Genomic DNA, 42,396 nt, shown 5'->3' on the forward strand with positions numbered 1-42,396 from the left:
AAGGTGCACGTACGGTTCGGGGAGGGGAAGCGCTTATGCGCTTCCTACTCCACTCCCGATGGCGCGGGGTTTCGTCTACCTCGTGGCCATCGTCGACTGGTTCAGCCGCAAGGTCCTTGCACACCGGGTGTCGATCACGATGGAGGCCGACTTCTGCGTCGAGGCGCTTGAGGAAGCGTTGGCTAAATATGGAAAACCGGAGATTTTCAATACCGATCAGGGCAGCCAATTCACATCGCTGGCGTTCACCAGCGTGCTGCGCCGGGAGGAAATCGCCATCAGCATGGACGGTCGCGGCGCATGGCGCGACAATGTCGTCGTCGAACGGCTGTGGCGCTCGGTCAAGTACGAGGAGGTCTACCTGCGTGCCTACGCGGCAGTCAGCGAGGCGCGAGCATCGATCGGTCGCTACTTGACCTTTTACAATGCCAGGAGGCCACACTCGAGCTTGGCGGCCAAGACCCCGGATCAGGCATATTTTGACAACCTGCCGCTGGCGATGGCAGCATGATCTCAGCCGCCGATATGGGCCGTCACTCCGGTCGGGCTACGCCCTCCCTGCATGACGGCCCATATCGGCAGTTCGAAACAGCAACCGGCAGGCGATCCACTTATCCGTTGCCGAACCCTGTGCAGACCAACCCGACCACTTCTCTGCCCCCGACGAGAGCCATCGTTATGCTGCGATTGGGCTGAACTGACTTGCTGGAGGGAAGGGGCAGTTCAACTTGGCAGGACACGACACTGACAATCTCTTTGAGGGCATCACGCACTTTGCGACGGGCTTGCTCTCGTTCGTCCTTGTCCTCGCTGTAAATCGCTTCCCGGACCTCTGCTACGCGGGCAAGGTGTTCGTCGGGGCTGACTGAACCCTTCGCGCGATTGAGTTCCTGCTCGCATTTTTCAAACTCAGCCTTCTTGGCGTTGAGTTCCGGCCGCATTTGGTTGAGCATTTCTTCGGCTTCGGTTGCGTCTGGATTTCTCATGACGAAGCCGAGCAGACGTTGCTGCTCTGCCTGCATGTTCTCAACCTGCTTTTTGAGTTCGGCGACTTTAGCGATGAGCGGCGCAAGGTCATTTCGAACAACAAAGAATCGGTCTTCAAGCGCAATGCTAAGGATCTCGTTCAGCGCAGCACGCTCAAACACATCGTAGCGGTAAACGGTTCGGTTTGAGCATCCGGCACCGTTGTTGACCCGAACGCACTTCAAATACTCATACTGCTTTTTGTGTCGGTTGCGCTGAACAATTCGAATCATGGTGTCACCGCAGTGGCCGCATTTGACTTTGCCGGTGAACAGGTTGCGAGCTTCGCTAACATTGGGCGATGTGGTGCCCTGTCTGTGGAGCATGGACGCCCTCGCAGCGGCGACGAGTTCAGCGGGGACAACCCTGTGGTAATAATTGTGGATAATCTCGCCGGTTGGTTGGCGGTCTGGTCCGGTGCGAACGTGATACTCGCCTTCTGCGGCAGGGTTCTTCAGGATATCTCTGATGTAGCCGGGCTTCCACGATGGAACGCTTTTGTGCGCGGCAGTCCAAGGTTCGACTGAGGCATTGAGCTTCTTTGCTATGCTGGCAAAGCCCAATCCATCTGCGGCCCACTGGTAAATCTGCCTTACAATTTCGGCTCGATCTTCGATGACTTCGAATTTGCCGTCTTTGGTCCCGGCTAACCAAGCTGGACCGTGGCTGTTGTAAACAACACCCTTGCGAGCCTTGTCCATAAATCGGGCTATCGCGTCTTTCTGGAAAACACTTTTGCGCTCGCTCTCTTTGGTGCTGCGCTGCGCTTCCAAAAGGTATTGTAGCAGGTCGATAATGTTTTCGCCGCTTAGGCTGGTGTCATCGAAGACTTTGTTGAGGTTCGCGACCGCAACTTTGATGCCTGCGTCTGTGACCTCTTCGATCCAACGGCGGGCTTTTTTAACGTCTTGTCGGCTTAGGCGATCAAAGTTCTCTATGACGAGAACAGAACCTGAAGGGACTTGGCCATCATCAATTTGCTGCTTGAAGCGACCGAGTTCGCCGACGCGAAGGTGATCTCCTTTCCAAGCCGAGCGTCCCTTATCAATCAGCGGAGGCTCGACAACTTCCCAGCCGTTTTCCTCGCACATTCGGCGCGTTGCGCCCAACTGGCGCTCGATCGTTGCGTCCTTGTCTTGGCGGGCGCTTGAGAAGCGGGCGTAAATGAATGCGGGCGTAGTCATAGCCTCACATTGCTGCGGGCATAGGGTTAGCACAACCATTTTTATGTGTTGAGATAGAGCACCCGCACCCGCTCCACGTTGAGATGGGCCATGTCGATGTGCAGGTAATCGAGGAGAGCCTGCCAGTTCGAAAGCACCGGCTGTTCGCGGACGACCGTCCTCGCCAACCTGCGTGCGGCAAGCGCGACGATCCGCAGCGCGGCCGCGCTGGTCTCGCCCATATTGGGATGCAGCGCCAAGGCTTGTGGATCGGCGGTGAGCACGCCTGCCAGACTGCCGAAACGCTGGATCAGCGAACGTGCGATCGGCTTGGTGTCGATCCTCGGCCGCGCCACCATCAGCAGGTATTCGATCACCTCATGGTCGGCGAGGGCGTCCTCCCCGCCGCTCATCAGACGCTTGCGCAGACGCGCGCGATGGCCGCTGGCATCGCCGCCATCGAAGCTTGTCTTGCTGCCGCTTTCGCCGTTCCGTTCAGGAAAGAGTCCGGTTTGATCCGTCATTGATCCTATCCGGGCACCACTTCGGCGCTCAAGTGTTCGCCAATCGGTACAAACAGTTCGTACACGCAAGATGTAGATGCCGTGCATTGCCCAAGCGGTGGGAGTGCGCAAGAAGGGGGCAGATGGCAGATAGTTTCGAATTGGCGGAACCGGATGCGCCGCCAGGCCCTGCGCGTTCGCGAAAGGGGCTTCGGCGCGTCAGCGTGTCTGTGCTTGTCCTTGCCGTGGCAGGTCTTGGGGGGCTGTGGATTGCCCGCAATTCGATCGCTGACCGCATCATTGTCGGCCAGCTCAAATCCTACGGTTTGCCCGCGACTTATGAGATAGAAAGCATCGGTCCTGGCAGGCAGGTTCTCCGCAACGTGGTTGTAGGGGATCCCCGCCGCCCGGATCTCACGATAGAGCGGGTCGAGGTGGGTATCCGCTACGGCCTTGGTGCGCCCTATCTCGGTTCGGTCAAGCTGGTCGCCCCGCGTCTTTATGGCCAGTACCGGGATGGCAGGGTCAGTTTTGGCTCGCTCGACAAGGTGATCTACGCGCCCAAGACCGACAGCCAGCCTTTCGCGCTGCCCAGGCTCGACCTGCAGGTCCGGGACGGTCGCGGCCTGATCCTCACCGATTCGGGGAAGATCGGCCTTTCGGTGGAAGGCAAGGGCGGCTTGCAGAACGGCTTTGCCGGGACACTGGCTGCGGTCGCGCCGTCGCTGATGGGGGGCGGCTGCAAGGCGGACGGCGCTCGCTTTGTCGGCAGAATCGCGGTGCGCGAGGAGCGCCCATCGCTGACCGGGCCGCTCCGGCTGGATCGCATTGCGTGCGACAGCGGTGCGAGGAGTGGGCCACTGGTGGCGGATCTTGATGCACGGGCCGACAAGGGTTTTGCAGGAATCGCCGGTGCCGCCACGGTGCGCGGCAACAAGCTGGTCGTCCCCGGCCTCTCTGCCGAAACGCTGGCGCTTGATACGCGCCTCGCTTTCCGTGATGGCGCATTGACCGGTCGGGTCGATGCCAATGCTGGCGGGGTCAGCAGCGGCGGCGTTCGCTTTGGCCTGCTCGGGCTGGAAGGTTCGGTCCGCACCCGCGAGGCTTTCCGCAAGGCAGAATTCCGCGGAACGATCGACGGGCAGGGCCTGCGGCAGGGGGCGGCACTCGACAACGCCCTGGCCTCGGGTGAGCGGAGTGCCAGCGGCACGCTCCTCGCCCCGATGCTCGCCCAACTGCGCGCCAGCCTCAAGCGCGAGGAACGTGGCAGCCGCCTCGGCGGCGAGATCGCGCTGCGCCGCAATGGCGAGGCGATTTCGGTGGTGATTCCGCAGGCACGGCTGACCGGCGGCACCGGGCAGACGCTGCTCACGCTTTCGCGCTTCCAGATGGCCAGCGGCACCAAGGGCGGGCCACCGCTGCTGGCGGGCAGTTTTGCAACCGGTGGCGCGGGTCTGCCGCGAATCGTCGGACGGATGGAGCGCGGGCGGGCCGGGCAGGCGCTGTTCCGTCTGACCATGGCGCCGTGGCGCGCGGCCGGTGGGTCGCTGGCAATCCCCGAAATGATGGTTGCCCAGATCGCCGACGGATCGCTGGGCTTTTCAGGAACCACGCAACTGTCCGGCGCAATTCCGGGCGGTTCGGTGCAGAACCTCGTGCTCCCCGTCAGCGGTGCCTACGGTGCGCGGGGCGAACTTGCACTCTGGCGCCACTGCGTCACCGCCCGGTTCGACCGGTTGGAACTCGGCCAGATGGCGGTGGATGGAAACGCCCTCCAGCTCTGCCCACCCGGTGGCAGCGCGATCGTCCGCAACGGGGCGAGGGGGCTGCAGGTGGCAGCCGGCACGCCCGGACTCGACCTCACCGGCAAGCTTGCTGACACGCAACTTGCCCTGCGCACCGGCGCTGTTGGATTTGCCTGGCCGGGCGTGCTCAAGGCGTCGGCCGTGGATGTCACGCTGGGCCCGCCTGCTACCGCAACGCACCTCACAGTTGCCAATCTGGACGCGAGAGTTGGGGGAGAGTTGGGGGGGAGTTACGGGGGAGTTGGAGCCACGCTCGCAGCCGTCCCGCTCGATATCTCCAATGCCTCAGGGCAGTGGCGCTATGTCGATGAAAAGCTTGTGCTTTCCGGCACCGAGTTTGACCTCACCGACCGCCTGGACCCAGCGCGGTTCGAAAGGCTCCATGCCACGGGCGCGACGCTCACGCTGGCGGATAATCGCATTACGGCCAATGCCTTGCTGCGCGAAGCAAAGACCTCGCGCGAGGTTGGAGCGGTGAAGGTGCGCCATGATCTCGCAACCGCCAGCGGCCACGCCGACATCAGCGTCGACAACCTCGTCTTCGACAAGGGCTTCCAGCCTGCGCAACTGACCCGCCTTGCCCTCGGCGTGGTCGCCAATGTCAACGGCAAGGTGACCGGCGACGGGGCAATCGACTGGAATGCGCGCGGGGTGACAAGTTCCGGCACGTTCGGCACCGAAAACCTTGATCTTGCAGCAGCTTTCGGTCCGGTGAAGGGCCTGAAGGGCAAGCTTGTGTTCACCGACCTGCTCGGCATGGTCACCGCCCCGCATCAAAAGCTGACTGTTGCCTCGATCAACCCCGGCATCGAGGTGACCGAGGGTGTGGTCGACATAAGTCTCCTGCCGGATCAGGTGCTTAGACTGCACGATGCGCGCTGGCCGTTCCTCGGGGGCACGCTGGTGCTGGAGCCAACCGACTTGCGCCTCGGCCTGGCCGAAGCCCGTCGCTACACCCTGACGGTCATCGGCATTGATGCCGCCAAGTTCATCGAGAAGATGGAACTGGGAAATCTTGCTGCGACAGGCACTTTCGACGGACAGTTCCCGCTGATTTTCGACGCGAACGGCGGGCGGATCGAGGAAGGGACGCTGGTCTCCCGCGCGCCCGGCGGCAACGTCTCCTACATCGGCGCGTTGACCTACGAGAACATGGGAGCGATGGCGAACTTCGCGTTCGATGCGCTGAAATCATTGGATTACAAGACGATGACCATCGCCATGCGGGGCGATCTGGAAGGCGAGATCGTCACCAACGTCAAGTTCGGCGGCGTAAAGCAGGGTGCTGGCACGAAGCGGAATTTCATCACCAAGCAGGTTGCCAACCTGCCGATCCAGTTCAACGTGAACATCCGCGCGCCATTCTACCAGCTCATTACTTCGTTCAAGGCGATGTACGATCCCGCCTTCGTCAAGGATCCCAGAACCCTGGGCCTGGTCGATGCGCAGGGACGACCGCTCTACCGTTCGGCAAACGGCGTGCGCCCCGGCGGGGTGCCGGTGATCGTCCTTCCCGGAAACACTGAAAACATTCAGCCTGCAGAAAGCGGAAAAATGCCATGAGGAACCTGGAATTGACCCGATCCGCGAAGCCTGCGACGAGAACCGTCATGGGGAAAGACGGATTTCAGTTCTGGTCGCGCCTTCTGCTGGCGTTGCCATTGATGGGGGGCCTGGCATTGGGCGGCTGCATTTCGGTGAAGGCGCCGGACAAGCCGATCGTGATCGAGCTCAACATCAACATCAAGCAGGAGGTCGTGTACCGGCTCGCGCAGGATGCGAACAACACGATCGAAAGCAACCCGGACATCTTCTGATGTCAGGCGCGTTCTAAGGACGAAGACGATGACCAAGGTTTCGATGCGCAGGCCTTTCGCAATTATCGCTGCAACCGGGCTCGTGCTCGGCACGATCGCGGTGCCCGCCTTCGCGCAGAGCCGCGATCCGGCTTATGCTGCGGCGCGGTCTGCCGGCCAAGTTGGCGAAAAGATGGACGGCTATCTTGGGTATGTCACGCCGCCCTCTCCGGCGCTGCGCGCGGTGGTCGAGGACATCAACATCAAGCGCAAAGCCGTCTATGCCGAGAAGGCCCAGGCCAACAAGGCAACCGTGGAAGAATATGCGCTCACCTCGGGCTGCCTGCTGATCGCCCAGACCAAGCCCGGCGAGAAGTACCAGGCGCCCGACGGTTCCTGGCAGACCCGCGGTGCGGGCGCCCCGTTGCGTGATTCGCGCTGCCCCTGACGCAAAATTCCGCATACGAATCGCTGCCCGGTTTCAGCCACTTTCACGCCCTTCCTCGCACTTGCGGGGGAGGGCGTTCGCATTTGCGATGATACCTTGGGTCAGACTGGGGATCAGACACGGTTCGTGACGGTTGACTCAAGAATACCCCCCGCCTAAGGGGGCGGCGCTCTCGGCGGTCATCCGTCGTTTGTGCTGCACTTTCGGTCGGGCGACTGATCAGGGGAACAAGCATGAATGACGAACCCGGCGGGACGGAGCCAATCGGCGAGGATGCGCGGATCGACGCGCTCGACAAGCGGCTGAAAGCCCTTCGCGAGCGGGAAGAGGAGCGCAACCGGCCAAAGGCAGGTGGGGAAACCGATGCGAATTACCGCATGGGAAACCGCGTGCTGGCGGAACTGATCGGCGGCCTCGTGGGCGGCGCGTTCATCGGCTGGGTCATCGACCAGTTTGCCGGGACGAGCCCCTGGGGTCTCTTGGTGATGCTGTTCATGGGGGTCGTCGTGGCATTCCGGAACATCATCCGAATTTCGAGCCGGCGCCCCGAATAGGGCGCTGTTGTTGTATTCGAGTGATACGGGGTTAAGCGCGTGGCCGAAGGCAAGGTCGATCCGGTTCACCAGTTCACGATCGAGACCCTTTTCGGGACCGATCACTGGTCTATCGGCGGTTACAACATCGCGTTCACCAACTCGTCGCTGTGGATGGCGATCACCACGGTCGTGCTGGTTGCGTTCGTCGCCGGTGGCGCCAAGCGCGAACTGGTTCCGGGTCGCTGGCAGATGGCTGTCGAAGGCCTTACCGGTTTCGTCGACAACCTGCTCCAGGCCAACATCGGCAAGGCCGGTCGCAAGTACCTGCCTTACGTGTTCTCGCTGTTCGGCTTCATCCTGTTTGCCAACATGCTCGGCCTGCTGCCGCTGGCTCTGGTCGGCGTGCATCCGTTCACGGCAACCAGCCACTTCACCGTCACCGGCGTGCTCGCGATCATGAGCTTTGCCATCGTGCTCGGCGTCGGCTTTGCCAAGCATGGCCTTCACTTCTTCTCCCTGTTCGTGCCGCACGGCACGCCCGTTCCGATGATCCCGATCATTTTCCCGATCGAGCTGATCTCGTTCATGGTGCGTCCGTTCAGCCTTGGCCTGCGTCTCTTCGTGGCGATGATGGCCGGGCACGTGCTGCTCGAAGTGCTCTCGGGCTTCGTCATCTCCGGCACCAACGCCGGGGTGGGGACCTTCTTCCTCGCCGCCGTTCCCAGCTTCGTGCTGATGATCGGCATCTGCGCGCTGGAACTTCTGGTGGCTGGCATCCAGGCTTACGTCTTTGCCCTGCTCACTTGCGTCTATCTGAACGACGCCGAGAACCTTCACTGATACCCGCAACATTTTCCCATACGGAATTGAGAAAAAGGAGTTTTTGACATGGACGCAGAAAGCGCAAAGCTGCTCGGTGCTGGTCTCGCCGCTGTTGGCGCCGGTCTCGCCTCGCTCGGCGTGGGCAACGTGTTTGCCAAGTTCCTCGAAGGCGCGCTGCGCAATCCGGGTGCTGCTGACGGTCAGCAGGGCCGCCTGTTCATCGGCTTCGCCGCCGCCGAACTTCTGGGCCTGCTCTCGTTCGTCGTCGCGATGATCCTGATCTTCGTTGCCTAAGGCACGCGAAGCTCACTGATTGTTGAAATGCTGGCCGGGGTCCGCCCCGGCCGCCTGACGCCCGGACACCCGCGATGCCTCAGATTGAACAGCTTGCCACCACCTATTCCAGCCAGGTCTTCTGGCTGCTGGTGTTTTTCGGCATCGTCTTCTTCGTGATCGGCCGGGGCATGCTGCCCAAGGTCGTCTCCACGATGGACGGCCGCGACAAGCAGATCGCCGACGACCTTGCCGCTGCCGAAGCCGCACGGGCCGCCGCCGATGCCGAGGAAGAGGCATGGCGCGTCCAGGCGAACAAGCAGCGCGCCGAAGCCCAGGCCGTGATTGGGGCCGCCAAGGCTGACGCCGCCAAGGCCACCGACGCCAAGCTTTCCGCCGCTTCGGCTCGCATCGACGAGACCGTGACGGCTGCCGAAGCCCGCATTGCCGCTGCCCGCGCTGCCGCGCTGGGTGAAGTGGAAGGCGTTGCCGCCGAAGCCGCGCAGGACATCGCAAGCCGCATTGCCGGCCTGTCGATCCCCGCTGCCGAAGCGCAGGCCGCCGTGAAGGGAGTTCTCGCAAATGGCTAACGCTGTAGAGACGACCGCTGTCGTCGAGCACGAAGCTGCGGGCGGCGAACACCACGTCGAACCTTCGGCACTCGGCCTTGGGCCTGGTGCATGGGTTGCCCTGTCGATGGCCATCTTCCTCGCGATCCTCGTGTCGAAGAAGGTCCCCGGCGCGATCGTCGGCGGTCTCGACAAGCAGATCGACGCGATCCGCAAGCAACTCGATGAAGCCAAGGTGCTCCGCGCCGAAGCCGAGAAGCTGCGCGCCGAATACGCCGCAAAGATCGCCAACGCCGAGAAGGACGCGGCGGCCATGGTCGAGCACGCCAAGACCGAAGCTGCTGCCATCGTCGCCAAGGCCGAAGCTGACACTGCAGCCGTGATCGCCCGCCGCGAGAAGATGGCCTCGGACAAGATCGCTGCTGCCGAACGCGCTGCGGTCGACGACCTGCGCGCCAAGGCTGCACAGGCTGCAACTGCTGCCGCGCGCGACCTGATCGCGAAGAACCACTCCGCAGGTGCCGACAAGGCTCTGGTGGATGGCGCGATTGCCGGGCTGGTGAACTGATCGGCTTCAAGTCGCTTCAGGGCCAACAAAACATGAAAACCCCTCTCGGTGTGAGCCGGGAGGGGTTTTTGTTTGTGTCCTCGATTCCGCCGTTCAGTGGTGTGGGTTGAAGGCGAAAAGAAGAGCACCCAGCAGCGGCAATGAGAGCAAGGCTGCGATGATACCGGCAAGCGTCAACGCGTCTTTGGAATCCTGACGATTCCACTTCATGCCCGTGTCGATCCCCGGATCACCAGCTTGACCGGTACGCGCCGTCCCGACCCTTCGGTGCCGTTTATCTTCGCCAAGAGTTGCTCGACCAGCAGGGCCCCTGCCATCTGGAAGTCCGGTTCGATCGAGGTGAGGGGCGGGGTGGACCACGCGCCGGCGCGGATGCCGTCGAAGCCGATGATGCCGACCTGGTCTGGGATAGCGTAGCCGCGCGCGGTCAGTTCCTTGAGCGCGCCCAGGGCCATGTCGTCGCAGACGGCGAAGATGGCGTCGAACGGGGTGCCGCTCTCGGCCAGGGCAATCGCGGCGCGGCGGCCCTGTTCTTCGCGGGCGAGGCCGCTTTCGACCTGTTGCAGGACAGGTTCCAGGCCTGCCGAGCGCATTGCCTCGGCATAGCCTTCATAGCGCTCCTGGAACTGGCGCTGGGGCGAGGTGGCTGAGCCGATGCAGACGATCTGGCGGTAGCCGCGCACCAGCAGATGGCGGGTTGCGAGCGTTGCACCCGAGAGGTTGTCGCTGCGCACCCATGGCATGTCGTTGTCGGGCGAGCCCCAGCAAGTCCAGTGCGTGCCTTCCGGCATGTCGCGGAAATAGTCCCAGGCCTTGGTGTTGGTGGTCGTGCCGATCACGATCATGCCGTCGGCCTTGCGGCGCTCCTGAAAGTGGCCCCAGAAGTTCTCGGGCGCATCCTGGAAGGAGACAAGGGTTTCGTAGCCCTTGGCCGAGGCGGCGGCGCAAGTGGAGCCGAGCAGCGAGAAGTAGAAGGGGTTGATATCCTTGCGGTCCTGCGCCTCGCGACAGATCATCACGACGGCCAGTGTGCCGGTGCGGCCCCGACGCAGGCGAGCGGCGTTTTCGTCGACCTGATAGTTCAGGCGGCGGGCGGCTTCCATGACACGCTGGCGGGTGGGTTCGCTGATCGAGGTGTCACCGGCAAGGGCACGGCTGACGGTCGACTGGCTGACGCCCGCCGCCTCGGCCACGTCGAACGACGTTACGCGGATGATCTTTCTCTCGCCGGCCATGCTACCCCCAAGTCAACTATCGCTTTAGCAGGATCGGCGTCAGCGGAAAGTGTCCTTGGCCTTGCGCAGGGCGGCAAATGTCTCTTCGGGCGATGATCCTCCCCAGCGCGAGGCCATTTCCGGGTCGTCCGCGCGCAGGAAGGGGTTGGCGGCGAGCTCTGCGGCGAGGGTGGTGGGCACGGTCCATTCGCCGCGCGCGCGCTTCTCGTCCACGCCTCGGGCATAGCCGGCGAGGGCTGCGTTGTCCGGATCGGCGAAGAGCGCAAAGCGGGCGTTGGACTGGGTGTACTCGTGTGCGCTGTAGAGCGTGGTTTCCGGCGGCAGGGCCTTGAGGCGCGAGAGGCTGGCCCAGAATTGCGGCGGGGTGCCTTCGAACATGCGGCCGCAGCCCAGCGGGAAGAGGGCGTCACCGACAAAAGCCACCGAAGCTGTGGGCAGGTGGTAGGCGCAGTGACCCATGGTGTGACCGCCGACGTCGATGACCGTCGCATCAAAGCTGCCGAGTTGCACGGTGTCGCCTTGAGCCACAGTGCGGTCCACGGCTGCGATCTTTCCGGCGTCATCTTCGGGGGCAATGATGGTGCAGCCGGTGGCCGCCTTGATCGCCTCGTTGCCGCCGGCATGGTCGGGGTGCCAGTGCGTGTTCCAGATCTGAGTGATGCGCCAGCCCTTTGCCTCGGCCTCGCGCAGGTAGGCTGGCGCGTCGGGCGTGTCGATGCAGGCGGTTTCGCCGCTTGCCGGATCGTGGACGAGGAAGCCGTAGTTGTCGGACAGGCAGGGGAATTGGTGGATCTGTAGCGTCATGGCTGCAGCTTAGCGCCGCGTTCCGGACAAAGCAAAAGCCCGCCCGGATTTCTCCGGACGGGCCTTGCTTTTTGCTCGCTTCGAGGAAGCGCAGCGCTTGGCCGAGGGAGGCCCCCGCCTTCGCGGGGGCGCAACCTTCGGTCGCGCTTACTGCTTCGCCTTCAGAGCGGCGCCGAGGATGTCGCCCAGCGATGCGCCGGCATCCGACGAGCCGTACTGTTCCACGGCTTCCTTCTCTTCAGCCAGCTGGCGGGCCTTGACCGAGAAGTTCGGCTTCTTCGAACGATCGAAGCCGGTGACCATGGCGTCGAGCTTCTGGCCGACCTGGAAGCGGTCCGGACGCTGTTCGTCACGGTCGCGGCCCAGATCCGAGCGCTTGATGAAGCCGGTTGCGCCGTCTTCGCCAGCCTGCACTTCGAGGCCGCCGTCGCGGACTTCGAGAACGGTGACGGTGACGACTTCGCCGCGACGCAGCGAGCCAGCGCCAGCAGCCGAAACGCCACCAGCAGCCGGAGCGCCCTTTTCAAGCTGCTTCATGCCGAGGCTGATGCGTTCCTTCTCGACGTCGACATCGAGAACCACGGCCGAAACCTGCTCGCCCTTGCGGTGCAGAGCCAGCGCGTCTTCGCCCGAGATGCCCCAGGCGATGTCGGACATGTGGACCATGCCGTCCACGTCGCCATCGAGGCCGATGAACAGGCCGAATTCGGTCGCGTTCTTGACTTCGCCTTCCACGGTCGAACCGACCGGGTGCTTTTCGGCGAAGGCTTCCCACGGGTTCTGCTGGGCCTGCTTGAGGCCGAGGCTGATGCGGCGCTTGTCGCTGTCGACTTCCAGAACCAGCACGTCGACTTCCTGCGATGTCGAGACGATCTTGCCGGGGTGGACGTTCTTCTTGGTCCAGGACATTTCCGAAACGTGGACGAGGCCTTCGATGCCGGCTTCGAGTTCCACGAACGCACCGTATTCGGTGATGTTGGTGACAGTGCCCGAGAGCTTCGCGCCGACCGGGTACTTGGCGGCAACGCCATCCCACGGATCGCTTTCAAGCTGCTTCATGCCGAGGCTGATGCGCTGCGTATCCTGGTTGATGCGGATGATCTGCACCTTGACGGTATCGCCGATGGCGATGACTTCCGACGGGTGGTTGACGCGCTTGTAGCTCATGTCGGTGACATGGAGCAGGCCGTCGATGCCGCCGAGGTCCACGAACGCACCGTAATCTGTGATGTTCTTGACGACGCCGTCGATGATCTGGCCTTCCTTGAGGTTCTGGATCAGGCCCGAGCGCTGTTCGGCGCGGGTTTCTTCCAGCACCGCACGGCGCGAGACGACGATGTTGCCGCGGCGGCGGTCCATCTTGAGGATCTGGAACGGCTGCGGCATGTCCATCAGCGGGGTCACGTCGCGGACCGGGCGGATGTCGACTTGGCTGCCGGGGAGGAAGGCAACGGCGCCGTCGAGGTCGACGGTGAAGCCGCCCTTCACGCGGCCGAAGATCACGCCTTCAACGCGCTTGCCTTCGCCGAATTCGTTCTCGAGCTTGTCCCACGCGGCTTCGCGGCGGGCGCGGTCACGCGACAGCATGGCTTCGCCATCGGCGTTCTCGACGCGGTCGACGTAGACTTCGACCTCGTCGCCGACCTTGAGGCCGTGCGCCTGGCCGGGGGCAGCGAATTCGCGCAGGGCAACGCGGCCCTCGCTCTTCAGGCCCACGTCGATGACGGCCTTGTCGTTTTCGATGGCGGTGATGGTGCCCTTGACGACGCGGCCTTCGAAGCCACCGTTGGCGGCTCCGCCAAGCGATTCGTCAAGCAGCGCGGCGAAATCGTCGCGCGACGGGTTGGTAGCCATTATCAAAGCTTCCTGTTTCTAGGTATTCCGGCCAGGCGGTTGTTTCCGCCGGTCTTTCCTCCACGTACCGCCCCATGCGGGCCGTGGGCCAAAAAGGGCCGAACCGCCCCCGGAGCCGAATGCTGCCGAAGGCACCCGCTCAGGCAAAGACCTGCGCGGACGGGCGGCGCTTAGGCTCATGGCCCGAGAAAAGCAAGGAAAATGGGGTATTCAAGATATCGTGTGGCCGTTCGCAGAACCTGTTAAACTTCTCGTGATAGTCTGCATCTTCAAGGAGATCCGCGATGGAGCAGCCGGGGGTGTTCAGCACGTTCCATGACGCGGCGACCGAAGCCCGCTACAACGAGACGGCGCGTACTTTGCGGACGCCGTTCGTCCGGCTCTACGCTGTCCTGTTCATGGCTGTGATGCTGGCCTATTCCGTCATCAATCCGCTCTATCTCGATCCGGTCGAGAATGCGCGTTTGGCCTTCTGGCTGGGCATCGGCCTGATGTGCATCGGGGCCTATATCGGCGCCACATTCTGGCAGGACTACGTCCGTCATCCGATGGTCGATTTCACCGCCCTGCTGGTGATTTCGCTGATCGTGGCGCGGATCAATTTCGTTCTGTTTGACCACCTGCTGCACATCCATACCAACCTTCACGCCGTCGGCGTCATCAACAGGCTGGCGATCACGGCATTTGCGGCAGTGACCTTGGCCGGCCGTCCGCGCCTTTTTCTAGGATGGCTTGGATGCGATCTTCTTGGCTGGTTGGGGCAAGTCATTCCGGAACAGACTGTCGATGCGGCGGTGGTCTATGCCTTGCTGAGCTACTTGAGTGGAGCTCTGGTCATGGCGGCGATAAATCTGGCGGTAGGACGGACGAGCCGCGCCGCCTTCATGCTGGCGGATTCGCTGGACGCAGAGCGTGCCCGGAACGAGGAGTTGGTGCTCAACATGCTGCCGCCAACAGCGGTTGAGCGTATTCGCACCGGTCAGATGGTTGCCGATTCCTATGCCGATGCCAGCGTCATCTTCATCGACATGGTCGGCTTTTCGAAGCTGACGAAGCGAGTTTCACCGGGACATCTGGTTGAACTGCTCAATAGCTTCTTCAACCATGCCGATGCCTGCGCGCGCGAGTTCGGGGTGGAGAAGGTCAAGACGGTTGGTGACGCCTACCTTGCCATTGCCGGGGGCAATGTGCCGAGCGGGAACAGCGCCGATGCGGCAATCGCCTTTGCGCGGGCAGTGCTCTCGGGCGTCGAGGAACTGAAACGCGTTGCCGGTGTGGACGAGGTGGGTTTGCGCGCTGGCATCCACTCGGGGCCAGTGGTTGGCGGTGTGATCGGCGCGACCCGAATGGCATACGATTATTGGGGCGACACCGTGAACATCGCGGCGCGACTTGAAGGTATGGCGGCTACGAACGGCATTGCAATCTCGGAAAGCACGTGGCTGCGCGCCAATGACCGTGGCGCGTTCGGCCCGCCGATGATGATGTCGCTGAAAGGCGTTGGCGAGACCTGCGTGTTCCACGCCGTGGTCGACGAAGCTGATCTGAAGCCGCGGGTCGCTGCGGCCTAAGCTTTAGCCGCCACCTGCTTCTCCACCAACGCAATCGCTGTCGCCACTGCCATTTCCTTGGTCAGATTTGATGTATCGAGCAGTGCCGCGCCTTCGGCCTGACGAAGCGGAGCCTCGGCGCGGTTGCGGTCGCGTTCGTCGCGGGCTTCGAGGTCGGCTTCGATCTCGGCGCGCTCCACGTTCTTGCCAAGCTGCTTCATTTCCACCCAGCGGCGCATCGCGCGGGCGCTTACGCTGGCGGTGACAAAGAGCTTGGCGTTGGCGTGGGGGGCGATGACGGTGGCGATGTCGCGGCCGTCGAGGACCGCGCCGCCGGGCTGGTTGGCAAAGGCTTGCTGGCGTTCGAGCAGCGCGGCGCGAACGGCAGGGTGGACTGACACGCGGCCCGGGAAGGCGCAGGCAGCAAGGGCGGCGCCCGCGTCATCCGGGTTGCCTTCGCTCAGAAATACCTGTCGGCCCACGGCGCGATAGAGCAGGCCGGTATCGAGGTGAGGCAACCCGTAATGTGCGGCCAGCGCCCTGGCGATGGTGCCCTTGCCCGAAGCGGTCGGGCCGTCGACAGCGATGATCACGGGTTGGAACTCCGGTTGCGGAAGGCCTTGACCAGCCCCCATATCGCAATTGCCGCCCAGAAAAACTCCAGCACGAACGAGGCGGGGTTCATGTTGAACAGCAGCGAGATCGTCAGCAGCACCGCGCCGAGCAGGTTGACGCCGTGCTGGACGAAGGGGTCGGGGCGGTCCTGCCGGGTGGCATAGCCGTAGGCGAAGATAATGCAGGCGGTGCCGCAGAAGCCGATGATGTTGGCCAGATCGTGACTGGTCAACGCGTCGCGCCCTCCAGCAGGCTTTCGAAGACCGGGAAACTGGTGGCGATGGGGCGGGTGTCGTCAACCTCGACGCCGCGCCTGCTGGCGATGCCGGCAATGGCCATCGACATGGCAATGCGGTGATCGAGGTGGGTGACAACGCTGGCGCCCTCGGCGGTGCCGGGGAGCGGATCGCCGCCGGTGCCATCTATGATCAGGCCATCCTCGGTCTCGGTAACGGTAGCACCGGCCAGTTCCAGTGCGGCGCGCATGGCGCTGATGCGGTCGCTCTCCTTGACGCGCAGTTCCTCGAGACCGGTCGTTACCGTGCGGCCCTTGGCCAGCGCAGCGGCGACGAACAGGATCGGGAATTCGTCGACCATGCTGGGCACCACGGCGGGATCGACGTCGATGCCGGAGAGCAGCGAATGCCGCACGCGCAGGTCAGCCACGGGCTCGCCGCCGACATCGCGACGGTCAAGCTCCTGGATGCTGCCGCCCATCAGGCGCAGCACATCGAACAGCGCAGCGCGCGTGGGGTTGAGGCCGACGTTCTCGACCACGAGGTCTGAGCCTTCGATCAGAAGCGCGGCGACCACGAAGAACGCGGCTGAGGAGGGGTCGCCCGGCACGACGATGTCCTGTGGCTTGAACTCGGCCTCGCCCCGCACCTTGATTAGGCGCGCGCCGTCATCGGCGATGTCGACCGTCAGCTCGGCGCCGAAGCCGCGCAGCATGCGTTCGGAATGGTCGCGCGTGGGGATCGGCTCGATCACCGTGGTGATGCCGGGGGTGTTGAGGCCTGCGAGAAGGATCGCGCTCTTCACCTGCGCCGAGGCTACGGGCAGTCGGTATTCGATCGGGACTGCGGGCGAGATGCCGCGCAGCGTGAGCGGCAGGCGGCCGCCGGGGCTCGCGGTGAATTCCGCACCCATGGTCGAGAGCGGATCGATCACGCGCCCCATCGGGCGCTTGGACAGCGATGCGTCGCCCACGAATGTCGCGGTGATCGGATGCGTGGCGACAAGGCCCATGAGCAGGCGAGTCGAGGTGCCGGAATTGCCCATGTCGAGCGCGGCCTGAGGCTGCAGCAGGCCGCCGACGCCGACGCCATGGACGTGCCACATGCCATCGGCATCGCGCTCGATCGTCGCACCCATCGCGCGCATGGCAGCAGCGGTCGAGAGCACGTCCTCGCCTTCGAGCAGCCCTGTCACTCGCGTCTCGCCCACGGCCAATGCGCCGAGCATGATCGAGCGGTGGCTGATCGACTTGTCGCCGGGCACGCGTATCCGGCCCTTGAGCGGTCCGTTGGCAGTGAAGCGGCGGGGGCGCATCTGCGCCGGATCGTGAGAGGACACGGAATCTCTACTTTCGAAGCGGGGAGGGCTGATAAAGCGCGCGGCTTTTGACAGCAGCGCGCCGCTATGGCAAGGCGCGCGCTCTCTTGATTCCGCGCACGAGCGGACCCATCAAGCGTGCAGTTCTCCGCCCGGCGATGTTTTGTCCTGCCGGGCCAGTCTTGAGGAAGTTTCATGGTCAAGCCGGAATGGGGCGCCAAGCACAGCTGTCCGAAGTGCGGCACTCGCTTCTACGATCTGGGCAATGCCGACCCGATCACCTGCGTCGAGTGCAAGTACACCTGGACCGCCGAGCCGGTGCTCAAATCGAAGCAGCCGATCCCGTACGAGGAGATCCAGAAGGACAAGGTTGATGTCGCACCTGACGTCGATCTGGCCGACGAGGATCTCGACATCGATGAGGACGGTGATTCGCCGGACAACGACGTCGATCTCGGCGGCGACGATGATCTTGGCGTTGCCGGTCACGACGGCGACGACGACGAAGTGTAATGGTTTCGGGGCCGGTTTTCGGACCGGCTCCAAAAAATTTCCGGGGGCGATTTTTTCGTCTTGCCAGCCAAGGCAACCTCCCTTAGAGGCGCGGCTCCCGGCGAGAGACACCGCCGGAACGGTTCGCCTCCCAGGGCGAGCCTGATGGGAAATGGGGCCTTAGCTCAGCTGGGAGAGCGCCTGCATGGCATGCAGGAGGTCAGCGGTTCGATCCCGCTAGGCTCCACCATCCCCTCCTTGAAAGGCCGCCTCCGGGCGGCCTTTTGCGTTGGTGCGCGTAGCATCTGAGGTGGGTGATGTGATCAGCCTGTCGCGCCGCGATTGACGAAGATCACAGCCTTGCTAGCCTCCGGTCACCTAAAGGGCCGCACAAGTCACATTGCCGGAAAGACCTGTCATGCGCCGCGCGCCAAAGCCTCTTGCCATTTCCTGCCGTATTGCGGCGACTCTCGCAGCCATGGCCCTGGTCGGTGGCCAGGCCTCGGCGCAGTTTGGCGGCTTCAGCATTCCGTCTATTCCGCGCAGTTCGTCGTCCTCGCAAAAAAGCGCGGACGGCTGCCCCAAGGGAAAGAGCAAGAGTGCCGGGTCTTCGATTCTTGGCGGGCTGATCGGACAGGGCGTGGGGCGGGCCGCAAGTTCCGCAGGTGTCGGCAGCTACTTCCCTTCGGCCGAGTTCGCCGACACGCTGACAAACGCGATTGCCTGCCGTCTCGATCCCGAGGAGCAGAAGCAGGCAGCCGAAGCCACGGTTGAAGCGACGCGGGGCGAAGAGGTTGGCAGCACCTCGTCGTGGACGTCGAACACCCGCGAGAATGTGTCGGGCACTTCGACGATCACCGCGCGCAATGATGAGCTGGCATCGAACGGAGCAGTCGGCCGCCAGTGCATAACCGTGACCGACGTCATCATCGTCAACGGTGAGGAGACGACTGCCAACAAGCGCATGTGCCGCGCTCCGGGTTCCGCACGCTATTCGCTGGCGGCCTGATGCGGCTGGCTTTCCCGTTTCTGGCCCTGCTGCTGGCCACAGGGGCAACAAAGCCGGTCGCGATGGACCCCAGGAACCCGACATGCCCTGAGAAACCGGAATGGGGCCTTGCCCAGGCCATGACGCTGACCCCTGTCGACAAGGGCGGCAAGCGTGTGCTGATTGCCGACGGCATCATCGATTCGCGTTTGCCTGAACGCCTGAAAGCAGCGATCGACGCCGACGAGCGGATCGAGGAGGTCTGGCTGAAATCCCGAGGGGGAGATGCCGCTGCCGGCAATCGCGCGGGGAAGGTGATTCGGTCCTATCCCGGCATGGTCACCCGCATTCCTGCGGGATGGACCTGCTTTTCGGCCTGCAATTTCGTGTTCATGGGTGGCGATCGCCGGTTTGTGGAGCCCGGTGGGATGTTCATGGTCCACATGTTCACCCACACCGGCGACCGGGATGTGATCGAGATATCGGTCGATGAAGGCACCGAGGAGACCACTCGGTTGATCGGCGAGATCGAACAGGCCAGCGCCTTGTTGGCAAGCGAGGACAACGATTTCCTGATCCGCATGGGCATCAGCCGAAAGCTGCTGACCGAGGTGATGTACAAGCAGCAGGCCGTGGCGACGAAGGAGAACCCTTCGACGCGCTACTGCCTGAGCCAGGATGAGGTGCGCAAGTACAACGTCGTCCCGGTGGAGCGGCCGGCGGGCTGAATCTGCAATGCCGCGTCCCCGGTCGGGCGAGGGCACGGAATTCCGAGGTTACTTCTTCAGCCCGATCTCGCGCAGTCGTTCCTGCAGGTAATCATCGGCCGTGATCGAAACCGGGTAGCGGTCGGGGTTTTCCGGGGTGATGCACTGGTCCAGCGTCTTGAAGGGGAAGTCGCTGCGCAGGTGCAGGAAGAAAGGCATCGAATAGCGGCTGTGGCGGGCGCGCTCGCCTTCGGGATTTCGCACGCGATGCGTCGTCGAGGGCAGGACGTGGTTTGTCAGGCGCTGCAGCATGTCGCCGATGTTGACCACCAGCGCGCCTTCAGGTGGCGAGACGCCAATCCATTCGCCCTGCTTCGTCAGCAGTTCAAGGCCTGCTTCCTCTGCGCCCAGCAGCAGCGTGATCAGGTTTATGTCCTCGTGCGCACCAGCGCGAATTGCGCCCGGTTCGGCATCGGCGGGCAGGGGGGGATAGTGCAGCAGGCGCATGACCGAGTTGCCATCCTCGATCGCCGGGTCGAACCAGTGCTCGTCAAGCCCCAGCCACACCGCAATGCGCGACAGGATGCGCGCGCCGACGCGGTCGAACTCCGCATAGAGCGCTTCGAAAGTCTCGTGGAAGCCTGCGGGGCGGGTCGGCCAGACGTTGGGAAACATCGACATCGCGGCAAGCGGATGGTCTGCTGGCAGATCACGGCCGACGTGCCAGAATTCCTTGAGGTCATGGCGCTTGGCGCCCTTGGCGATCTCGGTGCCGAACGGTGTGTAGCCGCGTGCGCCGCCGAGTCCATCGATGTGGTAGCTGCGCTTTTCATCCTCGGGCAGGGCAAAGAATTCGGCAGTGAGCGCCCAGGCGCGTGCGATCAGGTCGGCATCGATACCGTGGTCACGCACCATGGCAAAGCCGAAGCTCTGGAAGGATTCGCCAAGGTCACGGGAAAGCGTTGCGGGCTCGCTGTTCAGCGAGATCACCGGCAGGGTTTGCAGGGGCATGGTGTTCCAGTTCGGAAAATTGTCGCTATGGAAACCGCCTGTAACGGGATTCGCGTGGGGTTTCATGACCAAAATCAACATAACCGACACGACTGGCCGCAACCTGTGGCTGATGAAGTCCGAACCGGACGTCTACGGCTGGGATGATCTTGTTGCCGAGGGCGAGGGGACGTGGGACGGCGTGCGCAACCACCTCGCCGCGCGCAACCTTCGCACGATGCAGGCAGGTGACCTGGCGTTTTTCTATCATTCCAACATCGGTGTCGAGGTGGTTGGCGTGATCGTGATCAGCGAGGGCGGTCTGACTGATCCTACCGATCCAGAAGGCAAGTGGGCGGCGGTGAAGGTTAAGCCGGTCGAGAAGCTGCCGCAGACAGTGACCCTGAAGCAGATAAAGGCCACGCCGGAACTTCAGGAGATGGATCTGATCCGGCTTTCGCGCCTTTCCGTGGGTGCCGTGCGACCAGTCGAATGGAACCTTATCCTGCGCATGGCAGGAGTGCTCTAAGCCGGAACCGCGGCGGATTCAGTGCGTATTGATCTTCGTGAAGGCGATGCAACTTCGCCGTAAATTCAAGGAGATCAAAGATGGGTGAGCTGACCGATCGCGCCAAGGGCCTTGCCAACGAAGCCATTGGCAACACCAAGCAGGCAGCGGGCAAGGCAACCGACAATGCCAGCCTCCATGGTGAAGGCGTGGCGCAGGAGCGCAAGGGTGAAGCGCAACAGGCGGCCGGGAAGGTCAAGGGCGCACTCGGCGACGACGTCTGATTCAATTCAGGACCAGTTTTTGACCGGCAGGCCGGTCACCGGAGGCCGTCCCGGATGGGGCGGCCTCTTTCTGTGTGCGCCAGACTGTCCCGAACAGGCACGACTGCAAAAAGCGCAGAATGCCGGGATACCGAAGGGTGAAAAAAGCGTTAAGATCAGGTCATGACCATGTCGCCCAGCACCGCCTATGGCACCGCACGCCACCCGTTCCGCGCCCAGTTGCCGCGGCACGCGTTGCGCGAGTTGCCGCGCCATGAGCCGGAAGTGCTGGCGGCGATGAAGCGGGCAGAGGCTCTGCTGCGCGAGGCAGACATACGGTCTGAACCAGTCAACCTGCGGCGCATATCCATGCAGGATATCCGCGATTTCCTGATCGCCTATTGCGCCTGCTTCCTGGCAATCATGGTGTTTATCGCCTGATCAGACTGCCTTGGCAGCCTTCTCCGCGCGGTACAGCAGATAGCCGAGCCAGGCCGAGACCACGCACATCGCTGCGCCGAGCAGCAACTGGTCGACAATGGCGACCCCTGCTGCGCTGAGGCCAACCGCGAGCAGCGACCCCACCACCATGGCTCCTGAATTAACGATGTTATTGGCAGCGATCGTGCGGGCTGTCTCGGACTTGTCGACCACGGTCGTCAGGAATGCGTAGAGCGGCACGACGAACATGCCGCCTGCCACTGCGATGCCGAGCAGGCAAAGCAGCAGGGGGATGGCGAGGGGCTGAGCGATGAAGGTGGCAACGTCCATCAATGGCATGCCGGGATGTGCGGGCCAGTAATCGCAAACCTGATGGAACGCGGCGATGAACAGGCCCATCACGATCACCGACGCGGGCGAATAACGCGCCGAGACGGTCCCCTTGAGCAGCGCGTTGATCGACATCGAACCGATGGCAATGCCGATCGAGAACATCACCAGAAAGAGGCTTGCCACCTCCTTGCTGGCAGAAAGCACGTTCTTGGCAAGGGGCGGAAACTGGATGAACAGCACGGTGCCGACGGTCCAGAAGAAGCTGATCGCCACGATCGCCATGAACACCTGTCGGTGCCGCGTCGTGTTGCGGATCAGTCTCCACGATGACGTGAAGACGTTGAAATCGATCTTCTGTGCCTCGATCATCGGCGGGGCAGGGGGGACCTGTCGACCGGAGAAGTAGCCGATGAGCGCCGTCACGACTACGCCACCTGCCGCCACTTCCACCGGAATCCAGCCTGCCAGGATCGTGCCGGCGAGGATGGCGATATAGGTGCCTGCCTCGACGAGCCCGGTGCCTGCCAGAACCTCGCCGTCATGGAGATGCTGCGGCAGGATGGCGTACTTGATCGGGCCGAAGAACGTGGAATGCACGCCCATTGCCAGCAGGGCGGCAAGCATCAGCGGAATCGCCACCTGTTCGACTTCAAGCCCCAGCCAGGCCAGGACAAGGCCCGTCCCACCGACAAGCATGATCGCGATCTCACACGCTTTCACGACGCGGATGATCTTTGCCTTGTCACGCATGTCGGCCAACTGGCCTGCCAAGGCTGAGAGCAGGAAGAAGGGCAGGATGAACAGGCCCGAAGCGATGGCGGAGAAGCGCGCTTCGGCAGCTTCCGAATTGTAGACGCTGTACACCACGTACAGGACCATCGCGTTCTTGTAGAGATTGTCGTTGAAGGCCCCCAGCAGCTGGGTGACGAACAGCGGCAGGAAACGGCGCGTGCGCACCAGATGCGTCGATGTTGTCATGAACCCTTTGCCGACATCTCTTCTTGAGCGCACCCTTAGCCCGGTGAGGATTGCGGGCAAGAGGTTTTGCGGCGGCTGTCTTAAGCGGTGAATGTTGCGATTCCGTTTGGCGCGAATGCAGGCTATGCCTTTTCCATGCTGACGTTGCCCAATCTGCTCACCCTGTCACGGATCGTTACGGTGCCCTTGCTGGCAGCGCTGCTTTGGTGGCCGGAGTGGCGCCTTGGCTATGGGCTCGCCTTTGGCGTCTATTGCCTGATGGGGATCACCGATTATTTCGACGGCTATCTCGCTCGCGCCCAAGGGACCGTCAGCAAGCTGGGCGTCTTCCTGGATCCGATAGCCGACAAGATCATGGTCGCTGCCGTTATCCTGGTGCTGACAGCGCAGGGCGTGCTGCGCGGACCGTACGTTGGCGACATGCACGTGATCGCCGGATTGGTGATTCTGCTGCGGGAGATCGCGGTGTCTGGTTTGCGGGAGTTTCTCGGGGGCCTGCGTGTCTCCGTGCCGGTCAGCCGCCTCGCCAAATGGAAGACGACTTTCCAGATGATCTCGCTCGGCGCGTTGATCCTCGGTCAGGCCCTGCCCGATTGGCTGGTGACAGCTGGAGGTTTGACGGTGAACGTCCCGCATACCGTTGGCCTCACCACGCTGTGGGGCGCAGCGGTGCTGACCGTGGTCACGGGCTGGGACTACTTGCGCGTCGGCCTCAAGCACATGGATTGAGCGCGCTTGCGGTTTTGGATAGCGGCAGTTAAATGAGCGCTACTGGATGTCCGGGGCGATGCAACCTCCCGGTCAGGCGTTCTGCCATGGCAGAAGCCCAAGCGTTGCCTGCACGGCCCGCTTTGCGGGCCGCAGGTAGTTGGGCTGATCATGAGTGAACGTACAGATTTGCTGAATAAACCCGATTTCTCCGAGCTGGTTCGCGTGGGCGCGCGGATCGGCTGCCTCAGTTTCGGCGGTCCGGCCGGACAGATCGCCCTGATGCATCGCGAACTGGTGGACGAACGCCGCTGGGTCAGCGAGGACCAGTTCCTGCACGCGCTGAATTTCTGCCATCTTCTGCCTGGCCCGGAAGCGCAGCAGCTGGCGACGTGGATCGGCTGGAAGCTGCACGGCAATCGCGGTGGGCTGGCCATGGGGCTGCTCTTCGTCCTGCCGGGGGCCGCGGTGATTCTCGCCCTGTCGATGCTCTATGCGGCCGCGGCAGGTCTTGGCTGGTTTTCCGCACTGTTTCTCGGCATCAAGGCGGCCGTTCTGGCGATTGTCGTGCAGGCGCTCCTGCGGATTGCCGGGCGGGCGCTTGGCACGCCGGCCAAGAAGATCATAGCGCTCGCGGCCTTCATCGGGCTGGCGGTATTTGCCGTACCGTTCCCTGCGGTCGTTCTCGGAGCAGGGGCACTCGGCATGGTGATCGCAGCGCGGCGACCCGACATGCTCGGGGTCAAGTCCAGCGCGCCGGTTGACACCAGCGGGCCGCGCCCCTGGGGTGCCACAATGCGCGCCATTGCCGTTGGCGCGATGATCTGGGCATTGCCCTTGGCCTTGGTGCTGACAACTCTGGGCGCCGACCACGTGCTGTGGAAGATCGGCGTGTTCTTTTCCCAGCTGGCAGTCGTGACCTTCGGCGGGGCCTATGCCGTGCTTGCCTACATGGCGCAGCAGGCGGTCGACGGGTTCGGCTGGCTGCGGCCCGGTGAAATGGCCGATGGACTGGGCCTTGCCGAAACGACGCCCGGGCCGCTGATCATGGTTACGCAGTTCGTGGGCTACCTTGCCGCGTTTCGCGCGCCAGAGCCGTTCGGCCCCTACCTTGCCGGACTCCTGGGCGCAATCCTGACGACTTGGGTGACCTTCGTGCCTTGCTTCATGTGGATATTCGCGTTCAGCCCTTGGTTGGACCGGCTGGAGAATGCGCCGCGTCTGAAGGGTGGATTGGCGGCTATCACGGCGGCCGTGGTGGGCGTGATAGCGAACCTGACGCTGTGGTTTGCCCTGCACGTCCTGTTCGCGCGTCTTACGCCGACTAGCTTGGGGGCCATCATGCTGGATCTGCCCGACCTAGCTTCCCTTGACTGGAGAGTGCTGGTCATCGCGCTTGGAAGCGCGGTGATGATCTTTCGTCTGCGCCTGGGCATCATCACGACGCTTGGTGTCTGCGCGTTGGCGGGTCTCGTGCTAGCGGGAATTTAGAGCGCTCAACCCGCCCGGAGTTCCTGCGCCAGCATGTGGAACTCCTCGGCGCGGGGGCTGTTGCGGCGCCAGACCAACGCAATGTCGCGCCAAGCGTGGTCGGCCTTCAGCGGGCGGGCGACGATCTGGGTATCGTGCAGGATGCCCGCATCGATCGCCATCTGTGGCAGCATGGTGAGGCCAAGCCCGTTGTCGACCATCTGCACCAGCGTGTGGAGCGATGTGCCGATCATCGTGGCACTGGCGCGCATTTCGGGGCGGTTGCAGGCGGCCAGTGCGTGCTCTTTTAGGCAGTGGCCGTCTTCGAGCAGGAGCAGGCGGTTCTCGTCGATCAGGTCTGCGGTGATCGTTGCAGGCGGATCGCGCGGATCGTCCTTGGGGAAGGCGACCAGCAATTCGTCCTTGAACAGGACTTCGGTTTCGACTTCGCCAGTGGCGTAGGGGAGGGCCAGCAGCACGCAGTCAGCCCGGCCATGGTGGAGCGATTCGATTGCCGCGGCGCTCGGCTCCTCGCGCAGGAACAGCTTGAGCTGCGGGCGCTCCTTGCGCAGGCGCGGCAGTATGCGCGGCAGCAGGAACGGCGCGATCGTCGGGATCACGCTCATGCGCAACTCGCCGGCGAGGGGCGCGCCGTGGCTCTGCACCAGTTCGGAAAGCTCCTCGGCCTCGCGCAGCAGACGATGCGCCTTGGCCACCACCTGATTTCCCAGCGGCGTGAAGCGGACCACGCGGCGAGTGCGTTCGACCAGCACGACGCCCAGCAGCGATTCCAGCTCGCGCAGACCGGCTGACAGCGTCGATTGCGAGACGAAGCACGAGTCCGCCGCACGCCCGAAATGCCCATGCTCGTGCAAGGCCACGAGGTACTGCAATTGCTTGAGCGTGGGCAGGTATGTGCTCATCTTGATCTATTCGTCCACGTGAACGACGACTTCGGGCTTATCTGCGGAACCGCCGATATCGTCGATATGCGCCATCTTGAGCCGGCCGTTCACCACCGCGAACGCCAGCTTGCCCTCTACCAGTTCAAGGGCGTCGCGACCGAACTGTTCGAAGCGCCAGCCTTCGAGGATCGGCAGGTTCTTGCGCTGACCAGCTGCAAGCAGTTCGAGATCGTCCGTCCGCGCGAGGAGGCGCGCAGCGATATCGATCTCGCGGCTGCGGATCTTGAGCAGGAGCTTGAGCAGATCTGCGACCAGCGCGCCTTCCTTGCCGAGCGGGGCGCCGCGGGGCGCCTTGGGCGGCATCTCGGCGTCGGTCAGGGGCTTGGATTCGGCCAGCGTCTGCATCAGTCGGCGCCCGATGTCGTTATCCTTCCATCCCGTCGAGAGCCCGCGCACCTTGGCAAGGTCCTGCTGCTCCTTGGGCGGGTGGCTGGCGATATCCGCCAGCGTTTCATCGCGCATGATGCGGCCGCGCGGGATGTTCTTGTCCATCGCCTCGCGCTCGCGCCATGCAGCCAGCGCCTTGAGCCGACCAAGCACGGCCGGGTTGCGGCTGGGCGCGCGGATCTTCTGCCAGACGGTGTCCATGTCGGTCCGGTAATTCTCCGGATCGGCGAGCTTCTCCATCTCGATGTCCAGCCACTCGCCACGACCGGTCTTGATCAGGCGTTTGAGCAGCTTGGGGAAGATCTTGGACAGATGGGTGACGTCGCCGATGGCATATTCGATCTGTCGGTCGGTCAGCGGACGGCGCGACCAGTCGGTGAAGCGGGCGCCCTTGTCGATCGAGAAGCCGAGCCAGGATTCGACGAGGTTGGAATAGCCGATCTGTTCCGACTGGCTGACCGCCATCATTGCGATCTGCGTGTCGAAGATGGGATGAGGTGTCTTGCCGGTGAGGTTGTAGATGATCTCCACGTCCTGTCCGCCAGCGTGGAAGACCTTGAGTACATCCTCGTTGTCCACCAGCAGGTCGAGCAGCGGCGTCATGTCCAGCCCAGGCGCCAGCGGATCGATCGCTGCGGCTTCCTTGTCATCGGCGATCTGCACCAGGCACAGTTCCGGCCAGTAGGTGTTCTCGCGCATGAATTCGGTGTCGACCGTGATGAAATCGGCTTTTGCCAGACGCTCGCACAAGTCAGCCAGAGCGTCGGTCGTCGTGATCAGGGGATGTATCTTCATCGGTCTTTTCTGTATGGCGCGCCGGTAAGGGCGACCCGGTGGTGCTCCCGTCAGGGAGCGCGGCTTGACAAAAGCGCGGCCATCGCCTGTTAGCCGCCCATTCCCCCTGCCCGATTGCAGACCGATTGGAAAGAGTTTCGATGCACCTTTACCGTTCCCATACCTGCGGCGCCCTCACGCGCGGTGATGTCGGGCAGACCGTCCGCCTTTCGGGCTGGGTGCACCGCAAGCGCGATCACGGCGGCGTGCTGTTCGTCGACCTGCGCGACCACTATGGCATGACGCAGATCGTCGCCGATGCCGACAGCCCGGCGCTGCCGATCCTGGAAGCGCTGCGCGTGGAATCGGTCGTCACCATCGACGGGGAGGTCAAGGCGCGCTCGGAAGGCACTATCAATGCCAACCTGCCGACCGGCGAGATCGAAGTCTTCGCGCGTGGTGCAACCGTGCTTTCCGCCGCCGAGGAATTGCCGATGCCGGTGGCTGGCGAGCAGGAGTACCCTGAAGACATTCGCTTGCGCTATCGCTTCCTCGACCTGCGCCGCGAGACGCTGCACGCAAACATCGTCACGCGCACCAAGGTCATCTCGGACATGCGCCGCCGCATGGAAGGCGCAGGGTTCACGGAATACTCGACGCCGATCCTCACCGCATCCTCGCCCGAAGGTGCGCGCGACTTCCTCGTGCCGAGCCGCATCCATCCCGGCAAGTTCTATGCACTGCCGCAGGCGCCGCAGCAGTACAAGCAGCTGCTGATGGTGGCGGGCTTCGACCGCTATTTCCAGATCGCTCCCTGCTTCCGCGACGAGGATCCGCGCGCCGACCGTCTGCCGGGCGAATTCTACCAGCTGGACCTCGAGATGAGCTTCGTGACCCAGGAAGAGGTCTGGGAGACGATGGAGCCGGTCATCGGCGGCGTATTCGAAGCATTTGCCAACGGACGCTCGGTGACGCCGACTGGCAGCTTTCCGCGCATTCCCTATGCCGAAGCGATGCTCAAGTACGGTTCGGACAAGCCGGATCTGCGCAACCCGATCATCATCTCGGATGTTTCGGAAGAATTCACCCAGTCGGGCTTTGGCCTGTTCGAGAAGATCGTCGGCACCGGTGGCGTCGTGCGTCTGATCCCGGCACCGGGCACGGCAGACAAGAGCCGCAAGTTCTTCGACGACATGAATGACTGGGCGCGGTCCGAAGGTCACGCAGGTCTGGGCTATGTCACTCGCAAGGGTGGCGAATTTGGCGGGCCGATCGCCAAGAACCACGGCGCCGACAAGATGGCCGCGCTGTTCGACAAGCTCGGTCTCGGCCCGGATGATGGCTGCTTCTTCGCTGCCGGCAAGGAGGGCCAGGCCGCCAAGCTTGCCGGTGCCGCCCGCACCCGCGTCGCCGATCAGCTTGGCTTGATCGACAAGGACCGGTTCGAGCTGTGCTGGATCGTCGACTTTCCGTTCTACGAGTGGGATGAGGAGAACAAGAAGGTCGAGTTCAGCCACAACCCGTTCTCGATGCCGCAGGGCGGGATCGAGGCGCTGAACACCCAGGACCCGCTGACGATCAACGCCTTCCAGTACGACCTCGTCTGCAACGGCTTCGAGATTGCTTCGGGTTCGATCCGCAACCAGTCGCCCGAAACGATGGTCAAGGCATTCGAGATCGTCGGTCTGTCCAAGGCTGACGTGGAAGAGCGCTTCGGCGGCCTCTATCGCGCCTTCCAGTATGGCGCGCCCCCGCACGGTGGGATGGCCGCAGGCGTCGATCGCATCGTCATGCTGATCTGCGGTGCGCAGAATCTGCGCGAGATCACGCTGTTCCCGATGAACCAGCGCGCCGAGGATCTGCTTATGGGTGCACCGTCTCCTGCCGCACTCAAGCAGCTGCGCGAGCTGAACATCCGCGTCGTCGAGCAGACAAAAGGCTGAGACGGACAGGGCGTGCGCTGAGGTGATCCACAGCGCGCCTCTTGCCAGCGCCCTTTGCGTTGATTAGGGCGAAGTCCGAAACAGATAACCAACCGCTTTCCTTCGAAGGGGCATTTCATGAGCGATACCGCCGACCGCGTTAAGAAGATCGTTGTCGAGCACCTCGGCGTCGAGGCTGACAAGGTCACCGAAGAAGCCAGCTTCATCGACGATCTGGGCGCTGACTCGCTCGACATCGTTGAGCTGGTGATGGCGTTCGAAGAAGAATTCGGCGTCGAGATCCCCGACGATGCGGCCGAGAAGATCTCGACTGTTTCGGACGCGATCAAGTACATCGACGAAAACAAGGGCTGATCGCCCACATCCCCCTATTGCCCTGAGCGTGTCGAAGGGCTGCCAAGGCACTCGATGTCGGGCAGGGGAGGACTTCGGCAGGCTCAGCCCTAATTCAGGGGCTGGGCCTGTTTGCTTATTTTCCGGAGATTTCAATGCGTCGTGTCGTCGTAACCGGACTTGGCCTCGTCACCCCGCTGGGCGCAGACGTGGATACCGTGTGGAAGAACCTGCTCGCCGGCAAGAGCGGCGCGGGCCTGATTACCAAGTTCGACACCAGCGACCAGAAGTGCAAGATCGCCTGCGAGGTAAAGCCTGCTGACCACGAATACGGCTTTGATGCCGGAAAGCGTGTCGATCACAAGATCCAGCGTCAGGTCGATCCATTCATCGTGTTCGGCATCGATGCCGCTGGACAGGCGCTCGAAGACGCAGGCCTTGCCGACATGGACGACGATCTCAAGATGCGCACCGGCTGCTCGATCGGTTCGGGCATCGGTGGCCTTCCGGGCATCGAAAGCGAATCGATTGTCCTGCACGAGAAGGGCCCGGGCCGCGTCTCTCCGCACTTCGTCCACGGCCGCCTGATCAACCTGATCTCCGGACAGGTTTCGATCAAGTATGGCCTGATGGGTCCAAACCACGCTGTGGTCACTGCCTGCTCGACCGGCGCGCACTCGATCGGCGATGCCGCGCGCATGATCAAGGACGGCGATGCCGACGTGATGCTGGCAGGTGGTGCGGAAAGCACCATCAACCCCTTGGGCGTGGCCGGATTCGCGCAGGCGCGCGCACTGAACTGCAGCTACAACGACCGTCCCGAAGAGGCGAGCCGTCCTTACGACAAGGACCGCGATGGCTTCGTGATGGGGGAAGGCGCAGGCGTTGTCGTGCTCGAGGAATACGAGCATGCCAAGGCGCGTGGGGCGAAGATCTACGCCGAAGTCGTCGGTTACGGCCTCTCCGGCGACGCCTACCACGTTACTGCACCCCACCCTGAAGGCAAGGGCGCCGAACTCGCCATGCGCATGGCGATGCGCAAGGCGGGTATGGAGCCGGGCGACATTGATTACGTCAACGCTCACGGCACTTCGACCATGGCCGACACGATCGAACTGGCTGCGGTCAAGCGCGTGCTCGGCGATGATCTTTCGGGCGCTTCGATGAGCAGCACCAAGTCGGCCATCGGCCACCTGCTTGGCGGTGCCGGCGCGGTCGAGACGATATTTTGCATCCTCGCCATCCGCGACCAGATCGTTCCGCCGACGCTTAACCTGCATAACCCCGACGAAGGCACCGAGGGCGTAGACCTTGTCCCGCTCAAGGCACGCCAGCGCAAGGTGCGTGCGGCACTGAACAATTCGTTCGGTTTTGGCGGCACCAATGCCAGCGTGATCGTCAAGGCGATCGAAGACTAAGGACGCAAGCGATGGCCCGCCGTCGTCCATCCCGGCTGCCGTTGCTTGCGGCAGCCGTCATCTTGCTTGCTCTCGCCGGCTGGCTCGTGGGTGGCTGGTACGCTTCCGGCCCCCTTGAGCAGCAGATCGAATTTGATGTTGGCGAAGGCGAGGGCCTGAGTGCTCTGGCTGACGATCTGCAAGGGCAGGGTGCGATCGGCTCGGCCACACTGTTCAAGTTGCGGGCGAAGCTGCTTGGCGGAGGCACCGACATCAAGGCAGGCTCGTTCCTGATTCCCAGACGGGCCAGCGAAGCGACCGTTCTTGAGATACTCAAGGGTGACAAGGTCATCCGCCGCCTGATTACCGTTCCCGAGGGCATGCCATCTATCCTGGTCGCGGAGCGTCTGTCAGCCAACAAGGACCTGACTGGCGAGATCTCAGCTCCCGAGGAAGGCTCGGTCCTGCCGGACAGCTACGACTGGCAGAAGGGCGAACCACGTGCCGCAGTGCTCAAGCGCATGCAGGCAGCAATGGACAAGACGCTGGCCGAGCTTTGGGCAAAGCGCAGCCCCCGCACCGTTGCCAAGACGCCACAGGAGGCTCTGATCCTCGCCTCCATCGTCGAGAAGGAAACTGGCAAGCCCGAGGAGCGCCGCATGGTGGCCGGGCTTTACTCCAATCGCCTGCGCAAGGGCATGCTGCTTCAGGCCGATCCGACGATCATCTACCCTATCACCAAGGGCAAGCCGCTCGGGCGGCGCATTCGCCAGTCCGAAATCCAGGCCGTGAACGGATACAACACCTACACGATGGTTGGACTGCCGAAAGGCCCGATCACCAATCCGGGACGGGATTCGATTGCCGCGGTGCTTGATCCTGCCGAAACGGAAGCATTATTCATGGTTGCCGATGGGACCGGTGGTCACGTTTTCGCAGACACCTTGCAACAGCATAATGCCAATGTTGCCAAATGGTTCGCGCTGCGCAAGGCGCGCGGCGACTTGTGACCTGGAACCGATTCGGCAGGATTTCCGATAATCGCAGGTTCTTCCATTATTAAGTAACATCGCTTAAACCTCTGCCCCGGAGGCACGGGAGGAGCTTGCTTCTCCAGTATCCAGGGAACATTCCGGCTGTGCCGGGCAGCGGACGCGTGCCGCCGTCTCGACTTTGCCGAATGTTCCCACTTCTCCATTTTTCTTGAAATCGCTGTGAATGCTGCTCAGGCAGATGCGGTGGTATCGCATCTCTCCCGAACAGCCCCGCTGGTGGTGACAGCTAGCCTGCCGCCAGAACTGCAGGCCCGGTTCGACCGTCTGCGCCGCGCCCACTTCCCCGCGGAGCGCAACTGGATCTCCGCCCATGTCACGCTGTTCCATTCGCTGCCGGCGCAGGTTGAGGCGGAGGCGCGCGATCTGCTGTCTCGGATGGCGAGCGCCACGCCCCCGGTCGATGCGCAGTTGCGGCGCGTCATGGATCTTGGCACGGGCACCGCGTTCCTGATCGAAAGTCCTGCAATGATCGCCCTGCGCGATTCTATTGCCGAGCACTTTCATGGAATGCTGACGGTGCAGGACAGCCATCGCCCCCGTCTCCACGTGACCATTCAGAACAAGGTCTCGCAAGGCGAAGCGCGTGCATTGCAAGAACTGCTGGTGCGCAATTTCGAGCCGTCCCGCTTTGCCTTTGCGGGGCTGGCGCTACACCGCTATCTGGGCGGACCATGGGAAGCGATCGGACGCTGGCCGTTTCGTGCGGCCCTTCAGCACAAGCCCCGAAAGATAAGGACAGTCACATGACCGCCCCAGACTGGTTCGACAAGGGCCGGAAGCATGTGTGGCTCCCGTACACCCAGATGCAGACTGCCAAAGCTCCCCTGCCGGTGGCATCTGCGGCCGGTACTCGGCTTCGTCTCTCCGACGGAAGGGAGCTGATAGACGGCATTTCCAGCTGGTGGGCCTGTGTTCATGGCTACCGCCACCCGCATATCGAGGATGCGGTACGTCGCCAGCTTGAGACGTTGCCCCATGTCATGCTGGGCGGTCTGGCCCATGAGCAGGCTTATACCTTGGCACAACGGCTCGCTGCATTGCTGCCCGGCGATCTGGACCACGTCTTTTTCAGCGACTCCGGTTCGGTCGCAGTCGAAGTCGCAATGAAAATGGCTTCGCAATATTGGCTCAATCGCGGACGGCGCCGAGTGAAGTTCCTCTGCTTCAAGGGCGGCTATCACGGCGATACCTTCGCAACGATGAGCGTTTGCGATCCCGACGAAGGCATGCACAGCCTGTTCAAGGGCGCATTGCTTGAACAGATCGTGGTCAACCTCCCCACGAATGCTGCGCTAGAGGCTGCGCTTGGCGAACTGCTGGAGCAGCATGGCAAGGATCTCGCCGGCATCGTTGTCGAGCCCCTAGTACAGGGTGCGGGCGGCATGGTCTTTCACGATCCGTTTACATTGCAGGCTCTTCGGCGCCTTGCAGATACCCACGAACTCCTGCTGATCTTCGACGAGATTTTCGTGGGGCTTGGACGGCTTGGCGACGCGATGTTTGCCTGTGAGATCGCGGGCGTGCAGCCTGACATTGTCACGTTGTCCAAGGCCTTGACCGGCGGGACGCTGCCACTTGCCGCCACGATCGCCAGTCGCCGTATCCACGAAGGCTTCCTGTCCGACGATCCGATGCATGCTTTGATGCATGGGCCGACCTATATGGGCAATGCCCTGGGTTGTGCAGCGGCCAATGCTTCGCTTGATCTTTTCGAACAGGAACCGCGTCTTGCCCAGGCCCGCGCAATCGGTCGGCAACTTCAGGCGTTGCTCGAACCTGCCCGGGAATTGCCTGGGGTGAGGGACGTGCGCGTGCGCGGTGCGATCGGCGTGATCCAGCTGGATGGTCCTGCGCCCGCCGACCGCCTTTCCGAAAGCTGCATCGCAAGTGGTGTCTGGCTTCGCCCGTTCCGAGATATCCTGTACACCACGCCCCCGCTTGTCGCCCAAGAGGAGGATGTTGCGCACATCGCAAATGCCATGGTTGCGGCTGTCAGCGAATGGAGCGCCGACCGGGCAACGTGAATCGCTGCGGCGCGAGGCGAAAAAGGGTTGCCTAGCACCCGGGTGCTGGCTAAACGGCGCCCCTGCCCAAGAGGCACGCCGCTTTAGCTCAGTTGGTAGAGCACATCATTCGTAATGATGGGGTCACGTGTTCGAGTCACGTAAGCGGCACCATTTCGGTCCAAAAGCCCGAGTCCCTAGCACCGCCGCCTCTACGCCAGAGACGGCGGTGAGGGTGCGCAGCAACTCGGTGCGCGTGCCGCAGATTCGCACATCCGTCTTGCTGTGGACCTCGACCCGCTGGGCCACCGCCCGAATATGGTTTCGCGCATAGGAGCCATCGTCGTGGCGGAGCTTGCGTTTGGCGACCAGCGCGAAGGCGTGAAGGCTCTCGACCGTGATCTCCGGGCTGATCCGCTCAATGTGTGCGACCGCGCGCTCGGCATCGCCTCTGGCCTGGTCGCGGATGGTGGTCAGCTCGGCAATCCGCGCCTTGAGCGACGGATCGCCCATATCGACCAATCCATTCTCGATCGCTTCATAGAGCCGGGAAAGCTTGGTCTCGACCTCAGTCGCGCGCCGTTCCATCTCGGCGACGTGCTGGCGGCGCTCGGTCACCCATTCGTCGCGTCGGGCAATAAGCTGGTCCATCAGCACTTCAAGGCGCGCGGGATCGAGCAGCCGCTTCTCCAGGTGCTCGATCACCGCCTCGTTCAGCCGATCCATCGGAAGCGAGACGCCGGGGCATCCCGTCTTCCCTTTCGTCGCCTTGGTCGCGCAGGTGTAGTAGCGATACTCCTGCCCACTCCGGCTGGTGCCGGTGCGCAGCGTCATCGCGCCACCGCAACAGGCGCAGAAGCAGATGCCCGTCAAGAGCGTCGATCCGCCCACCGCCCGCGGCGGCATCATCTTCGGGCTGCGCGCTTTCAAGGATCGCTGCACGGCCTCGAACTCCGCCACCGTTATGATCGGCGGCACCTCCATGATGGCGTGCTCGGTCTCCGGCTTCGCGCGCCCCTTCTTCACGTCATAGGTGTTGAAGCGGTGCTCGCCGATATAGGTGGTCCGCGTCAGCACCTGATGGACCATGCCCTTGCCCCACCGACCGCCATAGCGCGTGCGGATATTATTCTCATTGAGCCAGCACGCGATCGCCATGACCCCGATCGGCCCGCGCCCATCCGCGCCTTCCAGCGCCAGCCGGAAAATGCGGCGCACCGTTTCGGCGTGGAGCGGATCGATCTCCAGCTTTTTCTTGATCTTCGCGCCGCGCTGCTCGGCCGCGACCGCGCGATAGCCGATCGGAGGACGGGCGCCATTCCAGAAACCCTGCCGGGCGTTTTCGTTCATCGCGCGCAGCGTATGCTTGCCGTTCTCCTTCGACTGATATTCGTCGAACAGCGTCATGATTTTCCGCATCATCTCGCTCATCGGATCATCGCCGAGAATCTGCGTGATGGAGACGAGCTGCACGCCGTTCTTCGCCAGCTTGCGGAGGTAGAACTCGAACTGGAATTGATCGCGGAAAAAGCGCGAGAAGCTATGGACCACGATCACGTCGAAGGGCGACGGCCTTTCCAGCGCCGCGTCGATCATTTCCTGGAAGGCGGGACGGCGATCGTCTGTGCCCGAAACCCCCGGCTCGACAAACTCGGCCGCGACTTCCCAGCCGTTCGAGTGGCAATAGCTCGACGTCTGGCGGCGCTGGTCCGGGATCGACAGATCGCTCTCGGCCGAACGCGGCGACGAGACGCGCAGGTAGAGCGCGGCCCGCAGCGCCGGTTGCACGGCTCCGGTTTCCGAGGGGGCGAGAGCAGCGTTCGTCATCGTTCGACCAATCTTTGAATAGTGTGCATCGGCAGCACGAGGCGTTGGGAATCTGGCAGGCGCACGAAGCCATTGCCTTCGTAGAAGGCTGCCGCGCGATCATTGATGGCGTCCACGACGAGTATCGACGAGCCAGCTGTCGCGGCCGTCGCCCAGACGCGCTCGACGGCATCGGCGATCAGGATCGCCCCAAGGCGTTCGCCCTGCCTCGCTTGCGACACCGCGAGCTGGCCGATCAGCGTCGCGGCGACGAGCGGGTAACGCGGGACATGCTTTCGCGCCGCTGCCGGAATGTCGCCCTGCGCGATGTTGGCCTGACTAAGCGTGTAATAGCCGAGAACCACGCCGGGATTTGCACGCTCGGCGAGAACGAACACACCAGCCGAGCGGCGGCGCATGTCCTGGCCCGCCTGCCTCCGCAAATATCGATCGAGACTGTCGATGCCGCAGGAAAATCCCTCGCGGTCGTGATGCGGCCCCAGCGGCTCGACCTGCAAATCCGCATGCGCCGTCATGATCAGGACGCAACCCGGCGCCGGTGCTCCTGGAGAGCGCGGATCAGCCGCTCGCTGGGCTCGGGCGGATTGATGAGCGCATCGAAGAACGCCGCGCGGTCGCGATCCGACAGCACGAGCGTTTCATGCTCGGCGATCGTTCGCCGCGCCGTGTCGGCTAGCGCTGTCACGCAAAAGTCGCTGACCTTGCGCCGCGTGAGGTGAGCTGCCCGCTCGATCAAATCCTTCGTTTCTTCGTCAATACGGAAGCCGAGCCGCTCGACGCGATTGGCTCTGGCGGACTCCGCTACGGCTTGTTTGCGCGGCATGGGACCGACTCCTGACTTATCCATTTCCGCTACAATGTACGTCACTTTGACGAACATTTCAACCCCTTTCCATTGGCCGTTTTAGGGGAGCGGCCCGAACAGGGCGTCCAGCTCCTCACGAAAAGCGCCTTCGATGACGCGCAACTCGGCATCGCCGATGGGAACCTGCTCGGGCCAGTCGTCGGTAACGACGATCGGCGCGCTGGCGGCATTCTTGCGCGCCGACGCGCGCGTCGGCTGCGGCTGCATGTAATCGTGCAGGTCTTCCAGCCCTTCCGACCAGCCGCGGGGTGCGCGGCGGCGACGTTTGCGAGAGAGTCCCATATTGCTCAAGCTGCCGCGCATCTCTCGGGAATCCAGCAAAATCGCCCTCGGGCGCATACATGCCGGACCCGTAGCAACGGCGGCGGGATTCGGCGCACGGCGGCGCAAGGCGGAAATAGCGAAGTGTAGCGTAGCAAAGATAAGTGCTCACGGCGGGATCGTGGATGCCGTGTGCAGCCCGGTTTGCTATCCTCCCGCGCATGGACTCGCGGACGGACACCGACACCGACACCGACAGAATCGACGAGGCGGTGCTTGCCCTGCTATGGCTCAACCTCAGCACCACCGGCACGGCCTGGAAAGGCTTCGACTGGAGCGCGATGGATCGACTGCACGAACGCGGGCTGATCTCCGATCCTGCGCGCAAGGCAAAGTCGGTGCATCTGACCGACGACGGCATGGCCGAAGCCGAGCGCCTATTCACCGCGCTGTTCGCTCGCCCGTGAATCCTGCCACGCCGACGCGAAAGCCATAACCCAGCCATCGCTGCTGGGTCCGCTGAAATACCGGGTGCAGCATTGTCTCCCGTCCTGCCTGCCCGACCGACCCTCGCGGCCTCCCTCGTGGCTTGATCTGATCGTGTCCACCTGGCGGCGCAACGGCGCCGGGCAGCTTTTTTCCGCCGCCTTCGGCTTTGCAGCGCGAAGCAAAAAAGCGGCCCTTTGGCCGTCCATAGGCCGCAAGCGGTGCGCAGCCGAACGTCCCCGATCTTCGACACGCCACGAGGCCGCGAAGGGCGCGGTCCCGAGTCAAGAAAGGACTGACGACATGATCTGCGGAAACTTCAAAGCGACCGATCGCGGCTTTCACGGCGAAATCCGCTTTTTCGGTCTCAGCGAGAAGGTGGAAATCCTTCGGATCGGCGACAAGGCAAGCGACAAGTCGCCCGACTATCGCATCGTTGCCGCCGACGATGAACGCGTGGAATTCGGTGTGGGCTGGCTCAAGGCCACCAAGGACCAGAAGCCCTACGCTTCGCTCAAACTCAATCCGGTCCTGGCGCCGGACGTTCATCTCCGGCTTGTCTCGACCGAGACAACGGGCAAGTTCGAGCTGAAGGTCGACTGACCGCGGAAGCGTCCCGCCAGCAATGGCGGGGCGCTTCCAGTTTTCCATAAAGGATCTGCGCCGTGCGAAACCGCACCAGCCATTGCATCGGCCTGCCACCGGACGATGCCATACTCGCTACAGGCGCCCGCCCAGCCAGATAACGGTAAGCCCAGGACTCCGCATCCTGGTCGACGGAGGCATCCATGCGCGCAAAGTGCAGGGGAAGCGTCCCACTTCTGCCCCCATTCCTACCTTGCCCGGCGTGTTTTCCACTATGGCCCTAGCCTTGCCGATCCCGCTTTGCCCGAAAATCCGTTCATCTCCCTCCCGGGCTGGTTGCTGATTAGCGCATCTGGCTTTGCCGGGCGCCTCATGCGGGAAGTGGCATAGCCACCAAGCAGAAAACCGGCGCCAGCGCCTACGGTTTCCGCAAGCGGACCCTCCGTTTTTCAGCTTGCCCGCGTCGCCCGCCAAAGCCTGCCTGATGCATCAGCAACGCCAGCACACAGGAGGCAGACATGAAAAAGGATTGGGCAAAGATTCGCAGGATCAACAAGGCCAGGGCCGACCGGAAGATGGCCGCCGAGCAGGCCAAGCCGGAATGGGAACGGAAGTGGGAAGCGCGCGAACTGGCACGCGCCCACGGATACATCCCCTACCTCAGCGATGAGGTTGCAGCCTACCGCGACCTGTAAGGCGGACAGCACCCGATGGCGCCCCACGCCATCGGGTTTTTTTGTGCCTCGCAGGATAGCGGTCTGGGGGGATCGAGCAGGGATCGGCCTGAAGGCCGCGCCGGTAATCCCGGCTGTCATTTGCTTTTCGCGCCGCCAAGGCGGCGCGATCGTTGCTAAGGACGTAGTCCTCGCGCCGGTCAAGGTAAGTGGAACCGTCCGGGGCGGTATCCCCACCTTCCGCGCTTCGCTTGTGCAGGCGGGTGATTCCCCTCCGCCCCGGCCGCCCTTGCCCCGTTGCTACCCTTGGCTCGCCGCCGGGCAGAAGTTCAGGCGCGGCATTCCGCTTCGCTGAACTTCAGAACCAAAGGATTTGAGATATGACCAGCAAGGCACAGGCTCCCCGCGATGTGATCTTCAACGGTGATTGCATTGAAGTGATGCAGGCTTTCGATAGCGGCACGGTGGATTTCATCCTGACCGATCCGCCCTATGTGACCCGCTACCGGGACCGCCAGGGGCGCAAGGTCGCCAATGACGATAACGGCCGGTGGCTGCGTCCGGCGTTTCGGGAAATGCACCGCGTCTTGAAGGATGGCGGCTTTGCGGTTTCCTTCTATGGCTGGAACAAAGTCGATTTGTTCATGGATGCATGGAAGGCGGCAGGCTTCCGCATCGTCGGCCATCTTGTTTTCCGCAAGCGTTATGCGTCATCGGCCCGCTTCCTTCGCTATGAACATGAGCAAGCCTATTTGTTGGCAAAGGGCAATCCCGTCCGTCCGACACGGCCTATCCCCGATGTGCTCGATTTTCCTTACAGCGGGAACCGCCTGCACCCCACGCAGAAGCCGGTTGAAGCACTGGCGCCATTGATCGAGGCTTTCACGCAGCCGGGCGACCTTGTCCTGGACCCATTCAGCGGTAGCGGTTCGACCCTTGCGGCAGCCCAGCAACTCGGGCGCGACTGGACCGGCATAGAACTGGACAACGGCCACTATCACACCGCCAGCAAGCGGCTTGCCGCGCGGCAGCATCGCCGGGCGGCCGCATAGGTCGCCACCCTTTCCCATCATTCGCGCCCGTCCCTGCGGCGGGCGCCACCCTCACAAGGAATTATATCATGCGCTGGATTATCACATCCGATCATATGGGCACTTCCCTTGCCGGGGTCGGTGAAGATGCCGAAGGAAGCATCGCCTATGCCGGCACGAACGAGGGCGACAGTTTGCCGATGGAGTTTCGACTCTATGACGCGCGCCATAAGCTTTGCTTTGAAGGGCGTTGCGGCGACATTGACGCCGATTGGTGGCACGGCTTTGAGCCGCTGATTTGGACCTGGAACGCATTTCGCTGCCGGCGGCTGACCTACCGCCGTGTTGACCGAAGCTGGAAAGAACAGCCGTTCTTGCCTTTCTCGGGCCGATATTGAGAACCGACAACCGACAACCGACAACCGGCTGCAGGTCCTGCCCGGAGCAGCGGCGGCCGCGCGGCCCATAGGTCCGCGCGGCCGTCATGGCGCGCGCTCGCCGGGCATCGCCCGGCTCGCAAGAGACAGTAGCCAGAACGGCGTCCCCGTCCTAAGAAAGACGTGGGCCGCTACGCGGCGGCCTGGGGCGTGGAAACCCCTGAATATCCGGTTGGGCGTCGGCCGTGACGGCGCCGCTATCCTTGACCACATGGTCGGGGAGCCTGTGACGTATACAACAGGCTTCCGGGCTAAAGGTCACAGGGACCGAGATATTCCGGTTTTCCAACTCCCCGATCAGGGTCAGGAGCGAAGTTTGCGGGGGCGCACCGCAGACGAACCGCTGCTGACCTGGAACCCGACCATTGCGGACGACGCGCGAAGCCATGCCCGCCGTGCGTATAGAATCGTCTCCGTTTCGGTCTAAAAGGTTAACGGGACTGGAGGAACGGGGGCGTTATGACCGGCAAGCATTTCAAGGATCGCGCGCCCGACGCGCCGCGGCTCACCGCCTATGACGAGGATCACCTCGCCGACTATATCCGCCTGCTCGATACCGACGACGAGGGCGCCGACTGGCGCGACGCGGCGGCGCACATCTTCGGGATCGATCCGGCCGCGGAACCCGAACGCGCCCGCGCGATGCATGAGAGCCATCTCGCCCGCGCGCGCTGGATGACCGAAGTGGGCTACGCATATCTGCTCGGCCCGCGCGCCATCGAATAAGTTAACATTCAGACCGAAATGGATTTTTCCGGTCGTGGATTCCGATGCGCGGCCGGCATCGCCTGGCGCGGCCTTCGCGCTGTCGGGATGCAGTGCTTCTCCCGATCCTCGGCGGTCCAGACTCCGCACAATGAGCGGCTGGAGAGGATGATCCCATGCCAATGACGCCCGAAGGGCGCGCGCGGCGTGCCGGCAATGCGCCGGACACGCCGGGCCGGGCCGAATTCGCCGCCGCGTTCCTGCAACGCAACCGCCAGTATCGCGCAGAGCGGGCGCGACTGAACCCGAACGCCCCGGCCAGCGAGCGAACGACGCTCGCCCGCCGCTGGGGGTTGTCCTTTCGCCTATCTGCCTGATGAGCTGTCGGGCACGGTGATCTGGCGGCCGGAACTCACCGCCGTCACCGTGATCCTCGACGCTGCGCCGGAAGGATATACCGGCGCCAAGGCGGTCGATCCGCTGGCGCTGGGCGCGCTGCTCGCCGACCAGGCCGGAATCGACGGCCGGCATGTCGTCGTCGCTGACGCGGCCGGCGAGCATCGGCTGTGGCTGCGCGATCCGACGCCCGGCCGGCCGCTCGCCGCGATCGTCCCGCTCGACAAGGACTTCATCAAGCGCATCCTCAGCCTGCTGCGTTTCCATCGACTCATGTCGGGCAAGCGAACCGGCCCATTGCCGCGCGGATGGCCGCTCACCCCGATCCGCGCGGCCCGGCTCGAGCTGATGCTTCGCGCGCTCGATCTGCGCCTCGCCGGGGCGACATACCGCCAAATCGCGATCGCGCTCGGCAGGGACGAGGCCGCGCATCTCTCGGCATCCGATTTCAAGAATTCGGACGCCCGGTCCTTCGCTTATCGCCTGGTGCGCGACGCCACCGCCATGATGAAGGGCGACTACCGCAAGCTGCTGCGCTTCCGCTGATAGCGCCCGCCGCATGACAGCGGCCGGGGGGTGGTCACATCGGCGCAGCTGCGAATCTTCGTTCCCCACCCTGCCGTGAGCACTTCGCCATGATCGCCTCCTGCCACCCCGCCTCGCAGGAGACGCCCCTTGTCCCGACCGCCCGTGACCCTTCCGCCCCGCTACCTGCGGACCCCCGAGGCGGCGCGCTTCCTTGGCCTTTCCGGCCGCACGCTTGAGAAGCACCGCTATTTCGGGAGCGGCCCGGCCTATCGCCGGATCGGCGGACGGGTGGTCTATTCGGTCGACGACCTGCGCGCCTGGGCCGACCTCGGCACCAAATATTCCACGTCCGACCCCGGCCAGAACGATCTCATGCCGCAGCGGGATGCGGCGATCACGCAGAGCCGCCGATGATGCCGCGCACCGCCTCCCGTTCCGGCGAGCGCGCCCAACTCGCGCTGTTCCCCTCGCTCGGGCGCGATATCGCGCCGCGCGATGCCCAGGACCTCATGGCCTGGCCGTTCTTCAGCCTCGCCAAGCGCAGGCGGGTGACGCCGATCGATTTCCGCATGGGCGCGACCTGGATATCGGTCGAGGCCGTGCCCGAACATGGCATGGCGACCATATGGGACGCCGACGTGCTGATATGGGCGGCGAGCCAGATCGTCGCCGCGCGCGACGCGGGGCTGCCGACCTCGCGCCTGATGGCGACGACGCCGCACGAAATCCTCACATTCACCGGACG

Annotated in this window: 49 protein-coding genes, 2 tRNA genes and 1 pseudogene; 36 read left to right on the forward strand and 16 right to left on the reverse strand. The window is 63.2% G+C overall.

Annotated features, from left to right (window positions below; translation table 11 throughout):
• The coding region (locus AX703_RS23220; RefSeq protein ID WP_156452189.1) for a DDE-type integrase/transposase/recombinase at positions 1 to 511 on the forward strand (511 nt) is incomplete at its 5' end.
• Positions 512 to 611: 100 nt separating this feature from the next.
• Here AX703_RS23220 and AX703_RS23225 read toward each other — a convergent pair.
• Positions 612 to 2,210, reverse strand: a complete 1,599-nt coding sequence (locus AX703_RS23225; protein ID WP_197423813.1) for a recombinase family protein — start codon at positions 2,208 to 2,210, stop codon at positions 612 to 614.
• Positions 2,211 to 2,254: 44 nt separating this feature from the next.
• Positions 2,255 to 2,713: pseudogene (locus AX703_RS23230) on the reverse strand (RadC family protein); the annotation flags it as partial.
• A gap of 203 nt (positions 2,714 to 2,916) precedes the next feature.
• On the opposite strand from AX703_RS23230, the gene AX703_RS23235 reads away from it, so the two are divergent.
• The 8 genes from AX703_RS23235 to AX703_RS23270 all read left to right on the forward strand — a co-directional run bounded on the left by AX703_RS23235 (position 2,917) and on the right by AX703_RS23270 (position 9,509).
• The gene (locus AX703_RS23235) at positions 2,917 to 6,060 is read left to right on the forward strand and encodes a YdbH domain-containing protein (RefSeq protein ID WP_197423814.1); all 3,144 of its coding nucleotides are present in this window, start codon (positions 2,917 to 2,919) and stop codon (positions 6,058 to 6,060) included.
• 47 nt (positions 6,061 to 6,107) lie between these two features.
• Positions 6,108 to 6,314: a YnbE family lipoprotein gene (locus AX703_RS23240; protein WP_062347608.1), complete on the forward strand. Its 207-nt coding sequence runs from the start codon at positions 6,108 to 6,110 to the stop codon at positions 6,312 to 6,314.
• Positions 6,315 to 6,342: 28 nt separating this feature from the next.
• Positions 6,343 to 6,741 (forward strand): YdbL family protein, encoded by a 399-nt coding sequence (locus AX703_RS23245; protein WP_230487684.1) that lies wholly within the window; start codon positions 6,343 to 6,345, stop codon positions 6,739 to 6,741.
• 233 nt (positions 6,742 to 6,974) lie between these two features.
• A complete protein-coding gene (locus tag AX703_RS23250) occupies positions 6,975 to 7,295 on the forward strand; it encodes an AtpZ/AtpI family protein (protein ID WP_062347609.1) in 321 nt (106 codons plus the stop codon).
• 39 nt (positions 7,296 to 7,334) lie between these two features.
• A complete protein-coding gene (locus AX703_RS23255; RefSeq protein WP_039334268.1) occupies positions 7,335 to 8,117 on the forward strand; it encodes a F0F1 ATP synthase subunit A in 783 nt (260 codons plus the stop codon).
• Between the two features lie 48 nt (positions 8,118 to 8,165).
• Positions 8,166 to 8,393 carry a F0F1 ATP synthase subunit C gene (locus AX703_RS23260; RefSeq protein ID WP_011444975.1) on the forward strand — a complete coding sequence of 76 codons (228 nt, stop codon included), beginning with the start codon at positions 8,166 to 8,168 and terminating at the stop codon, positions 8,391 to 8,393.
• Positions 8,394 to 8,467: 74 nt separating this feature from the next.
• Positions 8,468 to 8,962 carry an ATPase gene (locus tag AX703_RS23265; RefSeq protein WP_062347610.1) on the forward strand — a complete coding sequence of 165 codons (495 nt, stop codon included), beginning with the start codon at positions 8,468 to 8,470 and terminating at the stop codon, positions 8,960 to 8,962.
• On the forward strand, positions 8,955 to 9,509 hold the full coding sequence (locus AX703_RS23270) for an ATP synthase subunit B (protein ID WP_039334263.1): 555 nt from the start codon (positions 8,955 to 8,957) through the stop codon (positions 9,507 to 9,509). Before AX703_RS23265 ends, AX703_RS23270 begins: the two co-directional genes overlap by 8 nt.
• 206 nt (positions 9,510 to 9,715) lie before the next feature.
• Here AX703_RS23270 and AX703_RS23275 read toward each other — a convergent pair whose 3' ends face one another.
• From AX703_RS23275 to rpsA, 3 genes are all read right to left on the reverse strand, one after another.
• Positions 9,716 to 10,744 (reverse strand): LacI family DNA-binding transcriptional regulator, encoded by a 1,029-nt coding sequence (locus tag AX703_RS23275; protein WP_193827016.1) that lies wholly within the window; start codon positions 10,742 to 10,744, stop codon positions 9,716 to 9,718.
• A gap of 39 nt (positions 10,745 to 10,783) precedes the next feature.
• Entirely contained in the window at positions 10,784 to 11,548 is a 765-nt protein-coding gene (gene gloB, locus AX703_RS23280) for a hydroxyacylglutathione hydrolase (protein ID WP_062347611.1), read from the reverse strand.
• Positions 11,549 to 11,695: 147 nt separating this feature from the next.
• Positions 11,696 to 13,402 (reverse strand): 30S ribosomal protein S1, encoded by a 1,707-nt coding sequence (gene rpsA, locus AX703_RS23285; RefSeq protein ID WP_039334259.1) that lies wholly within the window; start codon positions 13,400 to 13,402, stop codon positions 11,696 to 11,698.
• Between the two features lie 284 nt (positions 13,403 to 13,686).
• Here rpsA and AX703_RS23290 point away from each other — a divergent pair, with 284 nt between their 5' ends.
• On the forward strand, positions 13,687 to 14,973 hold the full coding sequence (locus tag AX703_RS23290; RefSeq protein ID WP_062347612.1) for an adenylate/guanylate cyclase domain-containing protein: 1,287 nt from the start codon (positions 13,687 to 13,689) through the stop codon (positions 14,971 to 14,973).
• Here AX703_RS23290 and AX703_RS23295 read toward each other — a convergent pair.
• Genes AX703_RS23295 through aroA form a run of 3 tightly spaced genes read right to left on the reverse strand, consistent with a single transcriptional unit; the run spans position 14,970 to position 17,118 of the window.
• On the reverse strand, positions 14,970 to 15,545 hold the full coding sequence (locus AX703_RS23295) for a d(CMP) kinase (protein WP_062347613.1): 576 nt from the start codon (positions 15,543 to 15,545) through the stop codon (positions 14,970 to 14,972). The genes AX703_RS23290 and AX703_RS23295 overlap by 4 nt on opposite strands.
• Complete coding sequence (locus AX703_RS23300) at positions 15,542 to 15,799, reverse strand: hypothetical protein (RefSeq protein ID WP_062347614.1); 258 nt, start codon at positions 15,797 to 15,799, stop codon at positions 15,542 to 15,544. Before AX703_RS23300 ends, AX703_RS23295 begins: the two co-directional genes overlap by 4 nt.
• On the reverse strand, positions 15,796 to 17,118 hold the full coding sequence (gene aroA / locus AX703_RS23305; protein ID WP_062347616.1) for a 3-phosphoshikimate 1-carboxyvinyltransferase: 1,323 nt from the start codon (positions 17,116 to 17,118) through the stop codon (positions 15,796 to 15,798). Before aroA ends, AX703_RS23300 begins: the two co-directional genes overlap by 4 nt.
• Positions 17,119 to 17,316: 198 nt before the next feature.
• Here aroA and AX703_RS23310 point away from each other — a divergent pair, with 198 nt between their 5' ends.
• The 4 genes from AX703_RS23310 to AX703_RS23325 all read left to right on the forward strand — a co-directional run bounded on the left by AX703_RS23310 (position 17,317) and on the right by AX703_RS23325 (position 19,329).
• The gene (locus tag AX703_RS23310) at positions 17,317 to 17,634 is read left to right on the forward strand and encodes a TIGR02300 family protein (protein ID WP_039334252.1); all 318 of its coding nucleotides are present in this window, start codon (positions 17,317 to 17,319) and stop codon (positions 17,632 to 17,634) included.
• 153 nt (positions 17,635 to 17,787) lie between these two features.
• Positions 17,788 to 17,863, forward strand: a tRNA-Ala gene (locus AX703_RS23315).
• Between the two features lie 228 nt (positions 17,864 to 18,091).
• Positions 18,092 to 18,622, forward strand: coding sequence for a hypothetical protein (locus tag AX703_RS23320; protein ID WP_231735671.1), 531 nt, complete (start codon positions 18,092 to 18,094; stop codon positions 18,620 to 18,622).
• The gene (locus AX703_RS23325) at positions 18,622 to 19,329 is read left to right on the forward strand and encodes a hypothetical protein (protein ID WP_062347620.1); all 708 of its coding nucleotides are present in this window, start codon (positions 18,622 to 18,624) and stop codon (positions 19,327 to 19,329) included. Before AX703_RS23320 ends, AX703_RS23325 begins: the two co-directional genes overlap by 1 nt.
• 48 nt (positions 19,330 to 19,377) lie before the next feature.
• Here AX703_RS23325 and AX703_RS23330 read toward each other — a convergent pair whose 3' ends face one another.
• Positions 19,378 to 20,319, reverse strand: a complete 942-nt coding sequence (locus tag AX703_RS23330; RefSeq protein WP_062347622.1) for an isopenicillin N synthase family oxygenase — start codon at positions 20,317 to 20,319, stop codon at positions 19,378 to 19,380.
• 64 nt (positions 20,320 to 20,383) lie between these two features.
• Here AX703_RS23330 and AX703_RS23335 point away from each other — a divergent pair, with 64 nt between their 5' ends.
• From AX703_RS23335 to AX703_RS23345, 3 genes are all read left to right on the forward strand, one after another.
• On the forward strand, positions 20,384 to 20,827 hold the full coding sequence (locus AX703_RS23335) for an EVE domain-containing protein (protein ID WP_039334244.1): 444 nt from the start codon (positions 20,384 to 20,386) through the stop codon (positions 20,825 to 20,827).
• Between the two features lie 80 nt (positions 20,828 to 20,907).
• Complete coding sequence (locus AX703_RS23340) at positions 20,908 to 21,090, forward strand: CsbD family protein (RefSeq protein WP_039334242.1); 183 nt, start codon at positions 20,908 to 20,910, stop codon at positions 21,088 to 21,090.
• Positions 21,091 to 21,258: 168 nt separating this feature from the next.
• Positions 21,259 to 21,510, forward strand: a complete 252-nt coding sequence (locus AX703_RS23345) for a hypothetical protein (RefSeq protein ID WP_231735672.1) — start codon at positions 21,259 to 21,261, stop codon at positions 21,508 to 21,510.
• On the opposite strand, the gene AX703_RS23350 is transcribed toward AX703_RS23345, so the two are convergent.
• A complete protein-coding gene (locus tag AX703_RS23350; protein ID WP_039334426.1) occupies positions 21,511 to 22,821 on the reverse strand; it encodes an MFS transporter in 1,311 nt (436 codons plus the stop codon).
• Between the two features lie 135 nt (positions 22,822 to 22,956).
• On the opposite strand from AX703_RS23350, the gene pgsA reads away from it, so the two are divergent.
• Together pgsA and chrA are read left to right on the forward strand one after the other, a co-directional pair.
• Positions 22,957 to 23,550 (forward strand): CDP-diacylglycerol--glycerol-3-phosphate 3-phosphatidyltransferase, encoded by a 594-nt coding sequence (gene pgsA / locus AX703_RS23355; RefSeq protein ID WP_062347640.1) that lies wholly within the window; start codon positions 22,957 to 22,959, stop codon positions 23,548 to 23,550.
• 150 nt (positions 23,551 to 23,700) lie between these two features.
• Positions 23,701 to 25,020 (forward strand): chromate efflux transporter, encoded by a 1,320-nt coding sequence (gene chrA / locus AX703_RS23360; RefSeq protein WP_062347624.1) that lies wholly within the window; start codon positions 23,701 to 23,703, stop codon positions 25,018 to 25,020.
• Positions 25,021 to 25,025: 5 nt separating this feature from the next.
• Here the strand turns inward: chrA and AX703_RS23365 are convergent, their stop codons facing one another.
• Together AX703_RS23365 and rnd are read right to left on the reverse strand one after the other, a co-directional pair.
• A complete protein-coding gene (locus tag AX703_RS23365; RefSeq protein WP_039334235.1) occupies positions 25,026 to 25,922 on the reverse strand; it encodes a hydrogen peroxide-inducible genes activator in 897 nt (298 codons plus the stop codon).
• 6 nt (positions 25,923 to 25,928) lie between these two features.
• Complete coding sequence (gene rnd, locus AX703_RS23370) at positions 25,929 to 27,146, reverse strand: ribonuclease D (protein WP_039334233.1); 1,218 nt, start codon at positions 27,144 to 27,146, stop codon at positions 25,929 to 25,931.
• A gap of 140 nt (positions 27,147 to 27,286) precedes the next feature.
• Here rnd and aspS point away from each other — a divergent pair, with 140 nt between their 5' ends.
• From aspS to AX703_RS23405, 7 genes are all read left to right on the forward strand, one after another.
• The gene (gene aspS / locus AX703_RS23375; RefSeq protein ID WP_062347626.1) at positions 27,287 to 29,068 is read left to right on the forward strand and encodes an aspartate--tRNA ligase; all 1,782 of its coding nucleotides are present in this window, start codon (positions 27,287 to 27,289) and stop codon (positions 29,066 to 29,068) included.
• 117 nt (positions 29,069 to 29,185) lie between these two features.
• On the forward strand, positions 29,186 to 29,422 hold the full coding sequence (locus AX703_RS23380; RefSeq protein WP_011444997.1) for an acyl carrier protein: 237 nt from the start codon (positions 29,186 to 29,188) through the stop codon (positions 29,420 to 29,422).
• 134 nt (positions 29,423 to 29,556) lie between these two features.
• Positions 29,557 to 30,819: a beta-ketoacyl-ACP synthase II gene (gene fabF / locus AX703_RS23385; protein ID WP_062347628.1), complete on the forward strand. Its 1,263-nt coding sequence runs from the start codon at positions 29,557 to 29,559 to the stop codon at positions 30,817 to 30,819.
• Positions 30,820 to 30,830: 11 nt separating this feature from the next.
• Positions 30,831 to 31,808: an endolytic transglycosylase MltG gene (mltG, locus tag AX703_RS23390; protein WP_062347630.1), complete on the forward strand. Its 978-nt coding sequence runs from the start codon at positions 30,831 to 30,833 to the stop codon at positions 31,806 to 31,808.
• A gap of 228 nt (positions 31,809 to 32,036) precedes the next feature.
• Positions 32,037 to 32,600 carry a 2'-5' RNA ligase family protein gene (locus AX703_RS23395; protein ID WP_062347642.1) on the forward strand — a complete coding sequence of 188 codons (564 nt, stop codon included), beginning with the start codon at positions 32,037 to 32,039 and terminating at the stop codon, positions 32,598 to 32,600.
• Positions 32,597 to 33,877 (forward strand): adenosylmethionine--8-amino-7-oxononanoate transaminase, encoded by a 1,281-nt coding sequence (locus AX703_RS23400; RefSeq protein WP_062347632.1) that lies wholly within the window; start codon positions 32,597 to 32,599, stop codon positions 33,875 to 33,877. The genes AX703_RS23395 and AX703_RS23400 overlap by 4 nt, the downstream gene beginning before the upstream one ends.
• A gap of 77 nt (positions 33,878 to 33,954) precedes the next feature.
• A tRNA-Thr gene (locus AX703_RS23405) sits at positions 33,955 to 34,030 on the forward strand.
• On the opposite strand, the gene AX703_RS23410 is transcribed toward AX703_RS23405, so the two are convergent.
• The 4 genes from AX703_RS23410 to AX703_RS23425 form a co-directional block, all read right to left on the reverse strand.
• Positions 34,001 to 35,683 carry a recombinase family protein gene (locus AX703_RS23410; RefSeq protein ID WP_060977323.1) on the reverse strand — a complete coding sequence of 561 codons (1,683 nt, stop codon included), beginning with the start codon at positions 35,681 to 35,683 and terminating at the stop codon, positions 34,001 to 34,003. The two genes, AX703_RS23405 and AX703_RS23410, sit on opposite strands and share 30 nt — an antisense overlap.
• Positions 35,680 to 36,198, reverse strand: coding sequence for a GNAT family N-acetyltransferase (locus tag AX703_RS23415; RefSeq protein WP_060977324.1), 519 nt, complete (start codon positions 36,196 to 36,198; stop codon positions 35,680 to 35,682). The genes AX703_RS23410 and AX703_RS23415 overlap by 4 nt, the downstream gene beginning before the upstream one ends.
• A 2-nt stretch (positions 36,199 to 36,200) precedes the next feature.
• Positions 36,201 to 36,506 (reverse strand): DUF1778 domain-containing protein, encoded by a 306-nt coding sequence (locus AX703_RS23420; protein ID WP_060977325.1) that lies wholly within the window; start codon positions 36,504 to 36,506, stop codon positions 36,201 to 36,203.
• An 81-nt stretch (positions 36,507 to 36,587) separates the two neighbouring features.
• Positions 36,588 to 36,830 (reverse strand): hypothetical protein, encoded by a 243-nt coding sequence (locus AX703_RS23425; RefSeq protein WP_125458862.1) that lies wholly within the window; start codon positions 36,828 to 36,830, stop codon positions 36,588 to 36,590.
• Positions 36,831 to 37,030: 200 nt separating this feature from the next.
• Between AX703_RS23425 and AX703_RS23430 the strand changes: the two genes are divergently transcribed.
• The 10 genes from AX703_RS23430 to AX703_RS23475 form a co-directional block, all read left to right on the forward strand.
• The gene (locus AX703_RS23430) at positions 37,031 to 37,276 is read left to right on the forward strand and encodes a DUF6429 family protein (RefSeq protein ID WP_060977327.1); all 246 of its coding nucleotides are present in this window, start codon (positions 37,031 to 37,033) and stop codon (positions 37,274 to 37,276) included.
• A 322-nt stretch (positions 37,277 to 37,598) separates the two neighbouring features.
• Positions 37,599 to 37,898 carry a DUF736 domain-containing protein gene (locus tag AX703_RS23435; RefSeq protein WP_060977328.1) on the forward strand — a complete coding sequence of 100 codons (300 nt, stop codon included), beginning with the start codon at positions 37,599 to 37,601 and terminating at the stop codon, positions 37,896 to 37,898.
• Positions 37,899 to 38,398: 500 nt separating this feature from the next.
• Positions 38,399 to 38,575 carry a hypothetical protein gene (locus AX703_RS27620; protein ID WP_155645922.1) on the forward strand — a complete coding sequence of 59 codons (177 nt, stop codon included), beginning with the start codon at positions 38,399 to 38,401 and terminating at the stop codon, positions 38,573 to 38,575.
• Positions 38,576 to 38,934: 359 nt separating this feature from the next.
• Positions 38,935 to 39,606, forward strand: a complete 672-nt coding sequence (locus AX703_RS23440; protein ID WP_060977329.1) for a DNA methyltransferase — start codon at positions 38,935 to 38,937, stop codon at positions 39,604 to 39,606.
• Between the two features lie 68 nt (positions 39,607 to 39,674).
• Positions 39,675 to 39,983: a hypothetical protein gene (locus AX703_RS23445; protein ID WP_060977330.1), complete on the forward strand. Its 309-nt coding sequence runs from the start codon at positions 39,675 to 39,677 to the stop codon at positions 39,981 to 39,983.
• Between the two features lie 498 nt (positions 39,984 to 40,481).
• Positions 40,482 to 40,748 (forward strand): DNA -binding domain-containing protein, encoded by a 267-nt coding sequence (locus AX703_RS23455; RefSeq protein ID WP_060977331.1) that lies wholly within the window; start codon positions 40,482 to 40,484, stop codon positions 40,746 to 40,748.
• Between the two features lie 155 nt (positions 40,749 to 40,903).
• A complete protein-coding gene (locus AX703_RS23460) occupies positions 40,904 to 41,104 on the forward strand; it encodes a transcriptional regulator domain-containing protein (protein WP_075151006.1) in 201 nt (66 codons plus the stop codon).
• Positions 41,105 to 41,120: 16 nt separating this feature from the next.
• Positions 41,121 to 41,669, forward strand: a complete 549-nt coding sequence (locus AX703_RS23465) for a DUF2285 domain-containing protein (protein ID WP_208597816.1) — start codon at positions 41,121 to 41,123, stop codon at positions 41,667 to 41,669.
• Between the two features lie 129 nt (positions 41,670 to 41,798).
• Positions 41,799 to 42,065 carry an AlpA family transcriptional regulator gene (locus AX703_RS23470; protein WP_060977333.1) on the forward strand — a complete coding sequence of 89 codons (267 nt, stop codon included), beginning with the start codon at positions 41,799 to 41,801 and terminating at the stop codon, positions 42,063 to 42,065.
• Positions 42,065 to 42,396: replication initiator protein A (locus AX703_RS23475; RefSeq protein WP_369821052.1), on the forward strand; the 332-nt coding region annotated here is incomplete at its 3' end. The genes AX703_RS23470 and AX703_RS23475, both read left to right, overlap by 1 nt.

The organism is Novosphingobium sp. CCH12-A3 (assembly GCF_001556015.1).
Taxonomy (GTDB): Bacteria; Pseudomonadota; Alphaproteobacteria; order Sphingomonadales; family Sphingomonadaceae; genus Novosphingobium; species Novosphingobium subterraneum.

Coding starts and splice junctions, on each gene's coding strand:
- AX703_RS23225 (WP_197423813.1), bottom strand. CDS start 2,210: ATGACTACGCCCGCATTCATTTACGCCCGCTTCTCAAGCGCCCGCCAA.
- AX703_RS23240 (WP_062347608.1), top strand. CDS start 6,108: ATGGGGAAAGACGGATTTCAGTTCTGGTCGCGCCTTCTGCTGGCGTTG.
- AX703_RS23245 (WP_230487684.1), top strand. CDS start 6,343: ATGACCAAGGTTTCGATGCGCAGGCCTTTCGCAATTATCGCTGCAACC.
- AX703_RS23250 (WP_062347609.1), top strand. CDS start 6,975: ATGAATGACGAACCCGGCGGGACGGAGCCAATCGGCGAGGATGCGCGG.
- AX703_RS23260 (WP_011444975.1), top strand. CDS start 8,166: ATGGACGCAGAAAGCGCAAAGCTGCTCGGTGCTGGTCTCGCCGCTGTT.
- AX703_RS23265 (WP_062347610.1), top strand. CDS start 8,468: ATGCCTCAGATTGAACAGCTTGCCACCACCTATTCCAGCCAGGTCTTC.
- AX703_RS23270 (WP_039334263.1), top strand. CDS start 8,955: ATGGCTAACGCTGTAGAGACGACCGCTGTCGTCGAGCACGAAGCTGCG.
- AX703_RS23275 (WP_193827016.1), bottom strand. CDS start 10,744: ATGGCCGGCGAGAGAAAGATCATCCGCGTAACGTCGTTCGACGTGGCC.
- gloB (WP_062347611.1), bottom strand. CDS start 11,548: ATGACGCTACAGATCCACCAATTCCCCTGCCTGTCCGACAACTACGGC.
- rpsA (WP_039334259.1), bottom strand. CDS start 13,402: ATGGCTACCAACCCGTCGCGCGACGATTTCGCCGCGCTGCTTGACGAA.
- AX703_RS23290 (WP_062347612.1), top strand. CDS start 13,687: ATGGAGCAGCCGGGGGTGTTCAGCACGTTCCATGACGCGGCGACCGAA.
- aroA (WP_062347616.1), bottom strand. CDS start 17,118: ATGCGCCCCCGCCGCTTCACTGCCAACGGACCGCTCAAGGGCCGGATA.
- AX703_RS23310 (WP_039334252.1), top strand. CDS start 17,317: ATGGTCAAGCCGGAATGGGGCGCCAAGCACAGCTGTCCGAAGTGCGGC.
- AX703_RS23320 (WP_231735671.1), top strand. CDS start 18,092: ATGGCCCTGGTCGGTGGCCAGGCCTCGGCGCAGTTTGGCGGCTTCAGC.
- AX703_RS23325 (WP_062347620.1), top strand. CDS start 18,622: ATGCGGCTGGCTTTCCCGTTTCTGGCCCTGCTGCTGGCCACAGGGGCA.
- AX703_RS23330 (WP_062347622.1), bottom strand. CDS start 20,319: ATGCCCCTGCAAACCCTGCCGGTGATCTCGCTGAACAGCGAGCCCGCA.
- AX703_RS23335 (WP_039334244.1), top strand. CDS start 20,384: ATGACCAAAATCAACATAACCGACACGACTGGCCGCAACCTGTGGCTG.
- AX703_RS23340 (WP_039334242.1), top strand. CDS start 20,908: ATGGGTGAGCTGACCGATCGCGCCAAGGGCCTTGCCAACGAAGCCATT.
- AX703_RS23345 (WP_231735672.1), top strand. CDS start 21,259: ATGTCGCCCAGCACCGCCTATGGCACCGCACGCCACCCGTTCCGCGCC.
- AX703_RS23350 (WP_039334426.1), bottom strand. CDS start 22,821: ATGACAACATCGACGCATCTGGTGCGCACGCGCCGTTTCCTGCCGCTG.
- pgsA (WP_062347640.1), top strand. CDS start 22,957: ATGCTGACGTTGCCCAATCTGCTCACCCTGTCACGGATCGTTACGGTG.
- chrA (WP_062347624.1), top strand. CDS start 23,701: ATGAGTGAACGTACAGATTTGCTGAATAAACCCGATTTCTCCGAGCTG.
- AX703_RS23365 (WP_039334235.1), bottom strand. CDS start 25,922: ATGAGCACATACCTGCCCACGCTCAAGCAATTGCAGTACCTCGTGGCC.
- rnd (WP_039334233.1), bottom strand. CDS start 27,146: ATGAAGATACATCCCCTGATCACGACGACCGACGCTCTGGCTGACTTG.
- aspS (WP_062347626.1), top strand. CDS start 27,287: ATGCACCTTTACCGTTCCCATACCTGCGGCGCCCTCACGCGCGGTGAT.
- AX703_RS23380 (WP_011444997.1), top strand. CDS start 29,186: ATGAGCGATACCGCCGACCGCGTTAAGAAGATCGTTGTCGAGCACCTC.
- fabF (WP_062347628.1), top strand. CDS start 29,557: ATGCGTCGTGTCGTCGTAACCGGACTTGGCCTCGTCACCCCGCTGGGC.
- mltG (WP_062347630.1), top strand. CDS start 30,831: ATGGCCCGCCGTCGTCCATCCCGGCTGCCGTTGCTTGCGGCAGCCGTC.
- AX703_RS23400 (WP_062347632.1), top strand. CDS start 32,597: ATGACCGCCCCAGACTGGTTCGACAAGGGCCGGAAGCATGTGTGGCTC.
- AX703_RS23410 (WP_060977323.1), bottom strand. CDS start 35,683: ATGACGAACGCTGCTCTCGCCCCCTCGGAAACCGGAGCCGTGCAACCG.
- AX703_RS23415 (WP_060977324.1), bottom strand. CDS start 36,198: ATGACGGCGCATGCGGATTTGCAGGTCGAGCCGCTGGGGCCGCATCAC.
- AX703_RS23420 (WP_060977325.1), bottom strand. CDS start 36,506: ATGCCGCGCAAACAAGCCGTAGCGGAGTCCGCCAGAGCCAATCGCGTC.
- AX703_RS23425 (WP_125458862.1), bottom strand. CDS start 36,830: ATGGGACTCTCTCGCAAACGTCGCCGCCGCGCACCCCGCGGCTGGTCG.
- AX703_RS23430 (WP_060977327.1), top strand. CDS start 37,031: ATGGACTCGCGGACGGACACCGACACCGACACCGACAGAATCGACGAG.
- AX703_RS23435 (WP_060977328.1), top strand. CDS start 37,599: ATGATCTGCGGAAACTTCAAAGCGACCGATCGCGGCTTTCACGGCGAA.
- AX703_RS27620 (WP_155645922.1), top strand. CDS start 38,399: ATGAAAAAGGATTGGGCAAAGATTCGCAGGATCAACAAGGCCAGGGCC.
- AX703_RS23440 (WP_060977329.1), top strand. CDS start 38,935: ATGACCAGCAAGGCACAGGCTCCCCGCGATGTGATCTTCAACGGTGAT.
- AX703_RS23445 (WP_060977330.1), top strand. CDS start 39,675: ATGCGCTGGATTATCACATCCGATCATATGGGCACTTCCCTTGCCGGG.
- AX703_RS23455 (WP_060977331.1), top strand. CDS start 40,482: ATGACCGGCAAGCATTTCAAGGATCGCGCGCCCGACGCGCCGCGGCTC.
- AX703_RS23460 (WP_075151006.1), top strand. CDS start 40,904: ATGCCAATGACGCCCGAAGGGCGCGCGCGGCGTGCCGGCAATGCGCCG.